This window comes from Xanthomonas albilineans (genome assembly GCF_009931595.1).
Lineage (GTDB): Bacteria > Pseudomonadota > Gammaproteobacteria > Xanthomonadales > Xanthomonadaceae > Xanthomonas_A > Xanthomonas_A albilineans.
The window spans coordinates 1,878,793-1,936,463 of record NZ_CP046570.1 but is presented as its reverse complement, the minus strand read 5'-3'; the positions used below and the strand labels follow the sequence as shown (position 1 = coordinate 1,936,463).

Genomic DNA, 57,671 nt, shown 5'->3' with positions numbered 1-57,671 from the left:
AAGTGCAAAACCGGGTGATCGAGCCGCGCAAGGCCTACGAGCCGGCGGAACTGGAACGCGTCGCCAATTATCTGAACGCCCATTTCGCCGGGCGCGCACTGGCCGACATCCGCGCCAGCCTGTTGCGCGACCTGCGCCGCGCACGCGACGCGATGGAACAATTGCTTGCCCACAGTGTTGAATTGGCCGAACAAGCGCTGGCCCCGGTCGGCGACGATGTCGTGCTAGCCGGGCAGACCAAGCTGATGGGGGTGCAGGATCTGTCGGACTTGGAGCGGTTGCGCGAACTGTTCGAGGTTTTCGCCAGCAAGCGCGAAATCCTGCAACTGCTGGAGCGCACCATCCGTGCCCCAGGGGTGCGCATCTTCATCGGCGAGGAGACCGGCATGGTGCCGCTGGAGAGCGTGTCGCTGGTGACGGCGCCCTACATGGCCGGTGGTCAGGTGCTTGGCGTGCTGGGGGTGATCGGCCCCAAGCGCATGGACTACGACCGGGTCATCCCGTTGGTGCAGATCGCTGCCGAGGTGCTGGGTGCAAGGCTCGACCCGGCTCCGTCTGATGAACGTTGACGGTCGGCGCGGTTAGCCCTTGTCGATCAGGCCTTCTGCTGTGCGCCATCGCTTCTATCTCCCGTTCCGCCCTTTCCCTGCAACACAGCATCTTGAATCCTTGCGCATCGCCCACATTAGGTGGTCCGGTAGCGCGGGTGTACCTCCCGCCAGGGACACAGACCAGACATGAGCCAAGATCACCCCGAATTCGATTCTGAACATCTGACCGAGGCGCAGCAGCCTGCGACCGATCCGCTACAGGCGGAGTTGGAAACGCTGCGTAGCGAACTGGCCCTGGTCAAGGCCGATGCCCTGCGCGAGCGGGCCGACCTGGAAAATCAGCGCAAGCGCATCGCGCGCGACGTGGAGCAGGCGCGTAAGTTCGCCAACGAGCGTCTGCTCGGCGACTTATTGCCGGTGTTCGACAGCCTGGATGCGGGGCTGACCGCCGCCGGCAGCGAACCTAGTCCGCTGCGTGATGGTTTGGAACTGACCTACAAGCAACTGCTCAAGGTCGCTGCCGACAATGGATTGACCCTGCTCGACCCGGCTGGGCAGCCGTTCGACCCCGAGCACCACCAGGCGATCAGTGAGGCCGAGTTAGAGGGCGTCGCCCCGGGATACGTGATTCAGGTATTCCAGAAAGGCTACCTGCTCAACGAGCGCCTGCTGCGTCCAGCCCTGGTGGTGGTGGCCAAGCACGATTGAGCGCGGCTGCCGCCTGCGCATGAACCGGATGCGGCTGTGGCGGTAGAACGCAAATTTGCGGCGATGGCTTGAATGATCTGCGGCCATCCCTATATCCGAACCAGACCCCCGGCACAGGCCGGACACACGACATTTCAGGAGTCATTCCAATGGGCAAGATCATCGGCATCGACCTGGGCACGACCAATTCGTGCGTGGCGATCATGGACGGCGGCAAGGCTCGCGTCATCGAGAATTCCGAGGGCGACCGCACCACGCCTTCGATCGTCGCCTACACCAAGGACGGCGAAGTGTTGGTGGGCGCCTCGGCCAAGCGCCAGGCGGTGACCAACCCGAAGAACACCTTCCATGCGGTCAAGCGTCTGATCGGCCGCAAGTTCGGCGATGCCGAAGTGCAGAAGGACATCGGCCTGGTGCCTTACGCCATCGCTCAGCACGACAACGGCGATGCCTGGGTGGCCACTGCCGATGGACGCAAGCTGGCGCCGCAGGAAATTTCCGCACAGGTGCTGGAAAAGATGAAAAAGACCGCCGAGGCGTTCCTTGGCGAGAAGGTGACCGAAGCGGTCATCACCGTGCCGGCGTACTTCAACGATAGCCAGCGTCAGGCGACCAAGGACGCCGGTCGCATCGCCGGCCTGGACGTCAAGCGCATCATCAACGAGCCTACAGCGGCGGCGCTTGCATATGGCTTGGACAAGGCTCACGGCGGTGATCGCAAGATTGCCGTGTACGACCTGGGTGGCGGCACCTTCGACGTGTCGATCATCGAAATCGCCAATGTCGACGGCGAAAAGCAGTTCGAAGTGCTAGCCACCAATGGCGACACCTTCCTGGGTGGCGAGGATTTCGACAAGCGCGTCATCGACTATCTGGTGGACGAGTTCAACAAAGATCAAGGCATCGATCTGCGCAAGGATCCGTTGGCGCTACAGCGCCTGAAGGATGCCGCCGAGCGTGCCAAGATCGAACTCTCGTCCTCGCAGCAGACCGAAGTCAACTTGCCTTACGTCACCGCCGACGCGTCGGGTCCGAAGCATCTGAACATCAAGCTGACCCGGGCCAAGCTCGAGGCGCTGGTGGAAGATCTGGTCAAGCGCACCATCGACCCGTGCCGCACCGCGTTGAACGATGCCGGCTTGCGCGCCAGCGACATCACCGAGGTGATCCTGGTCGGTGGCCAGACCCGCATGCCCAAGGTGCAGCAGGCCGTGGCCGAGTTCTTCGGCAAGGATCCGCGCAAGGACGTCAACCCGGACGAGGCCGTGGCGTTGGGCGCGGCGATCCAGGGCGGTGTGCTGGCCGGCGACGTCAAGGACGTCTTGCTGCTCGACGTGACCCCGCTGAGCCTGGGGATCGAGACCCTGGGTGGCGTGTTCACCAAGATCATCGAGAAGAACACCACCATCCCGACCAAGGCCGCGCAGGTGTTCTCCACTGCCGAGGACAATCAGTCGGCAGTGACCGTGCATGTGCTGCAGGGCGAGCGCGAACAGGCTCGCTATAACAAGTCTTTGGCCAAGTTTGATCTGTCCGGCATTGAGCCGGCGCCGCGTGGCCTGCCGCAGGTGGAGGTGTCCTTCGACATCGACGCCAACGGCATCTTGCACGTGTCGGCCAAGGACAAGAAGACCAACAAGGAACAGAAGGTCGAGATCAAGGCCGGGTCGGGTCTGTCGGACGCGGAAATCCAGCGCATGGTCGCCGATGCCGAAGCCAATCGCGAGGAAGACAAGAAGTTCCACGAGTTGGTGCAGGCGCGCAACCAGGCCGATGGCTTGATCCACTCCACGCGCAGCGCGATCGCCGAGCACGGCAGCAAGGTTGGCGGCGACGTGATTGGCAAGGTCGAAGCCGCACTGGCCGATCTTGAAACCGCGATGAAGGGCGAGGACAAGAGCCAGATTGAGGCCAAGAGCAAAACGTTGGAGGAGGTCGGCCAGTCGTTGTACGCGGCTGCGGCGGCCGGCGAGCAGCCGCCGGCCGCCAGTGCGGGTGGCGCGCATGCGTCCTCGTCGGCCGATGACGTGGTCGATGCCGAGTTTACCGAAGTCAAGGACGGCAAGAAGTAAGGCCCGGAAGCGGGACCCGGGGCCCGGCAGGGGGACTTGCCGGGTCCCGCTGCTGTCCGGGTCCGGGGTTTCGTATCGCCTGGAGTGATTAACGTGTACCAATCTTTCGCCATGCCGGGTCCCGTGTCCCGCGTCCGGAGCCACGACCAATGAGCAAACGCGATTATTACGAAGTGTTGGGTGTGGCCCGCACTGCCAGCGACGACGATCTGAAGAAGGCGTATCGGCGTTGCGCGATGAAGTACCACCCTGACCGCAATCCGGGCGACCAGGCCGCCGAGGCCGCATTCAAAGAATGTAAGGAAGCCTACGAAGTGCTGTCCGACGGCAGCAAGCGGCGGATGTACGACACGCACGGTCATGCGGCCTTCGAACATGGCATGGGCGGGATGGGCGGCGGTCCCGGCGGCGCGGATATGGGCGATATCTTCGGCGATATCTTCGGCAACATTTTCGGCGGTGTCGGTGCGGGCGCGCGCGCGACGCGGCGTGGTGCCGATATTGGCTACGTGCTGGAACTGGATCTGGAAGACGCGGTGATCGGTATCGAGCGGCGCATCGAGATCCCGACCTTGGCCGAGTGCGAGCATTGCCATGGCAGTGGCTCGGAAGATGGCAAAGTCGAAACCTGTGGCACCTGTAATGGGCGTGGTCAGGTGCGTATCCAGCGCGGTATCTTTGCCATGCAGCAAACCTGTCCGCATTGCGGCGGGCGTGGTCACATCATAAAAAACCCGTGCGTGGTGTGTCATGGTGCCGGGCGGGTGCAAGAGACCAAAGTCTTGTCGGTCAAGATTCCTGCTGGCGTGGACAACGGCGACCGTATCCGTCTGTCCGGCGAGGGCGAGGCAGGCCCGGCCGGTACCCCGCCAGGCGACCTGTACGTGGAGGTGCGGGTGCGCGAGCATCCGATCTTCAAGCGCGACGGCGATGATCTGCATTGCGAAGTGCCGATCCGCATCTCGCAGGCCGCACTGGGCGACATCGTGCGTGTGGCGACCCTGGGCGGCGAAGCCGAGATCCGCATTCCCGCCGAGACCCAGACCGGCAAGCTATTCCGCCTGCGCGGCAAGGGTGTGCGTTCGGTGCGCAGCCGCGGCGAAGGCGATCTGTACTGTCGCGTGGTGGTCGAAACCCCGGTCAACCTCACTGCCGACCAGCGCAAGCTGCTTGAGCAGTTCGAAGCGACTTTCACTGGTGAGGACGCGCGCAAGCATTCGCCGAAGTCGGCGACCTTCATCGATGGGGTGAAGGGGTTCTGGGATCGGATGACCTCCTAGCGGAGCCGATTCAGAGGTTTCTCACGAATCCGCTGCTGCATGGTGGTTCTGTTGTGTTTGGTCGTCACCGCGGCGTCAGTCGTGATGTCTGCACCGACTGAAGCCGCAGCGTGGGCTGGCTCCACAAACCAGCCGCGATGCCTGGCTGAGGCACTGTAGTTGTTGCATCCGCAGCGTGTCGTTTTTTACCAAATCGTGTGATCTCAATGCGACACGCGCATGGCTGTCTGCAGTTCCTCCAGATCCCGACGCTACACTAGCGCGATGAACGCATCCACCGAGCGTCATCTTCTTCATGAGCGTCGCCAACGGCCCGATGGGCCGGTTCCGGTCGACGTCTTCTTCATCCAGTCGCCGTTGTTACGGTTCGCCGCCGGGCGTGCGCAGTGAGTAGCCTGTTGCATCCGGTTGTCGGCATCGTGGGGAGTGCGGGTGCTTATGGTCGCTGGCTGAGTCGCTTTTTTCGCGAGCGCATGCAGTTGGAGGTCGTGGGCCACGATCCGACCGATCCGCAGTCCTGCGACCCGGACACGTTGCTGCAACGCGCGCAGGTGTTGATCTTCTCGGTGCCCATCCGGCACACGCCGGCGCTGATCGGTGAGTACGTGCAGCGTGCCGCTGGGCGTGAACGCGGACAACTCTGGCTCGACGTGACTTCAGTCAAGCGTGAACCCGTCGCGGCGATGCTCGCCTCGCAGGCGGACGTGGCCGGGTTGCACCCGATGACCGCGCCGCCGAAGTCGCCCACGCTCAAGGGGCGGGTGCTGGTGGTGTGCGAGGCGCGGGTGGCGCAGTGGCAGTCGTGGCTGCAACACCTGTGCGCCGCGTTGGAAGCCGAATGCGTGTGGACCACCCCCGACCACCACGACCGGGTGATGGCCCTGGTGCAGGCAATGGTCCATGCCAGTCATCTGGCGCAGGCGGGTGTGTTGCGCGAGCACGCGCCGACACTGGGATCGTTGCAGGCGTTGCTGCCTTATCGCTCAGCCTCGTTCGAGCTGGATACGGCGATCATCGCGCGCATCCTGGCGCTGAATCCGGCCATTTACGAAGACATCCAATTCGGTAATCCGCATGTTGGCGCTGTGCTGGATGGGTTGATCGCGCAATTGTCGCGGTTGCGCGCGCAGGTCGCCCGTGGCGACGATGCCGCGCGAGCGCAGTTCCGTGCCGACTTCCTCGACGCCAACCGCCATGCGCTGGGGGCAGCGGCGATTGCCCAGGGCAATTACAGCTACGAGCGAGTCGGTTATCTGCTGGCCGATCTCACCGAGCAACTCACGCTCAGCGTCTATCTTCCCCATGACCGTGCCGGCTCGCTGCGGACCCTGCTGTATGTGTTCGAGCGCCATCTGGTGAATCTGGCATCGATTCATTCTTCGCGTACCCCCGCAGGCGAGTTGCATTTCCGTCTGAGTTTCGATCCGGCCACCGAGGCTGCCGCATTACAGGCTGCGGCTGCAGAAATCGATGCCAGCGGCATCGGTCGGGTATTGGCGGATTGATCGGGGGCGATGAATCCACGTTCATCCATCTGAAGAGCGAATGTAGGTGGTCCCACGGTGTCCCTGCAAGAGAGTGTGTCGTCCACAGGCGCTGTGGATGGATCTCGGATAAACCTGTGGACAACCGCTTGAATGCCTTGCCTGGCAAGCCTGTCAAGAGATATGGTGAAAAATTGACCTGAGTCACACATGCTTCTGGGTAAGCTGTGGAAGCATCGGCGGTATGGGCAGGCGAATCTGGCCCTCATGCCGTTGTCGAGCTCGGTTCGTCCCGAGGCTCCCGAATGACTGACCGTGGCGGATCAGCGTGATCCCGTCGTCCCGGTCGCCGCGCAATGCTGTCGGCCGTGCTGATGATCGTGATGCTACCGGTGCAGTGCGAATCTGACTTCGTTAAACGTGTGCCTGGACTCACTCGATAAACTGTAGCCGCGCTAGTTCCGCGTACAGTCCGCCTTGTGCGAGCAGCGTGTCGTGGGTGCCCTGGGCGACGATGCGGCCGTGATCCATCACCACGATGCGGTCTGCCTTGAGGACGGTGGCCAGCCGGTGCGCGATCACCAGCGTCGTGCGTCCGGCCATCAGCCGTTCCAGCGCATGCTGCACGGCGTGTTCGCTCTGTGCGTCCAGTGCGCTGGTCGCCTCGTCCAGTAGCAGGATCGGTGCGTCCTTGAGCAGGGCACGGGCGATGGCGATGCGCTGTTGTTGGCCGCCGGACAAGCGCGCACCGCGCTCTCCGAGTTCGCTGGCATAGCCTTCAGGCAACTGGCGCAGGAAGACATCGGCCTCCGCCGCGTTTGCGGCGGCCGCGACCTCGGCGTCGCTGGCTTCGAGCCGGCCGTAACGGATGTTGTCGGCGGCACTGGCCGCGAACAGGGTCGGGTGCTGCGGTACCAGGCCGATCGCTTCGCGCAGATGCGCAGGATCCAGCGTGCGCACGTCAAGACCGTCCACCTGCACGCTGCCCGATTGCGGATCGTGGAAACGCATCAGCAGCGCCAGCACGGTACTCTTGCCGGCACCGGAGGGGCCGACCAGGGCCACGCTCTCGCCGGGGCGGACATGCAGATCGAAGCCATCCAGCGCCGGATGCTCGGTGCGCTGCGGATAGCGGAAGCTGACATTTTCGAAGCGCACTTCACCGCGCAGCGGCTGCGGCAGGGGGCGCGGTTGTGCCGGCGCCACCACCTCGGAGCGTTCGTTGAACAACTCGGCGATGCGGCCCATGCCGCCGCTTGCGCGTTGCAGCTCGTTCCAGACTTCCGCCAGCGAGGCCACCGAGCCGCCGCCGAACATCGCATACAAAACGAACTGGCCGAGTGCGCCGGCGCTCAGTTCGCCGGCGGCGACCTCGTGCGCGCCAGACCACAACACCAGCACGATGGCGCCGAACACCAGCAGGATCCCCGCGGCGGTGATCAGCGCCTGCGTACGCACCCTACGCTGCGCCACCGCCACGGTCAGCGCAAGCGCCTGGCCGAACCGATCGCGTTCGTAGGGTTCGCGCGCATACGCTTGCACCGTGCGCACCGCGCCCAGCCTTTCGGCGGCCAGCGTGTTGGCGTCTGCGACGCGGTCCTGGCTGGCACGCGAGATCTTTTGCAGACGGCGTGCGCCGATCACGATCGGTGACACCGCCAGCGGGATCCCCAGTAAGGTATAGGCCGCCAGATGCGGGCTGGTCACGCACAGCATCGCCATACTGCCGATCGCGGTGACCGTGCTGCGTAACGCGACCGATATGGTGCTGCCGATGACGCCGCGCAGTAACTCGCTGTCGGCCGATAGGCGCGACACCAGTTCGCCGCTGCGATTACGGTCGTGGAAGCCGGAATGCAGGCCGATCAGATGCGCGTATAGCCGCTCACGCAGGTCTGCGATGACTTTCTCGCCGAGCAGCGACACAAAGTAGAAACGCGCTGCGGTGGCGATTGCCAACACCACGGCCACCGCGAACAGCAAGGCGAAGGATCGGTTGATACGGCTGGTGTCGCTGAAGCCGTGGTCGATCATCTGCCGCACCGCCATTGGCAGGCTCAACGTGGCGCTGGAGGAGATCGCCAGTGCGACCAGCCAGGCGATGAGCAGGCCACGCCGATGTTGAACGAATGGCCACAGGGCGCGCAGGTTGCCGAGCTTGCGTAGCGACTTGGCCCGGTCGGTCGATGGGGTGTTCATGCAGTTGGGGGTTCCGAATAACGGATTCTGTCGCCAGTCGCCTCGCGCAGACGCGCTTTCCGGTCGATGCCGTGGCCGTCGATCGCTGCCAGGATCGGACGCCCGGCGGTCCCGGTGGGTTCGCCGTCATCGCTGGAGCGGTACGCGGTGCCGTGACGGTAGGCCCAGCAATTGTGGGTAGCATCGGTTATCGCGACTTGCTTGACGAACGTCAGCGCCGCGCTGGCGTCAGGGATCGGCGCCGCATGGGCGAGGAAGCGGCTGTGCTTGATTTCCATGCCGTGACGGATGGGGTGGGTGAGCGTATCGCGCATTGCTGGCATTGTAGACGAGCTGCGCACACGGCTTGCCGTCCGCGTTCGTTGCAGCAGCGACTCAGGTTCAATTCTGCAGGAGCGTTCCCAAGTGCTGGCGAGTTGGGAGCCTAGTGGTGTAAGGGCCTGTGTGTCCGCCGGTTCAGGAGCGCATCAAGTGCCGATTGCCGCTGGCGCCGTTGTGCTAATGCTCGCAGATGATCGCAAGCCTTCACGCGTGCGGTATGCAGGCAGCCTCGACAGGTGCCCAGGTGAGTGGAATGGGGTCAACTCCCCAATTGCAGTTTTTACGTAACGGATATGCTGTCGTCAATAGGGGAAGTGTGGGGTAGTCTGACGTCCAGCAGGCAAGAGAGTCGCCGTCGATGCTGTTCAATCCGTTCGCTATCGCCAGCAAGTCTCAACAGGCCAGCAACTGCACGCTGGACTACACCGCGCAGGCGCTATGCGAACTATTGCCGCCTGGTAGCGCGGTGGCCATTGGCTGTGCTGACGGCGTGGTCGGACGTCTGTGTGGCGCCACGTCGCAGGCGCCGAAATGGTTGCCGGCATTGGTGTGGGAGGCGTTGGCCGATCCGACGTTGGTGGTGTCGGTATTGCCCGCTTTGCTGCATGTGCGTCATAGGGCTGAAGGTAGTTGCGTGGCGGTGGCTGCGCAACTGGCGCAGCCCATGTCCGAGTCACAGACCAAGGCTTGGTGCGATATCACCATCGCGTTCGGTCAGTGCTTTCTCGATAGCGAGCGGATGCGTGGACGTATCCAGAGCCTGGAAAAGTCCAAGCAACTACAGCAAGCGCTGTACGAGATCACCGACCTTGCAGGTGCCGATCTACAAATGGGGCAGATGCTGCAGCGCGTGCATGCCGTGCTGGAATCGCTGATGTATGCGGAAAATTGCTACATCGTCGAGTACGACGAAGATCAGCAGAGCATGTGCTTTCTGTACTTTTCCGATCGCTACGCTGACTTCTCCCCTGATCCGCAGCAGACGTACTTTTTGCGCGATATGCCGCATAGCCTCACCGTCGCGCTGTTACGTCATGGTCGTGCCGTGCGGGGGCCATCGAAACAGGTGCGTAAACGCCTGCATGTTGACTATAACCCCGAGCATGGCCTAGACAGCAAGGACTGGCTGGGTGTACCGATGTTGCGCGATGGCCGGGTGTGCGGCGCCATCGTGGTACAGAATTACGACCATGCGGTGCGCTATACCGATGCCGACCGTGCCATGCTGGCCTATGTGGCGCAGTACGTGCAGACGGCGATGGATCGGCACCATGCGCGAGTGCAACTCGAGCAGCGTGTGCAGTTACACACCCAGCAATTGCAGCGCGCCAATCGCGATCTTCAGGAGGAGATTCAGGAGCGCGAGCGTTCGGAAGCCCTGCAACTGGCGCTATTTAGTATCACCGAGTTAGCGATTCGCTCGGAAAGTTTGCAGCAGTTCTATGCCGAGGTGCACGCCATCATCGGCGGGTTGATCGACGCGCGTAATCTGTATATCGCCTTGTTGTCCGAGGACGCCACGATGCTGGATTTCGTCTATTCGGTGGACGAATACACCCAGCACCGGCCGCGGCGACGCTTCAGTCGCGGTATGACCGAATATGTCATGCGTATCCATCGGCCGCAATTGCTGGAACGCGAGGCGATCGACGCGCTCATCGCGCAGGGAGAGGTTCAGACGCACGGCCAGCGCTCGCAAAGTTGGTTGAGCGTGCCTTTGTTCGATGAGGGCGAGGTGATTGGCGTGATCACCGTGCAGAGCTACACCAAGCATGTGCGTTTTACAGAATACGACCAGCGATTACTGACCTTCGTTGCACATAATGTTGTCAACGGTCTAGCGCGGCAGCACGCGCAGCAGCGCATACGCTTGGCGCATGCCGAACTGGAGCATCGGGTGGAGGAACGCACCCGCGAACTGGCCGAGGTCAACGAGCAGTTGCTGGCGCAGATTGCCGAACGTTGGCTCGCCGAGCAACGCCTGACCCACCAGGCGATGCACGATGCGCTGACCGGCTTGCCAAATCGTTTACAACTGCTCGACCGGCTCGGTGAGGCGATTGAACGCGCGCGCGGTGGCGAGTGCAAGACTTTCGCCGTCCTGTTCCTTGATCTGGATCGGTTCAAATCGGTTAACGACAGCATCGGCCATGCCGCTGGCGACGAGATGCTGATACAGGTCGCTAGGCGGATCGTGTCCACGATTCGCTGCAACGATCTAGTCGCGCGTCTGGGGGGCGACGAGTTCGCGATCCTCATGCCGTGCGACATTGGGGTGGACGGTGCCTGTGAATTGGCGCGGCGCCTGATGCATGTGCTTTCTCAGCCGATGTGGATCGCTGGTCGCGAACTGTTCCCCTCCGGCAGCCTTGGGATTGCGTTCTGGCATCCGCGCTACAGCCATGGCGAGGAGCTGCTGCGCGACGCGGATGCGGCAATGTATCGGGCCAAGGCGCAAACCAAGGACCGTTGCGCGGTATTCGACGAGGCCATGCACGAAGCCGCTTTGCGTAGTCTGGATCTGGAAGCGGAACTGCGCCGAGCGATCAACCACGGCGATTTCGAGCCGTTCTACCAGCCGATCGTGCGCCTGAATGACGGTCAGGTGATCGGCCACGAAGCCTTGCTGCGTTGGCACCACGACAGACGTGGCATGCTGCTGCCGAGCCAGTTCGTCGACCTTGGTGAGGAAAGCGGACTGATCGAGCAGGTCGATTGGTTGCTGTATGAACAGGTGATCCGGCGTCTCGTGCAGGAGCAGGACGGCTATGTCTCGGTGAATGTGTCCCCGCGACATTTTCGCACTGCGGATTTTACCGAACGTCTGTTCGGCCTGATCGATGCACATGGTGCTGATCCGTGCCGGTTGCGGGTGGAGATCACCGAAGTCGCACTGCTGGACGATGCGACGCACACGCACGACATTCTGCAATCCTTGCGCGAGCGCGGTGTGCTTGCGCAATTGGATGATTTTGGTACCGGCTTTTCAGCGTTGTCCTGCCTTCACCGCTTCCCGATTTCTGTGCTGAAGATCGACCAGAGTTTCGTCGCTGGGCTGCATGACGAAGCGGGCGCTGGCAGCCATACAATGGTGCGCGGCATCCTGGCCCTGGCCGACACGCTCGGCATCGAGACTGTCGGTGAAGGCATCGAGACCGAGCAGCAATTGGCAACGTTGCGCGAGCTGGGCTGTACCTATGGGCAGGGGTATCTGCTTGGGCGGCCGATGCCAGCAACGATGGCATGAGCGCGATCGCTGCTGGTTGCCGTTTCGCCAACGTGGGTGATAGCGACGTGGTGGTGTAGTCAGCGCGTTCATCGCGCTGGGTCGTCTTGTTGCTTTTATCCGGATTTTTCACCATCCGCCTGGGGCGGTGTTTTTTCCGACATTATTGCTGTGCGCTGCGGTGTTTTCCGTCAATCAATTGCCGATGCCTGCACCCGCGTGTAGTCACGCATCCATCCCAGCATGGCGTCGATGTCGCTGCCGTACCAAAAGTCGGCACGTTGGTCTGGGTGTAGGAAGCCTTCTTCGACCATACGATCGATCATCCCGATCAGGGGCGCGTAGAAGTTTTCCATGTCCAGGAAGGCGCACGGCTTATGCCCGATGCGCAGCTGACGCCAGGTGAGCATCTCGAAGATTTCCTCCATGGTACCGAAGCCGCCAGGTAGGGCCACGAAACCGTCGGACAGGTCGAACATGCGTGACTTGCGTTCGTGCATCGAATCAACGATCTCCAGTGCGCTGAGGCCGCGATGTGCCACTTCCCAGTCGGCCAGTTGCTGGGGGATGACGCCGGTGACCTCACCGCCAGCCGCCATCGCCGCGTTGGCGATGGTGCCCATCAAGCCGATATTGCCGCCGCCGTAGATCAGGCGCAGACCTTGCTGGGCGATGCGTGTGCCCAGTGCGGTGGCGCGCTCGACATAGGCGGGTTTATTGCCGGGATTGGAACCGCAGTAGACGCAGATGCTTTTCATTGGGCCTGATGTCGGATGGAGAGAAGGCTGTCAGGGAGGCGAACTGGAATGCTCGCGTGTGTAAACTGTTCTACTGCCGCAACGCAAAACGCCGGGTATTGCCCGGCGTCTGCGTCGCGGGTGCGGGCTTTGCACGCGTCCTGGTTTTGCGGAGCCTGGCCTTAATTGGCCTTGTGGATCGCCCGCTTGCTCACCGCCATCGCCGCGTCGTGGATTGCTTCGGATAGGGTGGGGTGGGCATGGCAGATGCGTGCCAGATCGTCCGCCGAGCCGTTGAATTCCATGGTCAGCACGCCTTCGTGGACCAGTTCGGAGACGCCGACGCCGACCAGATGCATGCCCAGCACACGGTCCGTCTCCGCATGGGCGATGACCTTGACGAAACCCGCCGGCTCTCCCATCGCCACCGCGCGGCCGATCGCCGCGAACGGGAAACTGCCAGCCTTGTAGGGAACGCCCTCGGCCTGCAACTCTTGCTCGTTCTTGCCGACCCAGGCGATTTCCGGCTCGGTGTAGATCACCCAGGGGATCGTATCGAAGTTGACGTGGCCGGGTAGGCCGGCGATCAGTTCGGCCACCGCGATGCCTTCCTCGAAGCCCTTATGTGCCAGCATCGGCCCGCGCACGCAGTCGCCGATTGCCCACACGCCGTCCACGCCGGTATGGCAGTGCGCATCCACTTCGATCTGACCGCGCGCGTTGAGCTTGACGCCAGTTCCTTCTGCCACCAAGTTGTGGGTGGCCGCGCGGCGGCCGACGGCCACCAGCAGCTTGTCCACGGTCAGGCTCTGTTCTCCTGCGGCATCGGTGTAGGTGACCAGCACTTCCCTTTTTTTGCCCTTGCCGACGATCTCGGTCTTGGAGACCTTGGCGCCGAGTTTGATGTCCAGGCCCTGCTTCTTGAATTCCTTGGCCGCGGTTTTGGCCACTTCGGCATCGACGGCGGCCAGGAGCGCCGGCATCGCTTCCAGGATGGTGACCTCGGCGCCTAGCCGCTTCCACACGCTGCCAAGTTCCAGGCCAATCACGCCGGCGCCGATCACCGCCAGACGCTTGGGAACTTCGGTGAAGTCCAGCGCGCCGACATTGTCGACGATGCTGTCGCCATCGAACTTGGCGAACGGCAGTTCGATCGAATCCGAACCGGCGGCCAGGATCACGTTGCTGCCCTTGAGCGCGATCTCTTGGCCGTCATGTTGCTTGACCTTGACGATGTTGCCCGCCTGCAACTGCGCGAAGCCGTAGAACGCGGTGACCTTGTTCGCCTTGAACAACATGGCGATGCCGCCGGTGAACTGTTTGACGATCTTGTCCTTGCGGCCGACCATCGCTTCGACGTCGATCTTGGCGTCCTTGAAGCTGATGCCGTGTTCGCCGAACAGGTGGCCCATGTTCCAGAACTGGCGCGAGGAATCCAGAAGCGCCTTGGACGGGATGCAGCCCACCCGCAAGCAGGTGCCGCCGAGGGCCGGCTTGCCGTCCTTGCCCAGCGCCGCGTCGATGCAGGCGGTCTTCAAGCCCAACTGGGCGGCGCGGATGGCCGCGTGATAACCGGCAGGACCGGCACCGATGACGACGACGTCGAAATGTTGTTCAGACATGTTGCGCGAGTCCTGTGTTGTACGCGAGTCGGGAGTCGGAGGCGGCAACACGCCGGCGCACTGCCGACGTGTTGCCTCTCTTTGTGTGTTTGGCTAGCCGAGTCCCGCGTCCCGGCGACTGGACCTTATAGGCCGAACAGCATCCGGCCAGGGTTTTCCAGCTGATTCTTGATGTCTACCAGGAACTGCACCGAATCCTTGCCGTCGATGATGCGGTGGTCGTAGGACAGTGCCAGATACATCATTGGCGCGATCACGACCTGACCGTTCTCGGCGATCGGACGCTCCTTGATCGCGTGCATGCCCAGGATCGCGCTCTGTGGCGGATTGATGATCGGGGTCGACAGCAGCGAGCCGAAGGTGCCGCCGTTGGTCACGGTGAAGGTGCCGCCCTGTAGTTCTTCCAGGCTCAGCTTGCCGTCGCGCGCTTTCTTGGCGTAATCGGCGATGCCCTGTTCGATGTCGGCAAAGGACAGGCGCTCGACATTGCGCAGTACCGGCGTCACCAGACCCTTGTCGGTGGACACGGCGATGGAGATGTCGCTGTAACCGTGATAGATGATGTCCTCGCCGTCGATCGAGGCGTTGACCAACGGGAAACGCTGCAGCGCGTTGGCTGCGGCCTTGACGAAGAAGCTCATGAAGCCGAGCTTGATGCCGTGGACCTTCTGGAACTCGTCCTGCAGTTCCTTGCGCGCGGCCGAAACCTTGGCCAGGTTGACCTCGTTGAAGGTGGTCAGCATCGCGGTCGAGTTCTTCGACTGCATCAGGCGCTCGGCGATGCGTTTACGCACGCGGGTCATCGGCACGCGCTCTTCCGGACGCGCGCCGGATGCTTTGCCGGCACCGCCGTTCTTTGCGTAATTGAGGATATCTTCCTTGGTCACTGCGCCACGGCGGCCGGTGCCTTCGACCTGTGCCGGATCCACGCCCTCGGTGATCGCGCTGAAGCGCGCGCCCGGCGGCAGGCTGGACACGTCGCCGGAGGCTTTCGGTGTTTCCACCTTGGCTGCCTTGGGTGTTTCCGCAGCGGCGGCTTTGGGCGCACTCGGCGTCGGTGCGGCGGCGTCCTTGGCTGCGGCCGGGGACGCAGCGGCGCTCGCGCCTTCCTCGATGATCGCCAAGATCTGCGAACTGGTCACGCTGGCGCCAGTCTCGAACTTGATTTCCTTCAACACGCCATCGACGGGCGAGGGCACTTCCAGCACGACCTTGTCGGTTTCCAGGTCCACCAGATTCTCGTCGCGCTTGACCGCGTCGCCGGCTTTTTTGTGCCAGCTGGCGATGGTGGCATCGGATACGGATTCGGGCAGTACCGGAACTTTGACTTCGGTGGCCATTGCAGGAGGGTCCTAGTGGTGTCTTTTTGGAAGTGTGGAAGGAGTTTTATTCAGCGACTTGGTCGTTGAACGGATTCAATAGCGCATCGGCGACCAGCTTCAGTTGCTCTTCCAGATGCTCGGCGAGATGGCCGGCCGCGGGAGACGGCGAACGCGGTCGACCGGCATAGTGCAGGCTCTGCCCGTCGGCCAGACAGGCTTGCAGATGGTGCTTGATCTGGTACCAGGCACCTTGGTTCTGGGGTTCTTCCTGGCACCAGACCAGGTCGGTGGCATTGCCGTAACGCTTCAACTCGGCGGCCAGCAGTGCGCGCGGGAACGGATACAACTGCTCCACGCGCAGGATGGCGACATCCTCCTGGCCGCGCTTGAGTTGATCCTCGAGCAGGTCGTAATACACCTTGCCCGAGCAGGCGATGACCCGCTTGACCTTTTTCGGCTCGGCCTTGGAGTCGGGGATCAAATGCTGGAACTCGCCGTCGGCCAGTTCCTTCAGACTCGATACCGCCAGCTTGTGGCGCAACAGCGACTTGGGCGTCATCACCACCAGCGGCTTGCGCGTGGACATGCGCATCTGCCGACGGATCATATGGAATGCCTGCGCCGGGGTGGTGGGCACGCAGACCAGCATGTTTTCCAGGGCACACAGTTGCAGGAAGCGCTCCAGGCGCGCGGAGCTATGCTCCGGACCCTGGCCTTCGTACCCGTGCGGCAGGAACAGCGACAGGCCGGCGATGCGTCCCCACTTGGCTTCGCCGGCGGCGATGAACTGGTCGATCACCACCTGCGCGCCGTTGGCGAAGTCGCCGAACTGCGCTTCCCAGATGCACAGGGCATTGGGGTCGGTGGTCGAATAGCCGTACTCGAAGCCCATCACCGCTTCCTCGCTGAGCAGCGAGTCGATCACGGTGGCGTCTTCCGGGTTCTGCACCAACTGACGCAGCGGCAGGTAATAACTGTCGTTCTTCTGGTCGTGCAGGATCGCGTGACGGTGGAAGAACGTGCCGCGGCCGGCGTCCTGGCCGACCAGGCGCAGTTTGTGACCCTCGTTGAGCAGTGTGGCGTAGGCCAGGTTCTCGGCGAAGCCCCAATCGGCTGGTAGTTCGCCAGCGGCCATCTTCACCCGGTCTTCGTAGATCTTGGCCACACGCGGATGCAGTTCCACGCTTTCGGGGATGGTGGTGATGATCTTGGCCAACTGGTCCAGCGTCTTGCGCTTGACTGTGGTGTTCACCTTGTCCGAGAGCTTGCCGGACAGGTACTTGGACCAATCGATGGCGAATTCGTCATGCTTGCGAGGCGCCAGTTCGGTGGTGTACTCGCCCGAATCGAGCTTGTTGCGGTACGCGTCGACCAGCGCCTGACCTTCGCCGGGCTGGAGTACGCCTTCGCTTTCCAATTGTGCGGCGTACAGTTCGCGGGTGGTCTTGTGCTTGCGTATGGTCTGGTACATCACCGGCTGGGTCGCTGCCGGTTCGTCGGCCTCGTTGTGGCCCCAGCGGCGGTAGCAAACCAAGTCGATGACCACGTCCTTGTTGAATTTTTGCCGGAAGTCGTAGGCGATATTGGCCACGAACGCCACCGCGTCCGGATCATCGCCATTCACGTGGAACACTGGCGCACCGATCATCTTCGCCACGTCGGTGCAGTAAAGCGTGGAACGCGCATCGTCGCGGGCGCTGGTGGTGAAGCCGATCTGGTTGTTGATCACGATGTGCACGGTGCCGCCGACCGCGAAGCCGCGCGCCTGGGACATCTGGAACAACTCCATCACCACGCCCTGGCCGGCGAACGCGGCATCGCCGTGGATGATCACCGGCAGCACCGACTTGCGCGCGGCATCGCCGTAGCGCTCCTGACGCGAACGCACGCTGCCGACCACCACCGGGTCGACGATTTCCAGGTGCGAGGGGTTGAATGCCAGCGCCAGATGCACCGACGCGCCATTAGCCACCGCCACGTCGGCGGAGAACCCCATGTGGTACTTCACGTCGCCGGTGTGGGCGCGGTCGTCGTGGGCGTGCTCGAACTTGCCTTCGAACTCGTCGAACAGTTTGCGTGGGTTCTTGCCCAGGGTATTGACCAGCACGTTCAAGCGACCACGGTGGGCCATGCCGATTACGATGTCTTTGACCGCGTCGCTGCCACCGCGCTGCACCAGCACGTCCATCAGCGGGATCAGCGCGTCGCCGCCTTCCAGCGAGAAGCGTTTCTGGCCGACGTACTTGGTGTGCAGGTAACGCTCCAGGCCTTCGGCGGCGGTGATCCGCTCCAGGATGCGGCGACGGCTGGCGACATCGGCGGTGATCTGACCACCGACGTTCTCCAGGCGTTGGTAGATCCACTGGCGCTGTTCGAACTCGGAGATATGCATGAATTCGCTGCCGATCGACCCCGTGTAGGTCGCCTTCAGCCGTGCCAGCAGATCGCGCAGTTTCATCCGCGGCTGTCCGCCCAGGCCACCGGTGCTGAACTCGCTGCCCAAGTCGCTTTCAGACAGGCTGTGGAACGGCAGGCCCAGGTCTGGCGGATTGATTGGTGGGGTCAGGCCCAGTGGGTCCAGGCGCGCGCCAAGGTGGCCGCGCGAGCGGTAGGCGGTAATCAGGCGACCGACATGGCGCTCGCGCTCGTCGCCGCTCGGGCCAGTGCCGCTGTTGCCGGCCTGGCGTGCCGCGCTGGCGATGTGGGCGATGACCGCAGAATGGGGGACGTCACCGGCATCGCGGCCTTGGAAGCCGTCGAAGTAGGTTTTCCATTTGGGATCGATGCTGTCGGGAGAGACCAGGTACTGCTCGTACAGGTCTTCGATATAGGCGGCATTGCCGGCGGCGAGTTGCGATGACTGCGCAAACTGCTTGAGTAGATTGTCCACGATGGTGGGGTCAGCTCGTTTTTGATGGGTAGGCTTGCTAGGAGCGGCGGACACGAGGCCGCGCACGCGGGCGTAATCAAACGTAAAAATTATACTCTCATGAACCACCCAGGGTGTGCATTGGCTGGCCTTCGGTCGAATGCCGGTTCATGCGTGATCCCTTTCGGGGGGCGCTGCGTGGGTCTTACCAGCCCAACGCACGTAGTTCGGTGCAGACCCGTGCACGCTCCCAGACTGGGGCGAACGTGCTGCGTAGCTGACGTGCGCGACCATCGCCGAGTAGGTCGGCCTCCCCCTCGTAGCGGTGACCGAGCGGACGAAAGTAATAGCCGCTCGCCTCGTTGACGAGGTAGGCGGTGGCGTCGTTGCGGTCCACTAGGTCGGTCACCGCGCGGAACTGGAACACGCTTGGGAGTCGCTGCGCCATCGCGACCAGTGGCGCGCCGGCGCGTTGTATTGCGGCCGCATCGTGCAGGAGCACGCACACCTGCTTGGCATGTGGCGCGACGGCGAAACGGCGCAGTTGCGCCAGTACTTGGGGGCTGTCCAGCAGGCCAGGATCCAGCGCGCGACTGTGGATCAGCACGTGCCGCCGGGCATGCGCCAGGATTCCGATGCAAGCCGCGACGGCGGCGGCGGCGTCTTCCACCTTGCTGACGCCTAGCCGCCAGCGCAGCCGCTGGCCGCTGCCGTGGTCGTGATCGGCCAACGGCTGCGGCAGGAAGCCGTGGCGCGCATAGAAGGCTAGCGCCGTCGGCGGGGCCAGCAGGTCTAGTTGCGGCCATTGGCGGCGTTGCGCTTCCAGCAGCAGTGACTGTAGGAGCGCGCGACCGACGCCGCGGCCACGCCAGGCCGGCAGTACGGCCATCGCACCGATGCGTCGATCGGCACCGAGCCGCGCACTGCCGACCGGCTGGCCGTCGTCGCTGCGTGCCATCAGGTGGTAGCCCAGCGCATCGGCTGCGGCATCCGACGGGTCCTCGGCGCATCCGGCTTGGGCACGCAGCGTGCGTAGTTCCGCGCCCTGCCGGGCGGGATCGAGGACATCCAGGCGGAAAGCAGAGGTGGGCATCGGGGGATCAGTCCTCGCTGTCGCGCTCGTCCTCGCTGTCCAGTGGCTGGTAGAAACCGCTCTGGATCAGTTGCAGCAGCGTCTGCCGACCGGTCGCCGACAACGCCGCGTAATCGGTCGCGTCCAGGTGTTCGGCCGCCGCCAGGCGCTTGGCGTCCTGGATCGGCAGCGCGAATTCCATCCCGTTGCAGAACAGCATGGCGCCGCGGCTGGCCCGTCGCCAGGCCAGCCGGGCCCACGGATGCCGCTGCAGGACCAGGCCCTGCGCGAGCGCCGCGGCAGTTTCTTCGACCGGCGGCAGGTTACTCGGCGGCAGGATTTCGCCGCCGGCACGGTAGGTGGTGATGAAGCGACCGAACCAGGCGCCGAGGCGGTCCGGATCGTTCATCCGCAGTGCGTTCAACGCCTCGACCACCCGACCCATCGCCGCCGCGTCGATCTCGTGGGGATCGGTTGGCGCCAGCAGGTCCTCGTCGTGGTAGCGCAGCGCCTCGTCGGCACCGTCGATCAGGGTGTCCAGATAATCGGCGATCAGTTCGGCCGAGGACGGGGCGCGCATGCCTACCGAGAACGTCAGGCAGGCGTCCTCGGCGACGCCATGGTGCGGCACCATCGGCGGCAAGTACAGCATGTCGCCCGGTTCCAGCACCCAGTCGTGGGTCGGGGCAAACTGGCGTAACAGTTTCAGTTCCACGTCTTCGCGGAACTCGGTGGGCGGCGGTGGGCGCCCCATCGAGGCGCTGGCGTCGATCTGCCAGCGGCGCCGGCCATGCGCCTGCAGCAGGAAGACGTCGTAGTGGTCCACATGGGCGCCGACCGAACCGCCGCGCGCGGCGAAGCTGACCATCACGTCGTCCACGCGCCAGCGCGGCAGAAAACGGAACTGCCCGAGCAGGGCGCGGATATCCGGGTCCCATTTATCCACATCCTGTACCAGCAGGGTCCAGTCGTGATCGGGCATGCCGGGAAACTCGTGTTCCTGGAACGGTCCGTTGCGCAAGCTCCAGCGGTCGGTTGCGCGGTCGTGTATCACCAAGCGCGATAGTGCGGCTTCCTCGCAAGCCAGCCCGGCTAGGTCGTCTGGCTCGATCGGTGAGACGAAGTCGGGGAAGGCATTGCGGATCAGCAGCGGACGCTTTTGCCAGTAGTCGCGCAGGAAGCTCGCGGCGGACATGCCCAGGGGGTACTGCCGGGTGGCAGAGAGTTCAATCGGGAGCGCGGTGGTTTTTTTCATGGTGGCATTCGGCAGGGGCAAGCCGGCGACGGTGCCGACGATGACGCCATTGTCGCCCAGGCCGCGTGCCCCGCGTTGCGTGCGAACGGTTGTGTACAGAGGTCGTCGGGCGATAGGTCGAGGCCATCGGCAACCTCTGTGTCTGATGGGCTCTGTGGCCTCATTGGCCGGGAATACGCTTGTCCTTGCCGTCATCTTCGATCTGGGCAGTGCCGCTGTGTTCGACGATGGCGTTGCTGTTGCCATGCAATACGATCTTGCCGATCTCGGTTGTATGCAATGGGTTCTCGTTGCCGGATACCTCCAGCGTGGCGATGCGGTGCATCCGGCTCAGATCGTGCGCGCCAGGCGTTCGGCCAGGCCGACGTATGTGGCCGGCGTCAGCGTGCGCAGGCGCTGCTTGGCGTCCTCGGGCAGGTCCAGGGTCTGGACGAAGGCTTGCATCGAGTCGGCGGTGATGCCCTGGCCACGGGTCAGGGCCTTCAATTGTTCGTAAGGGTTGGGTAGGCCGTGGCGACGCATGACGGTTTGCACCGCTTCGGCCAGCACTTCCCAGGCGCTATCGAGGTCGTCATGCAGGCGTTGCGGATTCACTGTCAGCTTGCTCAGGCCCTTGGTCAGCGAATCCAGCGCCACCTGGGTATGGCCGAAGGCGGTGCCGAGTGCGCGCAGCACGGTGGAGTCGGTCAGATCGCGCTGCCAGCGGCTGATCGGCAGCTTGCCCGAGAAATGCTCGAACAAGGCGTTGGCGATGCCAAAGTTGCCTTCCGCGTTTTCGAAATCGATCGGATTGACCTTGTGCGGCATGGTCGAGGAGCCGACTTCGCCTTCTTTCAGTTTCTGCTTGAAATAGCCCAGCGAAATGTAGCCCCAGATGTCGCGGGCCAGGTCGATCAGCACGGTGTTGGCGCGGCGGGCGGCATCGCCTAGTTCGGCGACATTGTCGTGCGGCTCGATCTGCGTGGTGTAGGGGTTGAACACCAGGCCGAGGCTCTCGACGAAGCGTTGAGCGAAGTCCGGCCAGTTCACATCCGGGTAGCTGACCATGTGCGCGTTGTAGTTGCCGACCGCACCGTTGATCTTGCCGGTCAGTTCCACCGCGGCGATCTGCCGGCGCTGGCGTTCCAGGCGCGCGACGACATTGGCCACTTCCTTGCCCAGGGTGGTGGGCGAGGCAGTTTGGCCGTGGGTGCGCGAGAGCATCGGCTGCGCGGCCTGGGCATGGGCCAGTGCGCGCAGCGAGGCGATCACCTCATCCAGGACAGGCAGTAACACGTCGCGTCGGGCTTGCTCGAGCATCAACCCGTAGCTGAGGTTGTTGATGTCCTCGCTGGTGCAGGCGAAGTGGACGAATTCCAGCGCCGGGCCGAGTTCGGCGTCGTCTTTGAGTTGCTCCTTGATGAAGTATTCCACCGCCTTGACGTCGTGGTTGGTGGTGCGCTCGATCTGCTTGACCCGCGTGGCGTGTTCGACGCTGAAGCGCTCGGCCAGAGCGCGCAGGCGCTGCGTGGCGGCCGGGGAGAACGCGGGCAGTTCGACCACGCCCGGTTCGGCACCCAACGCCAGTAGCCATTCGATTTCTACCTTCACCCGTGCCTTGATCAGGCCGTATTCGGAGAAAATCGGCCGCAGGGCATCGACCTTGCCGGCATAGCGGCCATCGAGCGGTGACAAGGCGAGCAGGGCGGAATCGGACATGGCTGGGCGGGGCGGCGGGAGGGGGCGCCATTCTACGTCGGTCCGGCGTCAGTGGACTTGGCCTGCCGCTTCCGGTAGCTCCAGTGCCTGGCTCATCAGGGGCAGTTCGTAGTCGGGGGCGCCGCCGCCAGCTTGCTGGCGGCCGACAATCAGCTTCAGTTCCTCGCGCGAGTAGCGGTGCCAGGTGTGTTCGATCTTGCCCCAGTCCAGCGCCTTTGCAGACGCAGGCTGTGGCGACGCGACGCCAGGAGTATCGTGTGTGGGTGCCAGCAGGGGATCAGGTTCCCCGTCGCCAGTCGCGTATTTCGTTACACCTCATCACCGAATCTGGAGATTGCGCATGAGCGAGAAGTATCGCGTCGAACACGACAGCATGGGCGAACTGCAGGTGCCCATCGATGCGCTGTGGGGTGCGCAGACCCAGCGTGCGGTGCAGAATTTTCCGATTTCCGGCCGACCGATGCCACGCGGCTTCATTCGCGCGCTGGGATTGATCAAGGCTGCCGCAGCTGGTGTCAATGCAGAATTGGAATTGCTGCCCAAGGCCGTCGCCAAGGCGATCCAGGCTGCTGCGCTGGAAGTGGCCGACGGCCGCCACGATGCGCAGTTCCCGGTCGATATCTACCAGACCGGCTCGGGTACATCGTCGAACATGAACGCCAACGAGGTCATCGCCACGCTGGCTTCGCGTGCGGCAAAGTCCGGCGCCAAGGCCACATCGGCGGTGCATCCCAATGATCACGTCAACCTCGGCCAGAGTTCCAACGACGTGGTGCCCACGGCGATTCGCGTGTCGGCGCTGCTGGCCGCGCAGGAGCAGTTGCTGCCGGCGCTTAAGCACCTGCGCAAGGTCATCGACAAGCGCGCCAGGCAGTTGGAGCGCGTGGTCAAGACCGGGCGCACGCACCTGATGGATGCGATGCCGCTGACATTCGGCCAGGAATTCGGCGCCTGGTCGGCGCAATTGGCCTCGGCGCAGGAGCGGGTGAGCGATAGCCTTAAGCGGCTGCGTCGGTTGCCGCTGGGCGGCACCGCGATCGGCACCGGCATCAATGCCGATCCGCGCTTCGGCGGTAAGGTCGCCAAGGCGCTGTCGACGCTGACCGACTGCAAGTTCGAAAGCGCCGACAACAAGTTCGAAGGATTGGCCGCGCAGGACGATGCGGTGGAGTTGTCCGGCCAACTCAATGCGCTGGCGGTGGCGCTCATCAAGATCGCCAATGACCTGCGCTGGATGAATGCCGGGCCGCTGGCCGGTCTCGGCGAGATCGAGTTGCCGGCACTACAGCCTGGTAGTTCGATCATGCCCGGCAAGGTCAACCCGGTGATTCCCGAGGCCACTGTGATGGTGTGCGCGCAGGTCATCGGCCACCATACCGCGATTACTGTCGCCGGGCAGACCGGCAACTTCCAGTTGAACGTGACCTTGCCGCTGATCGCGGCGAATTTGTTGGAATCGATCCAGTTGTTGAGCAACGTGTCGCGGCGATTGGCCGACAGTGCCATCGCTGGCTTGCGCGTGCGCGAGGAGCGGGTGCGCGAGGCGCTGGAACGCAATCCGATCCTGGTCACTGCACTGAATCCGATCATCGGTTACGAGAAGGCGGCTGCAATCGCCAAGCGCGCCTACAAGGAAAACCGTCCGGTGCTGGACGTGGCTGCCGAGGACAGCGGCCTGAGCAAGGATGCACTGCGCCGTTTGCTGGATCCCGCAGCACTGACCGAAGGTGGCATTCATGCTGGTGCGAGCGGGGGTGGTTGAGTTGCGTGTGCGTTGGAGAGCGATGCTGGTTGGTGTCGCCGGATTCAGTGCCGCTCGGCCTGCAGGTTGTCGAAGCTCTCGCGATACGCCTGCAGTGGCGGGATATCGCGCAATAGCGCCTCCTGCAACGCGTGGATTTCCGGTGTGGACGGGAAGCCTACCGAGCGCATGTTCGGGTCCGCCGGTGCGGTTTCCAGGCTGCGCTGGCGTTGCATCTGCAATTGCATGAACAACTGTTGCAACTGAACGCGTTGTGCCTCGGGCAATGGCAGTTGGATATCGTCGATGCGCAAGCTGCCATCGGGGCCGATGCTGGCATTGGCGGCTGGTGCGCGGCGCAGCATCACGGTCATGCTGTCCACCGCCACGCGCGGCTTGTTGCGTTCGGCACGTGCGGATGCCGCATCGCCACCGTGCCCGCCACAGGAGGCCAGCAGCAGACATAGCGAAAACAGAGAAAGCCAGGCGAGTAGTGTTTTTTTCTTCATCGGTCGGCGATGGCGCGGGAAAGTTCCTGCCATTTTAGAGCGTGTTAAGCGAGATACGTTGTTCGTCATCGGTGTGTAGAGGATTTTGCCTTGCTGCAAAGGCAAACCGCGGGACTGACACCTTGGTGCTGATGGCCAATACGCTGCCGATTACCTGTCCGAATCCTTGCAGTGCTGAATGTCGCTGCGTTGCAAATGTGCGTAGGGACGGAACGTCGGCAGCTTTTGTACGAGTAAGTTCTGCACCGTTTGCAGTGCCGCGATCTGACCGCAGATGTGCATGGCTGCCTGTTTCACCTGTTCGACCTGGGCTTCGATGTTCTCGCCGATGTGGCCGGTATTGCCGGTGAAGACACTGGATAGTGCCTCGCCAGTGGCCTTGATTCCCAGTGCCGCGCCTTGCTTGCCGACCTCCATGCCCTGTTTGCCGAGCGTTTCGAGTTGCCCTCGATACGCCATCAGCAGCGCGCGCTGCTCGGCGTTGAGCGCGATGTGTTTGCCGTCGATCGACAAGCTGCCGTCGTGGCCGATGATGGCCGGTGGTTGGCCTGCGGCATTGAGGATGATGTCGTCGTTCAAGACCGTCGTGCTATGCACGTCATGGCGATCTGCGACGGTATTGTCGGCCGTGGTCGAAGGATGGCAGGCGGCCAGAGTCAGTAAGCAGGCCAGCACAATGCCGGCCATGGGCAGTGAGGAGCAATGCTGCATCGGAATGTTCTCGTATGGCATAAAGCAGTGGTGTATAGGGCGCCAGGTTAACGTGGTTTGGGTAAGTGGACGTTGCCTCGCACCCCGCGCTGGTGGATGTCGCCGCTGCCGGTTCGTTGCACGCTCAGGTTGCCGCCGATGTTGTCCAAGCGCAGGTTGCCGGAGCCGATGCTATGGAGCGCGACATTGCCGGTGACATCATTCAACCGCACGTTGCCGGAGCCGACGCTGTCGATCTGCACATTGCCATGTACGTTGTGTACGCTCAGGTCGCCCGGGCCGACGTTGCCGACCTTGACGTCGCCGTCAACCTGGGTGACTGTGCCGTCGCCCGAGCCGAGCGTTGGCATGGTCAGGCTGCCGATGCCGTGCAATTCCACCTCTCCCGATCCCACAGTGACGGTGACTGGGCCATTGATGGCGGACGCATGCAGGTCGCCGGAGCCGACCCTGGCTTCGAGTGATGCGACGCTGCCGATGTCGGCATTGCCAGAACCCAGGCGCAACTGCACTTGCAGGTTGGCAGGAACGTTACCGGCCATGTTCAGATAGGCATAGTGGTTGCCCTGGTTGATGCCGTGAATCGTGCCTTCCTGTCGTAGGGTCACCACCAGCGTATCGCCATCGCGCCGCTGGTGTACGGTGAGTTCCTTCAGCATGTCCGCATCGGAGGCGCAGGCGCTGCCGCGCAATTCGGAGATGCCGTTGCCGTTGCCGTTGCCGGTCAGTTTGATGGTGTTTTGTTGTACGTCCAATAGCACCGACTTGATGCCATCCAGTTTTAGTTTTAGTTCGCGCGGTTCGGAATACTTACACTCGTCGGCCATGGCCACGGCAGGCACAAGCAGCGCGCACAGGACGAAGGTCTTGCGCATGGTGGAAATCCTTGCTGATCAAAAAGGAGAAACGGGGCAGAGCAACAGGTCAGGCTTCGTCGCGCCAGCGACGCAGGTAGATCGCGGCACCGATGAAGGCGACGCCGATCGCTGCACCGATCCAGATATCGGGTTGCTGGAAGATGCGCCAGGCACCGCTGAGCTGGATCGTGTTGGCCAGGTCCTGCGCACTGTCGATCTGTGTCGGTGGCGCGCTTTTGCTCAGCACCGGCAGCCAGGTACCGGGCATCACGCTCAGCAGGCCGCGGTAGAGCACCGTGTACCAGATCAAGTTGTCGTTCAAATGCAGCATCGGCAGGATGTTCATCATGCTGGTGGTAACGCAGCCGAGGATCGGGATCAGCACTGCCCACAGGAACGGCTTGGAGCGTGCCCAGGCCGAGCAGAACATCAGCCAGCCGATTGTCGGCAGCGACCACATCGCGTAGATCGGCAGGTTGGACAGCACGCCGGCGATGATGTGCAGCGGATGCGAATGGGTGAAGACCGCGCCGCTTTGTTGGACGCCGTTGAACGACAGGGTCAAGGCGGTGACTAGCCACAGCGCTATGCCGACCAGCAGGCCGATTCCCAGCGCCAGGATCGGCGCCAGCAGCAGTGCCCATGCGGCCTTGGACAGTACCGTACTCAGATCCGACACCGGCAGTGATTTCCAAAACAGCACGCTACGGTCGCGGCGATCGTCGTACAGTGCGCCCAGCGCGTAGAAGAACACCACGAAGGCCATTACGATACAGGCCAGCAGCACGCCGGCCAGCATGGTGCCGTCGCCAATCGTGCCGATGATTTCGTGGGCCCTTTCCGGAGTATCTCCCAAATGGATGTCGTTGCTGTCGCCACTATGGCCTGCCACGCTGCCGATCATTGTCAGCAGCGCGTACAGTACGGCCACGATGCCGCCGGTGATGACCGGCGCCCATAGAAAACCGCCGCGATGTTCCCAAAACTCGCGCTTGAGCAGCCACTTGAACGTGGATATGGACGTGATGGTCTTGGCGGGAGTATTCATGCGTAGGTGCCCTTCATGATGGCGACGAACAGATCGGCCAGGCCGGGGTTGCGGGTTTCGCCGAGTGTGGCGAGGTCTGCCTGCGCCACGCTGTCGTAGAGAAAGACCGATTTGCCGAATGGCAGACTGCGCTCGTCGATGGGGTGCAGTGCACGCGCCTCCTCGCGGCGTTCGGCAGGTACCAGCAGTTCGGTGTAGCGCGTGGCAATGTCTTCTATGTCGGCGCTGAGCACGATGCGACCGTCGCGGATGAACAGTACGTCGGTGAGGATGTGTTCGACCTCTTCCACCTGATGGGTGGTGATGACGATGGTCTTTTGCGCGTCGAAGTAGTCCTCCAGCAGGCGCTGGTAGAACTCTTTGCGGTACAAAACGTCCAGCCCCAGGGTCGGTTCGTCCAGCACCAGCAAGCGCGCGTCGATAGACATCACCAGCGCCAGGTGCAATTGCACGATCATGCCCTTGGACATTTCGCGCACGCGCAGTTTGGGCGAGAGCTTGGTGTTGGCGAGGAAACGCTCGCATTTGGCACGGTCGAAGCGTGGATGCACGCCAGCGACGAAGTCGATCGCCTCGCGCACCCGCATCCAGCGTGGCAGTACCGCGACGTCGGCGATGAAGCACACTTGGTTCATCAACGCGTCGCGCTGCTTGCGCGGGTCCAGGCCGAGCACGCGCAGTTCGCCTTCCACTGCGGTCAGGCCGAGCATTGCCTTCAACGCGGTGGTCTTGCCCGCGCCGTTGGGACCGATCAGGCCAACGATACGCCCGGGCTGGATGACGAAAGATGTCTCGGCCAGTGCTGGCTCGTTGTTGTAGGTCTTGCGCAATCCTTGCGCGAAGACAACGGATTCGGAGGCGGGGACAGCGGCGGTCATGGTGTTCTCTCCTTTGACAACAGGTCTTCTAACGTCAGGCCAAGACGCTGGATGCGTTCCAGTATCAAGGGCCAATCTTCAGTGAGAAAGCGTTCGCGTTCGCTGCCGCGCAGTTTCTGCGCCGCTTCCTCGGTCATGAACATGCCCAGTCCGCGGCGTTTTTCGACCAGGCCTTCGTCGGCCAATTCCTGGTAGGCCCGCGAGACAGTGATCGGGTTGAGTTTGTACTCGGCGGCGACCTGGCGCACCGAGGGGAGCGCGTCACCGGGTTTGATGAGGCCGTCGAGCATCATCGCGATCACCTTATCTTTCAGTTGCCGGTAGATGGGAGCGCCGTCGCTCCAATGAATGTCGCTCATGCTCAGCTCCGTGGGTGCAATACGCGTGCGAAGGAGAAGTAAGGCATCGACAGCGAGGTGCGCAGCTGTCTGGTCGTTGGTGGGGTGACGGGTGTTGCATCGTCGGCTTTGCCGGTGCGAAGGGGGCTGCCGCCATCAGCTCGCATCCGTCCCAGGCTGTACAGGGCGCCGATCCCGCCAGTCAGGAGCAGGGCGCCGACGATCAGTGCGGCTGGGAAGTGGTGCCGGAGGCGTTCGTGGCGCATCGTTTCTGTACTTGTTTATTGGTGTTGTACTTAACTATATCACTATTTCGTAGCGTGTCAACCCACCGCATCCCAACCTTCGGTATGGTCGCAGGTGTCTTCATACTCCATGGTGTCCGATGAAACTTCCCAAGCATTTGTTTTTCCTAGTGATCCTGGCTACTGTCGGTGCCGTCGGCAGCGCCTGGGCGGCCTCTTTGCTGGATGTGGATTACCGCCCGCTGGCCGGCAAGGACGCGATCAATCTGAACAAAACCTATGGCGGCAAGGTGTTGTTGGTGGTCAATACCGCGAGCAAATGCGGCTATACCCCGCAGTACGAAGGCCTGGAGAAGTTGCAGCAGCGCTATGCGGCGCAGGGTTTCAGCGTGCTGGGTTTTCCGTCCAACGACTTCATGGGGCAGGAGCCGGGATCGGAAAAGCAGATTCAGGAGTTCTGCACGCTGACGTATGGGGTCAAGTTCCCGATGTTCGAGAAGGTGCATGTGGTCGGCAACGAGGCAACTACGTTGTACCGGCAATTGACCCAGGCCACCGGCGTGGCGCCTGGCTGGAACTTCCATAAATATTTGATCGCCCGCGATGGTCGCGTGGTGGCGCAGTTCCCGAGCAAGGTCACGCCGGATGATCCGGCATTGCGCAGCGCCATCGAACGCGAACTGAAAGTGCAGTCCGGTTCACATTGAATGCAAAGCAACATCTCTGCCGTGCGTGCGACAATGCGGCCCCTGCGCCATCCCGGCGCGTGCAATTCACTTCTAGGAAAGTAAGCGAATGAAGATGGCAATACGCGGCGCCGCGGCGTCACTGGTGATGGGGATGGTGGTGATGGTGGGCAATGCGTTCGCGGAGGGGCCGGCGGTCAACAAAGCGGCGGCACTGAGCAGTGAGAAACAGAAGGTCAGTTACGCGATTGGCATGGATGTCGCGCGTTCGTTCGAGCCGATTGCCCAGGATATCGATCTGAATGCGTTGCAGCGTGCGATCGAGAATGCGTTCAAGGGCGGCAAGCCGTTACTGTCCGACGAGCAGACCAAGGCGACCGACACGGCGCTGCGTACCCAGTTGGCTGCGCGTAGCGGTCAGCCAGCGCCGGGTGTGGCACCAGGCAGTCAACCGCCGCAGGTCTCCAAGGAAAATGTCGGGCTGATGCTGGGCGACCGTGCGGTCGGCCCATCGTTGGCCCGCATCCAGAAGGACATCGACCTGCCGACGCTGCTGGGTGCGGTGCGTACCGTGTTTGCCAAGGGCGAGACGGTCATGACCCAGGAGCAGGCAGCGGCCACCCTGCAGGCATTCGGCGCCTCCAAGCAGGCCGCGATGGCCACGGAGAACCGGGAAAAGGGCAATGCCTTCCTGGCGCACAACAAGACCCAGAAAGGCGTGATCACCACGCCCTCGGGGCTGCAGTACATGGTGCTGCGTCAGGGCAGCGGCGAGCGGCCGATGCCGACCAGTAAAGTACGGGTGAACTACGAAGGCAAGCTGCTTGACGGCACTGTCTTCGATAGCTCCTACAAGAATGGTCAGCCGGCTGAGTTCATGCTCAACCAGGTGGTTCCGGGCTGGAGCGAGGGCGTCGCGCTGATGCCGGTCGGCTCAAAGTACCGCTTCTGGATTCCTTCCAACCTCGGCTACGGTGCCAAAGGGACGCCGGGTGGTCCGATCGGTCCGGATGCGACGTTGACTTTCGACGTTGAACTCTTGGGCATCCTTAAGTAACCGAAAGGACATCACGTGCGTGTTGCGATATTCGGCACCGGCTATGTCGGCCTCGTCACCGGAACGTGTCTGGCCGAGGTCGGCCACCATGTGATGTGCGTAGACATCGACCAAGCAAAGGTGGATGGGCTCAACAGGGGCGTGGTCCCGATCTACGAGCCTGGTCTCTCGCCGATGGTCAAGGCCAACCACGCGGCACGCAGACTGTCGTTCACCGTCGATGCGGCAAGCGCCATCGCGCATGGGGACATCGTGTTCATCGCCGTGGGCACGCCGCCGGACGAGGACGGGAGTGCCGATCTGCAGTACGTGCTGGCGGTGGCGCGTACCATCGGCCAGCACATCCAGGGGCCGACCATCGTGGTCAATAAATCCACGGTTCCGGTCGGCACCGCCGACAAGGTGCGCGCGGCCATTGCTGCGGAATTACAGGCGCGAGGCGTGGCGGTCGAGTTCGACGTAGTGTCCAACCCGGAGTTCCTCAAGGAAGGCGACGCGGTCGCCGACTGCATGCGCCCGGACCGCATCGTGATCGGCAGTAACAAGCCGACCTCGGCCACGCCCTTGCGCCGTCTATACGCTCCGTTCAACCGCAACCACGACCGTATCGTGGAGATGGACGTGCGCTCTGCCGAACTGACGAAGTACGCGGCCAATGCGATGCTGGCGACCAAGATTAGTTTCATGAACGAGATCGCCAACATTGCCGAGCGGGTCGGTGCCGACGTGGAGCGGGTACGTCAGGGCATCGGTTCGGATCCGCGCATCGGCTGGCACTTCATCTATCCGGGTGCCGGCTATGGTGGCTCGTGTTTTCCCAAGGACGTGCAGGCGCTGACGCGCACCGCGCAGCAGCATGGTCACACGGCGAAACTGCTGGACGCGGTGGAAGCGGTCAACGAGGCCCAGAAGGGCCACTTGTATGCCTTGATCCAGCGCCATTACGGTGACGCGCAGTGCGTGGCCGGCAAGACCTTCGCGGTGTGGGGGCTGGCGTTCAAGCCCAATACCGACGATATGCGCGCAGCCTCCAGTCGTCGATTGCTGGCGCAGTTGTGGGAAGCCGGTGCCAGCGTGCGCGCCTACGATCCGGAGGCGACCGACGAGGCCAGGCGTATCTTCGGCGAGCGTGCCGATCTGACCTTCTGCCGCGATGCTTTCCAGGCCTTGGAAGGTGCCGACGCGCTGGTGGTGGTCACCGAATGGAAGCAGTTCCGCAGTCCCGATTTCATACGGATGAGGGAATTGATCGCCGACGCAGTGGTGTTCGATGGCCGTAATCTCTACGATCCGCAGGAAATGGAAAGTTTCGGCTTGGCTTATTACGGTATTGGCCGTGGACGTTCGATCCATGCAGCATGATGTCTCTGTACAGGATAGGCTGTTGGAAAACCGCCTGATCGAATTGGAGACGCGCCTATCCTTCCAGGAACAGGCGTTATCCGAGTTGAGCGATGCGTTGGCCGATGCGCGTGCCGAAAGCCAGCGTAACGCGGCGTTGTTGCGTCATCTGCTTGAGGATCTGGGCAAGGTGCGCAGCACGCTATACGCCGATTCCTCCGACGAACCGCCACCGCCGCATTACTGATCCCCCGAATCGATCCGATCCCGTCCCGATGAGCGATACCCTACGCGACCAGTTGCTGGGCCTGGGCTTCAAGCCCGCGCCGAAACCCGAACGTCAGACTTCGTCTGGCGCACCGCCGTCGTCACGGGGGCGGCCGGGACAGCGCCCGGTACCGACGGGAGGGCGCGGCGAACGTGCTTCAGGCGCGGCGCCCGCCACCGGCAAGCCCGGCGGTAAGCAGGGGCGGCCGCATGCTGGCAGCAAGGTGCAGGCGGCCGGCCAGCCGACGCGGCGTCGCGAGGACATCGATCTTGCCAAGGCCTATGCGATTCGCGCCCAGCGCGAGAAAGACGAACGTATCGAGGCGGAGCGACTTAAGCAGGAAGAAGCACGACTGCGTCGCGAGGCCCGGGCCAAGCTGGACGAGCTGCTCAAGGGGCAGGCCCTGAACCAGGCCGAGGCCGATATCGCACGGCATTTCCCATATGGCGGCAAGATCAAGCGCATCTACGTCACTGCCGATCAGCTCAAGGCGCTCAACGCCGGTGAGTTGGGCGTGCTGCAGCAGAATGGCCGCTATCTGTTGGTGACTGCGGCATTGTTGGATCAGGCTGAGGCGATCTTCCCGGCGGCGGTGGCACTGCGTGTGGACCCGAATGCAGCGGCCGAGGAAGACCCTTATGCCGATCCGAAGTATCAGATCCCCGACGATCTGGTCTGGTGACCTCGGCGTTTCCTGGCATGCGATGCGCGGACGCAGAACGCTGCCGAACGCAGTCGGCAGCTGGGTGGAGATTGCTCAGGCCCCGGATGCGGCCTATGCCGCGATAACCGCATGACCTGAGCAACAACTGGTGGTCATTACATTGCCGATCAGTGCTTGCCGACGGCCTTATCGAAGCGTGCATTGACCTGATTCCAGTTGACCACCGACCACCAGGAACTGATGTAATCGGCGCGCTTGTTCTGGTATTTCAGGTAGTAAGCGTGTTCCCATACATCTAACGCCAGCAGCGGTGTGCCGCGCTCGGCGACCACGTCCATCAGTGGATTGTCCTGGTTGGCCGTGGTAGTGATGGCGAGCGAACCATCCGCTTTGAGGATCAGCCACACCCAGCCAGAGCCGAATACTTTCTTAGCCGCTTCGGTGAACTTAGCCTGGAAGGCCGCTTCGGAACCGAATGTCTGTACGAGCTTGGCCTTGAGTTTGGGCGAGGGGCTGCCGCCTTTGCCGACCGGCGCCATCACTGTCCAGAACAGGCCGTGGTTGTAGTCACCGCCGGCATTGTTGCGCACTGCCGTGTCGTAACGCGAGATGTGCGCCTGGATGTCTTCGAGCGAGGTCGTGGCCAGGTCCGGATAGTCTTTCACCTTTTCATTGAGATTGTCCACGTAAGCCTTGTGATGGCGGTCGTGGTGGATTTCCATCGTCCGCGCATCAATGGCTGGCTCCAGGGCCGCGTTCGCATACGGCAATGGTGGGAGCGAGAACGGCGCCTTGTCGGTGTCTGCGGCGGATGCAAGGTTGGCCGTTGCCAACAGCGCGGTCACGCATAGGGTTTTCAGGGTGAAGCGTTTCATCGGTTGATCTCTCCATCGGATGGGGCGCGCTCCCGTGGTGCACACGGTCTGGCGCTGTCATGCGTATCGCCGCAATAGTGTGCGTGAGCAGGTTCTGCGTCGGTAGACGATTCAGTCTATCGGTAATCCGTAGAGAACACTGCGTCGGCGGGTATTAGAGTACGACAGAGCGAAGATGCCGACCACGCAGGATACGGTTCGGCCGGGGCGGTCACGGCGTAGCGTTGTGACATCGATACGATTGTGGCGACCTGCCGCGTACCGTGTCGACGCCTCATTGTCACCAGACCAGGGATCGACGTGTTGTCGGCAGATTGGTGGAGACCAGGTCAGTGGAGTGGGCTGTGGCCTTGCAGCACTCAATGCAACCAGATATCCGCCAGCAGCTTCACGTTGAACACCACAATCAGCCCGGCGATGACCCAGGACAACCAGCCCAGCCAGCGCCGCACCACCAACGAACCCATTTTGCGTTTGTCGGTGACGAAGCGCACCAGCGGAATGACCGCGAACGGCAGTTGCATCGACAGCAATACCTGACTCAGTACCAGCAGCTTGGCGGTGCCCTGTTCGCCATACAGCCAGGTGACCACGATCACCGGGACGATCGCCAGGCCACGGGTCAGCAGGCGCCGTGCCCAAGCCGGTAGGCGCAGGTGCAGGAAGCCTTCCATGACGATCTGTCCGGCTAGCGTGGCAGTCACGGTGGAGTTGATGCCCGAAGCCAGCAGCGCCACTGCGAACAGTGTTGAGGCCAGACCGACGCCGAGCATCGGCGCCAGCAGTTGATGGGCTTGTTCGATTTCTTCGACGTCGGTGCGGCCATGCGCATGGAACACGGCGGCGGCCAGGATCAGGATCGCGGCGTTGACGAACAAGGCCAGGCTAAGCGCGATGGTGCTGTCGGTCAGCGCCCAGCGCAGAGCGGAACGGCGGCCCTGGTCGCTGCGCTCGTAAGCGCGGGTTTGCACGATCGATGAGTGCAGGTATAGGTTGTGCGGCATCACCGTCGCACCGATGATGCCGATGGCCAGATACAGGGCGGCCGGGTCGGTGACCACTTGCGGGTGCGGGATGAAGCCGGCCAGCACCTCGCGTAGTGGCGGCGCGGCCAGTGCGATCTGCGCGATGAAGCAGACGAAGATCACCACCAGCAAGGCGATCACGAAGGCCTCCAGAGCGCGGAAGCCGCGGCGCATCAAATGCAGCACCAGCAGCGCGTCGATCGCGGTGATGATCGCACCGGCAGTGAGCGGGATGCCGAACAGCAGCTTCAGCGCGATCGCGGTGCCGATCACTTCGGCCAGGTCGCAGGCGACGATGGCCGCTTCGCAAGCCAGCCACAACAGGATATTCACCGGTCTGGAGTAGTGCGCGCGGCAGGCCTGTGCTAGGTCGTGGCCGGTGGCGATGCCGAGGCGCGCTGCCAATCCTTGCAGCACGATCGCCATCAAGTTGGAGAGCAGGATCACCGAGAGCAGCAAGTAGCCGAAGTGCGAGCCGCCTGCGATGTCGGTCGCCCAGTTGCCCGGGTCCATGTAGCCGACGGAGACCATGTAGCCCGGTCCCAAGAAGGCCAGGAAACGCCGCCATCCGCGTCCGCTCCCGGGCACGGGGACGCTGGCATGCAGGTGGCCCAGCGTGGGACGCGCATCGCCGCTTGTCGCGGGCAATGTGCTGGCGGAGGTGGGTAGGGGCAGAGGGTCGGCCATGGCAACGGGCAGCGGCGGCGGAGTGCGGGGTATTATATAGCAAATGCTATATGCTTTAGCATTGACAATTAAAATCGCTGCGATCACTGCGATTTCGGCCAGAATAGACAGGCGGCTGGCATGCGCTGGCACCGGACAAGGGCGTTGCGATGCAGAAAAGCGGGAAGTCGATGGTGCCGGCGGCGGCGCTGCTCGACGCCGAAGTGCAGGTCGAAAGCTTCCGCCAGGTGCGCGAGGCGCACCGCCTGGAGCTGATCGAGGACTATGTGGAACTGATTTCCGACCTGCTCGCCGATGGTGGCGAAGCGCGGCAGGTGGATATCGCCGCGCGCCTGGGCGTGGCCCAGCCGACGGTGGCCAAGATGCTCAAGCGCCTGGTCAAGGGCGGCTGGGTGGTGCAACGGCCCTACCGGGGGGTGTTCCTGACCGCCGAGGGCGAAGCGCTGGCCGCAGCCAGCCGGCAGCGGCATCAGACGGTGGAGCAGTTCCTGCTGGCGCTGGGCATTGATGCGGATACGGCGCGCCGCGATGCAGAAGGTATTGAACATCACGTCAGCGAGGCGACGTTGGCGGTGTTCGCCGAGTTCGTGCGTAGCCACGGCCTTTTGCGATGAGCGGCGGCGAGGAGCCGCAGGCGCGCGACGAACGCTGGATGCGCCACGCACTGGCGCTGGCCGAGCGCGCCGAGCGCGAATTCGATGAGATTCCGGTCGGCGCGGTACTGGTGTCGGCCGAGGACGCGGTGCTGGGCGAGGGCTGGAATCTCAACATTGCCGAGCACGATCCCAGCGCGCATGCGGAAATTGTGGCGTTGCGACAGGCTGGTCGCCGGCTGGGCAACCACCGTCTGCCTGGCAGCACGCTCTACGTGACACTGGAGCCTTGCGCAATGTGCGCGATGGCGCTTGTGCATGCACGCGTGGCGGAATTGGTCTACGCCGCTGCCGACCCGAAGACCGGTGCCTGCGGCAGCGTGTTCGATCTGCTGGGCGATCCGCGCCACAACCACCGTGTACAGGTCCGTGGTGGCGTGCTGGCGGCGGCGGCCAGCGTGCGGCTGACGAATTACTTCCGCGCCAAACGCGGCAAGCCGCTCGTTGGCGATTGAGCCTGTGCGCCCCTGCCGGTGTCGCAAGTCACGCGGTATCATTAGAAAACGATACGCACACTCTCGCGCCGGCAGCTCCGTTGCGAACGATAGGATGGTGATATGGCGGAAAACCAAGCGGCGAACGATCGACTGATCTGGATCGATCTGGAAATGACCGGTTTGGATACCGAACGCGACTCGATCATCGAGATCGCCACGGTGGTCACGGATGCGCAACTCAACGTGTTGGCGGAAGGGCCGGAGTTCGCCATCGCGCATCCGTTGCAGACGCTGGAAGCAATGGACGAGTGGAACCGCAATCAGCACCGTCAGTCCGGGCTGTGGCAGCGCGTGCTCGACAGTCAGGTCGGCCTGGCCCAAGCCGAGGCGCAGACGATGGCGTTTCTGACACAGTGGTGCAAGCCTGGCGCCTCGCCGATGTGCGGCAACTCGATCTGCCAGGATCGGCGCTTCCTGCACCGCCAGATGCCACGACTGGAGCGTTTCTTCCACTACCGCAATCTGGACGTGTCCACATTGAAGGAACTGGCGCGGCGTTGGGCGCCGACGGTGTCCAGCGGGCTCGTCAAGACTTCCTCGCATACCGCGCTCAGCGACGTGCACGACTCCATCGCCGAACTGCGCTACTACCGGCCGTTCATGGGGGCGTTGGGCGGTCAGGGTGTCGGCTAAGGCAGGCTTCGTATCAGTTGGTCCGCGTTATCTGCGCGTGTTTGTCGTTTCTGCGTCGAGATCAGCGTGTCCGTGCCGGCTCTGCCGTGCTGTCGCCGTTATCGGTGACGCTCTTGCGAAATAGATCGGTGATCAGAGTCCCGTCGACGGCGTGGTGATACACGTGCAGGTCGCGCTGTGGGTAGGGAATGCTGAGACCGTTCTCCAGCAATTGGTTGCGGATCTGTTCCAGGGTGGTGCTCTTGGCGGCGCCGAAGTCGCTGTTCTTGGCATAAGCGAACAGCGTCAGGTCGACGGTGCTTTCGCCGAGCTTGGCGACCTGTACGAACGGCGCGGGCGTCTTCAGTAGAGCGGGGTTGTCCTCGGCGATCTGTAGAAGCAGGTCTTGCGCTTTCTTGAGGTCGTCGTCATAACCGACGCCGACGGTGATCTCCAGGCGCCGATTGGGCAAGGTGCTGTAGTTGACGATCGGCGCGGTGGTGATCGTGCTGTTGGGCAGAGTGACCATGCGCTCGTCGAACGTGCGCAGGCGGGTCTGGAAGATCCGGATCTCCTCGACCACGCCTTCTTGGCCGGCCACCACGACATGATCGCCGTCCCGCATCGGCCGTAGGACGATCAGCATCACGCCCGATGCGATGTTGGACAGCGAATCCTTCAGTGCCAGGCCGACGCCCAGTCCGGCGGCGCCGAGTACCGTGAACAACGACGTCGGCGGTACCCCGATTTTCTGTAGTGCGGTCACCAGCACCAGTACCAGCATCAAGGCATAGGCGAGGTTGCGCAGAAATTTGCTGAGCGTGCTTTCCACCCCTGCGCGTAGCAGCGCATGTTGTAGCCACAGGCTCAGGCGCTTGGCGATCCATATCCCTGCGACCAGGATGACCAACGCCACTCCCAAGTTGAGTGCATATCGAGCCCAATCCAGCTGTGTCCAATCGAACGTGCGCGTCGTCGGCGCGACCGACGATGCGCCCGTGGCCGCTGCCCACGCCATCATCCATGTGCCTGCCATCGCCTCAACCCTCGCGTTTGCGCTTGGCTAGACGCAGCCAGGTATCGACCACGGTGTCGGGATTCAGCGACAACGACTCGATGCCTTCCTGCATCAGCCACTCGGCCAGGTCGGGATGGTCCGACGGCCCCTGGCCACAGATGCCCACATACTTGCCCTTGGCCCGCGCGGCCCTGATTGCCATCGACAGCAGTTTCTTGACCGCCGGATTGCGCTCGTCGAACAGGTGCGCCACGATCGAGGAGTCGCGGTCCAGCCCCAGGGTGAGCTGGGTCAGATCGTTGGAGCCGATCGAAAAGCCATCGAAGATTTCGAGAAATTCCTCGGCCAGCAAGGCGTTCGATGGCACTTCGCACATCATGATGATCTTCAGGCCGTTCTCGCCCCGGCGCAGTCCGTTGCCGGCCAGGACCTCGATGACCTTGCGGCCTTCTTCCAGGGTCCGCACGAACGGAATCATCACCCACAAGTTATCCAGTCCCATGGTGTTGCGGACCTTGAGCACGGCCTCGCATTCCAGTGCGAACGCGGCGGCGAAACTCGGATCGACGTAGCGGCTGGCGCCACGGAAGCCGATCATCGGATTTTCTTCATGCGGTTCGTAGTGGCTGCCACCGATCAGGTTGGCGTACTCGTTGGACTTGAAGTCCGACAGGCGCACGATCACCGGATGCGGCGCCACCGACGCGGTCAACGTGGCGATGCCTTCGGCCAGACGATTGACGTAGAAGCTGACCGGATCGGCGTAGCCGGCGATCTTTGCATCGATCTTCTGCTTGGTCGCCGTATCCTGCTGGGCGTAGTTCAGCAGCGCGTTGGGATGGATGCCGATGTGCGCGGCGATGATCATCTCCAGCCGTGCCAAGCCGATGCCGGCGTTCGGGAGTTGACCGAAATCGAAAGCACGCTCCGGGTTGGCCACGTTCATCATGATCTTCAACGGCGCTGGCGGCATGTTGTCCAAATCGGTGCTGGTGCACTCGAAGGGCAGGCGTCCGGCGTAGATGTAGCCGGTGTCGCCCTCGGCGCAACTGACGGTGACGTCCTTGCCGTCTTCGATCAGCGCCATCGCGTTGCCGGTGCCGACCACCGCCGGCACGCCCAGTTCGCGGGCGATGATCGCCGCATGGCAGGTGCGGCCGCCGCGGTTGGTGATGATCGCCGAGGCGCGTTTCATCACCGGCTCCCAGTCGGGATCGGTCATGTCGGCGACCAGCACGTCGCCAGGCTGCACCCGATTCATGTCGTCCAGACTGCGTACCAGGCGTGCGACACCAGCGCCGATTTTCTGGCCGATGGCGCGGCCTTCGGCAATCACCTCACCGCGCTGTTGCAACGCGAAGCGCTCGATCCGGGTGGCATGGCCGCGCGATTTCACCGTCTCCGGGCGCGCCTGCACGATGAACAACTTGCCGCTGACGCCGTCTTTGGCCCACTCGATGTCCATCGGGCGCTGGTAGTGCTGCTCGATCATCAGCGCCTGCTTGGCCAGCTCCTGCACGTCTTCGTCGCTGATCGAGAAAGTATTGCGCAATGCCGCCGGGGTGTCCTCGATGCGCACGCGCTCGCCGGGCACCTCGGAATACACCATGCGGATCGCCTTGCTGCCGAGCGAGCGGCGCAGGATCGCCGGCTTGCCGGCCTTCAGCGTGGGCTTGTAGACGTAGAACTCGTCGGGGTTGACCGCGCCCTGCACGACCATTTCGCCCAGGCCGAAGCTCGCGGTCACGAACACCACCTCGCGGAAGCCCGATTCGGTGTCGAGCGTGAACAGCACGCCGGACGCGCCGACGCCCGAGCGCACCATCAGTTGCACGCCAGCGGACAAAAACACGTCCTCGTGTTTGAAGCCATGGTGTACGCGGTAGGCGATGGCACGGTCGTTGTACAGGCTGGCGAACACGTCCTTGACCTTGTGCACCACATCGTCGGCGCCGGTCACGTTGAGGAAGGTTTCCTGTTGACCGGCAAAACTCGCATCGGGTAAATCCTCCGCGGTGGCGGAGGAGCGCACGGCCACGGCCACGTCGCCGCCGCCGTTCTGGCTGCATAGTTGCGCATAGGCGTGGCGGATGGCCTGATCCAATGCCGGCTGCAGCGGCGCGTCAATGACCCAGCCGCGGATTTCCTTGCCGGCGACAGTCAGCGCAGCGACGTTCTCCACATCCAGGGTGGCGAGCTTGTCGAAGATGCGGCGATCAAGTGCGTTGTGCGCGACGAACGCCTTGAATGCGTCTGACGTGGTGGCGAAACCGCCCGGCACCGACACGCCCAATCCGGCCAGATTGCCGATCATTTCGCCGAGGGATGCATTCTTGCCGCCGACGCGGGCCAGATCGGCCAAGCGTAGCTCATGCAACCACAGGATGTTCTCGTTCAAGTGCGATGCTCCGTTTGGGCCATCGCCCGAGCCGGGCTGAATGGCCACGTCCGTGAGGGGAAAAATCGGTATCATGCAATGCACACTCGCACAGTGCGAGTGGGTGTATCCGTTGCGTGCCAGCCAGGAGCATGCAGGTCATGTCGACGATCAGACCGGTGTTCTATGTCTCCGATGGAACCGGCATCACCGCTGAAACCATTGGGCATAGCCTACTCACCCAATTCATCGGTTTCAACTTTGTTACCGACCGCATGGCATTCGTGGACGATGCGGTAAAAGCCCGCGAGGCGGCACAGCGGATCCATGCCGCGGGCGAGCGCTACCAGGTGCGGCCGATCGTGGTGAATTCCTGCGTTGACCCGCAGTTGAGCGTGCTGTTGGCCCAGAGCGGGGCGCTGATGCTGGATGTGTTCGCACCGTTCATCGAACCACTGGAGCGCGAATTGAACGCCCCGCGGCACGCGCGGGTGGGGCAGGCGCACGGCATGGTGGATTTCGAGACCTATCACCGCCGTATCAATGCAATGAATTTCGCCTTGACCCACGACGATGGCATCGCGCTGACCTACGACGAAGCCGATCTGATCCTAGTGGCCGTCTCGCGCGCGGGCAAGACGCCGACCTGCATCTATTTGGCGCTGCACTATGGCGTACGTGCAGCCAACTATCCCTTGACCGACGAAGATCTGGAGCACGACCGCCTGCCGCCGCGTTTGCGCGCTTATCGCAACAAACTGTTCGGACTGACCATCGATCCGGAGCGCTTGCAGCAGATCCGTCAGGAAAGGCGGCCGAATTCGCACTATGCCAACTTGGAGACGTGTCGGCGCGAAGTCGCCGCGGCCGAGAGCATGTTCCGCATGGAACGGATCTCAACCTTGAGTACCACGCATACCTCGATCGAGGAGATTTCCAGCAAGGTACTGACCACGTTGGGGTTGCAGCGCGAGATGTTCTGACAGCAGGCTCAGGCATGCCGGACTGAGCGGCGCAGAATCTGGCTGAACCGGCAGACTCGCGTTCGCAACGCGGATTTCCACAGTAGGCCTGCTGGTCCGATCCGTCAATGCTGCCGCTTACATCCTCCAGCGTGTAGGATCGGGGCATGCCGCACGCCCTGACCCGCAGCGAACGTATCCCCCGGCTAAGCCGATTTGCCTGGCTGATGGGGTTGTATGCCGAGAACTATCAGCACCTCAATCGCCTGTTTGTGCCGGCCGATCTGGCCGTGGGCAGTTACGTCTCCAGCATTGGTGACGGCCTGGACCTGCGCCTGGACGTGATCGAACACCATCGCTACACCGTCGAACTGCGCATCACCTACGACCTGTGCGACCCGGTGACCGGCGAGCCGGACCCGTCGGCCTATGTGCGTCTTTACCGCGACGCACGCCAAGCCGAAACCACCCACTGCTATGTCGGCCGCCGCTGGCAGGACGTGATGGGCTTGTATCCGCCGCCAGCCGAACTGATCAGCCACCGCATGCGCATGAATACCTTTCTCAGCAAGTGGCTGGAGTACCTGGCCGAGCGCGGCCACGGCGTGGCCACACTGAAGCCGGCGCCGCCGTTGCCACGCCTGCGACACGATACGGCGGCTCCCACCGTCTAAACGCCGCACTGTGCGGCATACTGCGCCACCGTCCATCGCCCTGCCAGCGCATGCCTTATACCCCCATCGTCGCTACCCTCGGCTACGTACTTTCTCCAGACCGCTCCCGGGTGCTGTTGGTCCACCGCAATGCACGGCCCGGCGACCAGCACCTGGGCAAGTACAACGGCCTGGGCGGCAAGGTCGAGGCGGACGAAGATGTATTGGCCGGAATGCGCCGTGAAATCCGTGAGGAGGCTGGCATCGAGTGCGAAACCCTGCAGTTGCGCGGCACCATCAGTTGGCCCGGCTTCGGCAAGCAGGGCGAGGACTGGCTGGGCTTCGTGTTCCTGATCGATGCCTACAGCGGCGAACCGTATACCGAAAATGCCGAGGGCAGCCTGGCCTGGGTGCCGGTGGCGCAGATGGCCACGCTGTCGTTGTGGGAAGGCGACCGCCATTTCTTGCCGTTGGTGTTCGACGACGATCCGCGTCCTTTCCATGGCGTCATGCCGTACCGCGATGGACGCATGCTGTCCTGGCGCTATTCGCGGGTGTGAGCTGTACATATCGGTGTTGGCGCGCGCGCTGGTTGTCCACAACGGCTGTGGATCGATGCCGGACAAGGCTGTGGGCAACGTCGACAAGTGGTTGAAATCGCTGGTCGCATGCGGTGAGTGGCGAAAAAATCGGCAGACGTCGGCACGGTTCTCCACAGCGGCTGTGGATGGAATCGCCGCAGGTCTGTGGATAAGCGCGGGACTGGTTTGCAGCGCAAGGCGGGTATCGATGTTGGCGAAAATAGTGCCAGGACCGTCACAAGAGCGTGGCCGCCTTGCAGACAGAGTTGGGAATGACACCAATTACTGCGCGATCCAGCCGCCATCGATGGCGATGGTCTGCGCGGTAATGTTGCGCGCGGCAGGGGAGGCGAGGAACGCCACGCAGCCAGCCAATTCGTCATAGTCGATGAACACCCCCTTGGGCATCGGCTTGAGCATTACCTGTGCGATCACGTCCGCTGCGGAAATGCCACGAGTGCGGGCTTGGTCGGCGATCTGCTTGTCCACCAGCGGCGTTTTGACGTAGCTGGGGCAGAGCGTGTTGATGGTGATGTCGGTATCGGCGGTTTCCAGTGCGATCACCTTGGAGAATCCGACCAGCCCGTGCTTGGCCGCGACATAGGCGCTCTTGTAGGGGCTGGCGACCAACGAGTGGATGCTGCCGATATTGACGATGCGGCCGAAACCGCGTGCGCGCATGCCTGGCAACACCGCCTGAGTCAGTCGTGCCACGCCGGTCAGCATCACTTCCACAAGCAGGCTCCATCTGTCCATCGGAAAATCCTGCAAGGGTGCCACGTGCTGCAAACCGGCATTGTTGACCAGCACGTCCACCGGGCGCGACAACGTGGCCAGGGCTGCCTCGATGCTGGCCGCGCTGCCGACGTCTAACGCCACCGACTCGGCCGAACCGCCGGCCTGACGCAATTGCGTGGCCACTGCGACGGCGGCGGCAGCGTCGAGGTCGCTGACCACGATGTGACGGTCACTGGCGGCGAGTTCACGGGCGATGCCCGCGCCGATGCCGCTGGCGGCGCCGGTGATCAGGACAGTCTGCATGGGGAGTACCTGTGCGAAAGTGGGGCGTTGAGCGTAACAGCGCACGCGGCAGATCGTAGCGGCGGCGCTCGCCAGTGCGGCGACACCACGCTATCCTGTATCTGCCACTAGGACGCCTGCGTCGAATCCGCCACACATGCCGATGACATGTCGATGAAACGTCATTTCTCGATGTTGCGCGAGTTCCGGCTGGCCGATTGGTTCACCCTCGGCAATGCTTTCTGCGGGACTGGCGCGGTGTTCGCGGCGATGCGTTTTCTACAGGATGGCCGATGCAGCGACCTGCTATTCGGGATGGCGCTGATTCCATTGGCGTTTGTGTTCGATGCCTTGGATGGCCGGGTGGCGCGTTGGCGCAAGTCGGCTTCCACCCTGGGCCGCGAATTGGATTCGCTGGCCGACGTGATTTCCTTCGGTGTCGCTCCGGCGGCGTTGGCCTACGCCTGCGGCATGCAAGGCGGCTGGGACTGGCTGGTGCTGAGCTTCTTCGTGTGTTGTGGAGTCAGCCGCTTGGCGCGCTACAACGTCACCGCCGAGCAACTAGCCGGCGATGACGACAAGGTTCCGTATTTCGAAGGAACGCCGATTCCCAGCAGCCTGGGCTTGGTGATGGTGCTAGCGATGGCGGCGCATTTTGGCCGCATCGGCGATGCGTTGTGGTGGGGGCAATGCCGCCTCGGCCCTTGGTTGCTGCACCCATTGGTGCTGTTGTTCGCGTTGTCCGGATCGTTGATGATCAGCAAGACCCTGCGCATTCCCAAGCCCTGAGCTGCGACGTATTGCTATCATCGCCAACAGGCTTGGGAGAGTGGCGATGAAAGCTAGCGGTGGCACGAGCCCCGGCGATTTCGAAGCAATGGCACGGCAATACTGGGACGCCTGGAGCGCCATATTGCGTCAGGGGAGTGCAGCATCGGCGGCAGCGCCGATGCGCGAGAACGGTTCCTGGCGCGAGGCGATCGACGCCTGGGCGCAATGGCTGCCGCGTAGCACGTCAACGCACACCGAGGACGCTGTCGCACGGTTTCAGCAGCATGCCGGCGATTGGCTCGGTGCGATGCAGCAAGTGGCCGTCGGCTTCGCCGGACGCGACGCCAGCAGCGCCGAGGTGGCCGATGCCTGGAAGCGGCAGGTACAGAGCCAACGCCAGCAATGCCTGCAGTGGTTGCTCGGTTCGCTGGGTGGCGCTGGTCAGGCCACGCTTGACCCGTGGCTGCAGCAAGCGGCGCACTGGATGCAGGGGGGGCAACGCGACAGCAGTCCATGGCTGCAGATGCCCGGGTTCGGCCCGGCGCGTAACCATCATGCGCGTTGGCGGGCGCTGACCAAGGCGCAGCAGGAGTATCTGGCGCAGTCGCAGTCTTATATGGCGCTGCTGCATGCTGCCATCGACCGCGCGTTCGTCGTGTTCGAGGAGAAATTGCGCGCACACGAGGACCCAGGCCGGCAATTGACCAACGCGCGGGCGATGTTCGACCTGTGGATCGACGCCGCCGAAGAAGCATATGCGGCAGTGGCATTGTCACCGGAGTTCCGTCAGGTCTACGCCGATTTCGCCAATGCGCAGATGCGGCTGCGGGCGCTGCTGCAACGCGAGGTCGAGCAGGTTTGCGAGCAAATGGGCCTGCCGACGCGCACCGAGTTGGATGCCGCGCATTGCCGCATCGCCGATCTGGAGCGGCGCCTGCGTCGGCTGGAGCGCGGCGCGGGGCAGGGGGCTGGCACGGCGCGCCCGTCAGTGACGGAGCGTGCCCCAGCCGCCGCCCTCTCGACGTCACCGACCGCGCCCGCTAAACGCACCGTGTCCAAAAAGACAGCAGCGAAGACGGCTCAGGCCATGCCGTCGGCAACTGCCAAGGCGCACCGCAGCGTCGGCGCGTCACCGCCACGCCGGAGCCGCGCATGAAGGGGCCACTGAGTTTCAGCAGCGACGATCTGCTGCAGGAAACCCTGGAACTGCAGCGCAAGTTGCTCGAGGGCATGCGGGTATTGCCTGGCCTGGACGAGGTGCAGTACGGGGCCACTGCACGCCAGGAAGTATGGCGCGATGGCAAGGTCGTGTTGTACCGCTTCGTCGGCAGCAAGCCGCCGACGGCCAAGGTGCCATTGCTGATCGTGTACGCCCTGGTCAACCGCCCGTACATGGTGGACCTGCAGGCCGATCGTTCCCTGGTACAGGGCTTGCTGGCGCTGGGCGAGGATGTGTACGTGCTGGATTGGGGCTACCCAGATCGATCCGAGCGCTATCTGACCCTGGAAGATTACTTGCTGCGCTACATCGACGGTGCTGTGGACCATCTGCGTGACAGTAACGCTAGCGCGCCAGTGAATGTCCTGGGCATTTGCCAAGGCGGCACGTTTTCGTTGTGCTATGCCGCGTTGCGACCGGAGAAAGTGCGCAATCTGGTCACGATGGTCACCCCGGTGGATTTCCACACACCGGACAACATGCTGTCGAACTGGGTACGCCAGGTCGACGTGGATCTGTTCGTGGATACCTTGGGCAACGTACCAGCCGACCTGATGAACGTCAGTTACCTGATGCTCAAGCCATTCCGCTTGAATCTGCAGAAATACGTCGGTCTGCTCGACATCCTCGACGATCCGCAGGCGCTGGAGGATTTCCTGCGCATGGAAAAGTGGATCTTCGACTCGCCCGACCTGGCTGGCGAGACATTCCGCGAATTCGTCAAACAGTTCTATCAAGACAATGCCCTGGTGCATGGCCGCGCACGGATCGGCGACCACACGGTGGATCTTGGACAGGTGACGATGCCGGTGCTCAATGTCTACGCCGAGCAGGACCATTTGGTGCCGCCGGACGCCTCGCGGGCGTTGCGCGGGGTGGTCGGTAGCCACGACTACGCCGAACTGAGTTTCCGCGGTGGACATATCGGCATCTACGTCTCTGGCCGTGCCCAGCGCGAAGTGCCGGCATCGCTGCATCGCTGGCTGGCCGAGCGCGACGGTGGACACTGAGCTTGCCGTCTACCGTAGTTCGTCCATTCGGCAGCGCTCTGAGAGCGTTTCATGTCGAAATGACGGATTTGCGTTGTCGCATCACCATGTTTGTCGCGCGGGCCCATGCGGCGAACACGACAGACAGGCGGTGACGATCTGTTCCAGTCGCTTACAGAGAGGGAGTTGAGTTGGCATAGTTAATTTCATGTGATTATTCAGCAATGCATTTGTAGAGCAATATCCCTGGATGAGCCTTGATGCAGCACTTCCTCACATGATGCTGTGTCGTGTTCGCGTCAGCTTCACTGAATTTCAGCTATACGAAACGTGATGTCTGGTCGCTGTCGAGATCGGGCTCAGCACGGGTGGTGAGAAGCCACTGCTGACTCAGTGCGTGTGCATGCCCATGAAAGACACCAAGCGTGGATCTGAGATCCACGTCGAACGTCTGCTTGGGGTGAGCAACCGGCAGCCAAGGATCATGGTGCTGGAGTCGTTGCAAGACGATATTCTGGTGGAGCGTTTGCATAGGTATGATTCACGTTGCCCCCGGCGTGCGAACCCTGGGGTGGTTGCCCGCCTAGTCGGGCCAGCGATGGTTCGCATCGACCTGCCCCGACCATGTCCGCATCCGACTCCAGCCCCGACCATTCGTTGCCTGTAAGCGTCGACTCGGACGCGCCTACGGGCGTGTCCAACCGGAGCAGCGATATCTTCTTCGCTGCGGTGCAGACCACGCGCATGCCGATGATCGTCACCGATCCGAACCAGCCGGACAACCCGATCATCTTCGTCAATAACGCTTTCCTGGAGATGACCGGCTACAGCAAGGAGGAACTGATCGGCAATAATTGCCGCTTCCTGCAAGGGCCGGACACCGACCGCGAAACCGTGCGCAGCGTGCGTGATGCGATCGCTTCGCACACCGAAGTGGCTGTGGAGATCCTCAACTATCGCAAAGACGGTTCCAGCTTCTGGAACGCGCTGTACATCTCTCCGGTCTACGACGAGTGCGGCAAGCTGGTGTACTTCTTCGGCTCGCAATTGGATGTCAGCCGCCGCCGTGATGCCGAGGATGCCCTGCGTCAGGCGCAGAAGATGGAGGCTCTGGGCCAGCTCACCGGGGGTATCGCGCACGACTTCAACAATCTGCTGCAGATCATGTCCGGCTATCTGGAGCTGATCGAGCATGCGGTGCAAGGCGAGTCGTCCACTCCGCTATTGTTGTCCAAGAGTGTGGAGCGTGCCCGCGATGCGGCCAGCCAGGCGGCGCGGTTGACCCAACAATTGTTGGCGTTTGCGCGCAAGCAAAAGTTGGAAGGACGCGTACTCAATCTCAATGCGCTGGTAGCGGGGATGAGCGATGTGGCAAAGCGCACCCTCGGCGACAGCATTGCATTCTCGCTGGAACTGGCCTCGGATTTGCGCAATTGCCGGATCGATCCGACACAGGCCGAGGTCGCGTTGCTGAACATCCTGATCAACGCACGCGATGCGATGGCCGAGCAGTCCGTGCCGCGGTTGGTGATTCAGACCCGCAACGTGTCGGTGCGCGTCAACGAACCGACGACCTACGATAATCTGCTACCCGGTCACTACGTGTGCGTATCGGTCACCGATAACGGCAGCGGCATGCCGCCGGAGGTGCTGGCCCGCGTTCTGGATCCGTTCTTCACCACAAAGGATGAAGGCAAGGGGACTGGCCTTGGCCTGTCGATGGTGTATGGCTTTGCAAAGCAATCCGGCGGTGCGGTGCGTTTGTATTCCGAAGAAGGCCATGGCACCACCGTGCGCTTGTATTTCCCCATCGACGACAACGTCGAGAACATGGCGCCACGCGACTCGCGCGCACGTCGCCCATTCGATCGCCAGGGCGACGAGACCATCCTGATCGTCGAAGATCGGCCGGATATCGCCGACTTGGCGCGCCTGTTCCTGGAAGATCAGGGCTACGTCACGCATGTGGTGTACAACGCGCGCGAAGCGCTGGCGTTGATCGATACCGGTATCCATGTGGACTTGCTGTATTCGGACCTGATCATGCCCGGCGGCCTCAATGGGGTGATGCTGGCGCGTGAGGTGCGGCGCCGACAGCCGCGCATCAAGGTATTGCTGACGACCGGCTATGCGGAGTCCTCGATTGAACGCACCGATGCCGGTGGTAACGAATTCGAAGTGCTGGCCAAGCCCTACAACCGTCAGGAGTTGACCCGCAAGGTCCGCATGGTGTTGGATGGTCCGAACGGAACGGAGTGAGTTGAACGCGACAGGTCTGCGTGCGCCTGTCAACGGGTTCCCCGGTGGCGCGCGCACTGCGAAAATAGCGGTTTTCCGCAAGGCGGCTTCGGCCGGACGCAATGCACGACACTCAGCTCGCCCAGCAGATCGCCAATACCATCGCCGCGGAGATCGGTGCGCAACCAGCGCAAGCGCGCGCGGCCATCGCGCTGCTGGATGAAGGCGCCAGCGTCCCGTTCATCGCGCGCTACCGTAAGGAAGTCACGGGCGGCCTGGACGATACCCAGCTACGCAATCTGGAAGTGCGTCTGGTCTACCTGCGTGAACTGGAGGAGCGCCGTGCCGCGGTCCTGAGCAGCATCGCCGAGCAGGGCAAGCTCAGCGATCAATTGCGCGCGGAAATCGTCGCCGCCGACACCAAGTCGCGATTGGAAGACCTGTACCTGCCGTACAAGCCCAAGCGGCGCACGCGCGCGCAAGTCGCCCGCGAGGCCGGGCTGGAACCGTTGGCCGATGGACTGCTGGCCGATCCGTCGCAAGTGCCGGAAACCGTTGCCGCCGGTTTCGTCGATGCAGACAAGGGCGTGGCCGACGTCAAGGCGGCGTTGGAAGGCGCACGCGCGATCCTGATGGAACGCTGGGGCGAAGATGCGTCGCTGGTCGGCGAATTGCGTACCTGGTTGAGCGAGGTCGGGGTGATCCGCGCTCGCGTCGCCGAAGGCAAGGAGCAGGAAGGTGCCAAGTACCGCGATTATTTCGATCACGCCGAAGCGCTGGCCAAAATTCCCTCGCACCGCTTGCTGGCCCTGTTCCGTGCGCGCCGCGAAGACATCGTCTCTCTGGAACTGGACCCGGGCAGCGACCCTGACGCTGGCCACCAGTATGCCGAGGGACGGGTCGCATTGCGTGCCGCTATCGCCAACCAGGGCCGGCCTGGGGATCGCTGGCTGCTCGATGCATGCCGCATGACTTGGCGTGCCAAGTTGCACATGCATTTGCTACTGGATCTGTTCAACCAGGCGCGCGAAAAAGCCGAGGCCGAGGCAATCGCCGTGTTCGGCGACAACCTGCAGGATTTGATGCTTGCCGCGCCGGCAGGCCCGCGCGTGACCTTGGGGTTGGACCCGGGTATCCGTACCGGCTGCAAGATCGCGGTGGTCGATGCCACCGGCAAGTTGCTCGCCACCGAGACGATTTATCCGCACGAGCCGCGCCGACAATGGGATCAGGCGTTGCACACCCTCCAGCAGTTGTGTACCCAGCATGGCGTGGAATTGATCGCCATCGGCAACGGCACCGCCAGCCGCGAGACCGACAAGCTGGCGGCGGATCTGATCAAGCAGAATCCGCAGCTGTCGCTGGAAAAGATCGTGGTCAGCGAAGCGGGCGCTTCGGTGTACTCGGCCTCGGAATTGGCGGCAAAGGAGTTCCCGCAATTGGACGTATCGCTGCGCGGGGCGGTGTCGATCGCGCGGCGTCTGCAGGACCCGTTGGCGGAACTGGTCAAGATCGAGCCGAAGGCGATCGGCGTGGGTCAGTACCAGCACGACGTGGACCAGTACCGCCTTGCGCGGGCGTTGGATGCCAGGGTGGAGGACTGCGTCAACGCGGTGGGCGTGTACGTCAACACCGCCTCGGCGGCACTGCTCTCGCGGGTGTCGGGGCTCTCGTCCAGCGTGGCCGAGAACATCGTGCGTCACCGCGACGACAATGGTCCGTTCAAGCGCCGCAAGGATCTGCTGAAAGTGTCGCGGCTGGGCGAGAAGACCTTCGAACAGTGCGCCGGCTTTCTGCGCATTGCCGATGGCGAGGAGCCGCTGGATGCCTCGGCAGTGCATCCGGAAGCGTATCCGGTGGTGGAGCGCATCGTCGGCGCCACCGGCAAGCCGATCAAGGCGCTGATCGGCGATGGCAGTTTCCTGCGCAGCCTCAAGCCCGATCAGTTCACCGATGCGACGTTCGGTGTGCCGACCGTACGCGACATCCTCAAGGAACTGGAAAAGCCAGGTCGCGACCCGCGTCCGGAGTTCAAGGCTGCACGTTTCGCCGACGGCGTGGAGGACATCAAGGATCTCAAGCCTGGCATGGTGCTGGAGGGGGTGGTCAGCAACGTCGCCGCTTTCGGCGCATTCGTCGATATCGGCGTACACCAGGATGGCTTGGTGCATATCTCCGCCTTGTCGGACAGTTACGTCAAGGATCCGCGCGAGGTGGTCAAGGCCGGCGATATCGTCAAGGTCAAGGTGCTCGAAGTGGATGTGGCGCGCAAGCGCATCGCACTGACCAGGCGCCTGGACGACACACCGGCACCGACACGGGCAGGCGAACGCGACGGCAGCGCACGCGCGCCCGCCGGTGCGGTGCGTCGCGCGCAGCGCGGCGGCAACCGGGAAGGCGGCAACGCCAAAGCACGGCCCCCTGCTATCGCACCGGCCAACAACGCCCTGGCCGACGCGTTCGCGCGGGCAAAGCGCGGCTGAAGAAGACGCTGGCTGCCGACTGATGTCGGCAGTCCGCAGGCTCAGGCTGGTTCGGTCTTGGAGCTGGAGCCTTGTTCGGTGACCGGCGCTGGCGAAACCAGCGAGGCTGCCAGCTCGATCAACTTCAACGGATCCACTGGTTTGCCCAGGTGTGCATCGAAGCCGGCTTCCAAGGCCAGCGTACGATCTTCGCTGCGCACGTAGGCGGTCAGTGCGACTGCGGGAATGCGGCTGGTCGCGCCGGCCCCGCGTGCGCGGATGCTGCGAATCAGGCTGTGTCCATCGCGGCGCGGCATGCCCACGTCGCTGACCAGCAGCGCATAAGGGCGCTCGCGCAACAGTGCCTCGGCGTCGTCGGCGGATACCGCGATTTCGACTGTCGCACCGGCTTCTTGCAAGAAGCGCTGGGTGACGCCGCGAGAATCCATGTCGTCGTCGACCACTAACACGCGGACTCCGTCCAGACGAATGCCGCCAGCACGCAAGCCGCCGCTGGCGATCGCGCCGCCTTCGTGGCTGCGGATCTGATCCAGTCCATGTAGGTCGTTGCGTGGTAATAGCAGGGTAAAAGTCGAGCCGAGGCCGAGGCCATCGCTGATGACCGACAGTTGCCCATGATGCAGTTCCGTCAATTGCTTGGCGATGGACAAGCCCAGGCCGAGTCCACCGGCACTGCGCGTACTGCTGGCATCGGCCTGACTGAAGCGGTCGAATACGTGCGGTAGAAACAGCGGTTCGATACCCAAGCCTGTATCGCTGACCTCGATGCGCATATGGGTGCTGCTGTTGCTCAGCGTTACCGTGATCTTGCCTGTGCTTGGAGTGAACTTGATCGCATTGCCGATCAAATTGGTTAACACCTGCTGCAGGCGTACCGTATCGCCCAGATACGGGGGGAGCGGCGTGCTGTCGGCGACCAAAACGATATCGACGCCCTTGTCTTCGGCACTGGGCCTGGCGGAGTCGATCGTTTCCCCGATCAGAGTGCGCAGATCCAATTCTGTCGGTTCGAGGCGGACCTTGCCGGAAAGAATGGCGCTCATGTCCAGCAAGTCGTCGATGATCTGCGCCTGGGTATGGGCGCTGCGCTCGATCACCTGCAGGCCCTTGCTGATATCTTTTTCGAGCACCTCCGTCTCTTGCTGCATCAGCCGCGCCCAGCCCAGGATCGCATTGAGTGGGGTGCGCAATTCGTGACTCAATGTGGCCAGAAATTCGTCCTTCATGCGGCTGGCCCGTTCGGCTTCGCTGCGTGCATTCTGTTCGGCGTCGAGCAGTTGCTGCAGGCGTAGGTCGGTTTTACGGCGTTCGATGATAATGCCGGCCAGCCGCGAGGCCGAGCGGGCCAGCTCCTGTTCGTGTGCGTTGGGGTAGTGCACGAACGGGAAATACAGCGCGACCGAGCCCAATACATCGCCATCGCTGGCGATGATCGGGGTAGAGCAGCAGGCGACGATGTCGGCTTCAACGGCCACGGTCAGATAGTGTTGCCAGTGCGCATCCAGGCGTATATCGCTGCACAGCACTTGCCGGCGCAGGTGGACCGCGCGTCCGCAGGAGACTGTGTTGGCATCGATCGGCAGGCGATGGATGGCCTTGCGGAATCCGGCCGGCATGCTCGGTGCCGCTCCCTCCAGCAAACATTGCTGATGCTCGTCGACGAGCATGATGGTGCAGCGCAAGCCCACATCGCTCTGCGCTTCGATACCGTGCGCGATTGCTTCGAGCACCACGTTCAACGGTTTTCCAGTGGTGATCATCTCCAGCGCCGAGCGCTCGGCGGCGGTGGCGTGCTCGATGCGCTTGCGTTCGGCGATGTCCATCAACGAGCCGATGAAGCCGAGGAACTGGCCCGATGAACTGAAGCGAGGAGTCGCGGTATCCACGCACCAGCGGTACTCGCCGTCGTGGCGGCGCAAGCGGTATTCGATCGTGTAGGCGCGGCAGTCGTTTGACGCCCGCGCCAGCATGCGCCCGGTCGCGGCGACGTCGTCGACATGGATCTTTTCCAGCCAGCCGGCCCCTAGTGCTTCTTGTTCGCTCTGGCCGGTGTAGAGGTACCACTGGCGGCTGATGTACTCGTAATCGCCATCGGCATTGGACATCCAGATCATGACCGGCGCGTTGTCACATAGGTTGCGAAAGCGCAACTCGCTTTCCTGCAGGCGCTGTTCGACCATGCGGCGGTCGTGGATGTCGGTGTTGGTGCCGATCCAGCGTACGATCTGGCCAGCTTCGTCGCGGATTGCCAGGGCACGCCCAAGGTGCCAACGATAGTTGCCGTCATGACGGCGCAGCGGATACTCGATTTCGTAGGGTTCGCCGCTGCGCAAGGCTTCCGGCCACACCTGCATCATCCGCGCCAAACCTTCTTCGGTATGGACCTTGCGCCAACTGTCGTAGCCAGTTTCGCCGACCGGCAGACCGGTGTACTCGTACCAGCGTTTGTTGAAGTAGTCGACTTGGCCGTCTGGCATGGTGGTGAACACGATCTGCGGCATTGCATCGGCCAACTCGCGCAGGCGTGCCTCGCTGCTGGCCAGTTCCGCCTGCGCGCTCGCCCGTTCCATCGATTCCCAGCAGCGTGCCGCCACCAGCCTCACCAGTTCGATTTCCGCCGGCGTCCAGACGCGTGGATAGGTTTGGTGCACGCTGATCATTGCGACCAGACGTCCGGCCTTGTGTAGCGGCGCGGTCAATACCGCACGCAGCTCCAGGCGCCGTTGATCGAGATCGTCCAAGCGCAGTGGAGGAGTATGGGATCGGGTATCTGCTACGACCCAGGGGCGGTTCTCGCGCAGGCAGTCGAGCAGATCGCTGCCGAACTCGCTCAAGCACGAGCGTCCAGTGCGGTGAGCGGCACCGTCGACGTAGTCGGCGCGGACATCGAAGGTGTCTTCGTCGGGGGCGACGATCGCGTAGGCACAGCGGTTCGCACGCAGATGCTGGCCGAGCATCGCCGCGCCGGTTTCGCAGATAGCCTCGGCGTTGTCCAGATTCTGCAACGTGTCTTCCAGCATCAGCAGGAAACTGTCGTGCGGCTGAGAACGAATCTGCTCGGTACGATCGATGCCATGCACCAGCACTCTGGTGACCTTGCCATCGGCGTCGCGCATGGGGTGGTAGATACAGTCCACATTGGTTTCCGACATCGCCCCGTGTGCGGTGCGGCGCAGGTTGAAAGTCATCGACTTGCCGGTGAACGGCATGCCGCTGGCACGCACGGTGTCCAGTAGTTGCAGGAAGCCTTGCTGGTGGATCTCCGGGATTGCCTCGGCTAGCGGTCGGCCGACCAACTCGCGTGGCCCGATCAGTTCCTGATAGCGTGGGTTGACGCTTTCGACCACGTAGTCGGGGCCGCGCAGGATGGCCAGTGCGGTGGGGGATTGCTCGAAGGCATCGGCCATCTGGGTGCGTTGCACGTCCAGATCACTCAGCAATGTATCGCCCTCGCGCGGCTGGGTGGTGTGCACGGTGTCTTCCATGCAAACGCACAGCACACCGCCGATATCGCCGTTGTCGTCGTAGAGCGGGCTATGGGAGAAGGTGAAATACACCTGCTCGCTGTAGCCGTTGCGCAGCACCGTTAGCGGCATGTGCGCGTTCCAAGTGGATTGCCCGGTAGCGAAGACCTGTTCGGCCTGCGCATTCACTGCCGGCCACACGTTCGGCCACACCTCTTCGGCTGGGCGTCCGAATGCAGCGGGGTGGCGCAGTCCCAGAAGCGGGATGTAGGCATCGTTGTACAGGCGACTCATCCGCTCGCCCCAGCAGATCACCATCGGGAAACGCGACGCCAGGCAGATGGACAGGGCGGTCCGCAGGCTTTGCGGCCAGTGTTCCATGGGGCCCAGTGAGTGGTTGGGCCAGTCGATTGCGCGCAACAGCTCCCCCGTGACGCTGCCGGCAGGAAGCCGGACAGCAGGCGGTGAACGGTCGTTTGCGTTGATGGCGGTGTTCCTCGAATGTAGCATGTCGCGGTGACAAGCTTGCAATTAAGGATTCTCAGGGACGTGCGGTCATCTTGGTGTGAGCGTCTTCCAATGCTTTGATGAGCTGCTCGGACAGATAGGGTTTGGTCAGCACCACGCCCGTGGCGAAACCCGCCGGCAGGGACGCGGCGGCCACTCCAGTGGCCAGCACGTAGGGCGTGGCGCGTTCGGTCAATACCCGGGCGACTGTCTCACTGGTTTCGCCAGCTGCCAAGCGGAAATCGAGGACCGCCCGATCCGGACGTTCGCTGTCGATCAACGCCAGGGCTTGCTTCACCGACGCAGCGATACCGACGACATCGGCACCGGCCTGGGCAAGCTGTAACTCCAGCAGCGTCGCGTTCATTTCGTCGTTCTCGACCACCAAGATACGCAGGCCCCGCAATGCCGACATCGCTTGCTCGTTAAAGTTTCAGAAATGAGAGTATAGCGGCAGCGGCAATCCCGCCGTGTAGACTTGCTACTGCATCCCGCCGCATGATTGAAGCGGGCCCCTATGGTGTTTTGGTAGTCGAGTCGGTTATACTTGTCGGCCGCGCCGAAGTGGCGGAATCGGTAGACGCAGCGGACTCAAAATCCGCCGCCCTTAAAAGCGTGTGGGTTCGAGTCCCACCTTCGGCACCAATGCATTGTTTCAGGGCGTCCGATAAAGTCCAGAAACTTCAAAAAAACCCGCAATTTAGCGGGTTTTTTTTGTGCCCGTTAATCCGGTGGTGTCCAGGGGTGTGCGTTGAAATCCGGTGGCAATTGGCGGTAGCTTTGACGGTAACAGCAGTTGTTACCGCACGTTGAGGCCAAGAGTTACCGCCATGCCGCTGACGGATACCGCCATCCGCAAGACCAAGCTTTGGAGTTGCCCCTCTTAAACTGCGCGATGGAGGCGGCCTGTACCTGCTGATGAGACCGGATGGTGCCCGCTGGTGGCGCTGGGATTACCGCCGACCGAACACCGGCAAGCGCAACACGCTGAGCCTTGGCACCTACCCCGATACCGGCCTTGCCGATGCACGGGATAAGCGCGACGCCGCGCGCAAGCTGCTGGCTGCTGGTGTGGACCCAGGCGAGCAACGGAAACGGGCCAAGGAGCAGGCGGCCATGGTGGCTCCCGCTGGGGAGACGTTCGAGACCGTGGCCCGCGCGTGGATGGCCCGGCAGACCGTCGCGCGCGTCACGGCGGAGAAGAATCGCTGGTTGCTGGAAACCTTCCTGTTCCCCGAGATCGGCAGCCGACCCATTGGCGAGATCACGCCCCGTGAGTTGCTGGATGCCCTGCGCAAGATTGAAGCCACCGGCAAGCTGGAAACTGCTGGCCGTGCCAAGATCAAGGCCGGCCAGGTGTTTCGTTACGCCATGCTGGAAGGCAAGGCGGAGATTGATCCCACCGCCAGCCTGCGAGGCGCGCTCAAAACCGTCAAGGCCCGCCACCATGCCGCCGTAACCGATCCAGTCAAGATCGGACAGTTGTTGCGCGCCATCGAGGGCTTCATTGGGCAGCCCGTGACCCATGCAGCATTGAAGCTGGCCCCGCTGGTGTTCGTGCGCCCCGGCGAGCTACGGGCGGCGGAGTGGGGGGAAATCGACCTGGATGCCGCCATGTGGCGTATCCGCCCCGAGCGGATGAAGATGAAGGCGGCGCATTTAGTGCCCCTGTCCAGCCAAGCTGTGGCGATCCTGCGCGATCTGCATGCACTGACCGGTGGTGGCCCCCATGTATTCCCCGGCCTGCGCCCGAACCGCCCCATGTCGGAAAACACCATCAATTCCGCGCTGCGCGCACTGGGCTATTCCGGTGATGAGATGACGGGTCACGGCTTCCGCAGCATGGCGGCGACGCGGCTTAATGAAATGGGCTGGAATGCCGACGCCATCGAGCGACAACTGGCCCACGCCGAAACCAATAAGGTCCGCGAGGCATACACGCACGCGGCGCAGTACCTGCCCGAGCGCGTGCGCATGATGCAGGCATGGGCGGATTATCTGGACAGCTTACGCACGGGCGGTAACGTCGTACCGCTGCGGGCCAAGGCCGGCTAAGCTTCCACCGAATACCCGCACCTAGACGACGAGACGAAAAGCCGGACGCCCTGCCGGCTTGGTGTGGGAACTTTCTCTCCAGGGGCGCAAGGGTGTGCCATGTCGACCGAAGTGGAGCTTCAACGCCAGCTACGCACACGCATAAGCGATCTGTGTGAGTGGCTTTCAGGTGCGCTAGAGATAGGCGAGGTGCGCGGAGTCGAATCTGTGATGCTCGCAAAAAAAG

General features: G+C 62.8%; 47 protein-coding genes, 1 tRNA gene and 3 pseudogenes (2 of these 51 only partly in view). 27 read left to right on the top strand and 24 right to left on the bottom strand.

Translation table 11 applies throughout. The features are described 5' to 3' along the window. From hrcA to XaFJ1_RS08045, 6 genes are all read left to right on the top strand, one after another. Positions 1–569: the 3' portion of a heat-inducible transcriptional repressor HrcA gene (gene hrcA, locus XaFJ1_RS08070; RefSeq protein ID WP_012916177.1), read on the top strand. Its footprint begins 490 nt before the window's first position; 569 of the gene's 1,059 nt are visible here — the last part of the coding sequence; the start codon falls outside the window, past its left edge; the stop codon is at positions 567–569. 168 nt (positions 570–737) lie between these two features. After that, a complete protein-coding gene (gene grpE / locus XaFJ1_RS08065; protein WP_012916176.1) occupies positions 738–1,259 on the top strand; it encodes a nucleotide exchange factor GrpE in 522 nt (173 codons plus the stop codon). A gap of 149 nt (positions 1,260–1,408) precedes the next feature. Next, positions 1,409–3,331 carry a molecular chaperone DnaK gene (gene dnaK, locus XaFJ1_RS08060; RefSeq protein ID WP_012916175.1) on the top strand — a complete coding sequence of 641 codons (1,923 nt, stop codon included), beginning with the start codon at positions 1,409–1,411 and terminating at the stop codon, positions 3,329–3,331. A 149-nt stretch (positions 3,332–3,480) separates the two neighbouring features. Beyond that, positions 3,481–4,611: a molecular chaperone DnaJ gene (gene dnaJ / locus XaFJ1_RS08055; RefSeq protein ID WP_012916174.1), complete on the top strand. Its 1,131-nt coding sequence runs from the start codon at positions 3,481–3,483 to the stop codon at positions 4,609–4,611. Between the two features lie 264 nt (positions 4,612–4,875). Then, a complete protein-coding gene (locus tag XaFJ1_RS16360) occupies positions 4,876–5,001 on the top strand; it encodes a hypothetical protein (RefSeq protein WP_268747606.1) in 126 nt (41 codons plus the stop codon). A 5-nt stretch (positions 5,002–5,006) separates the two neighbouring features. After that, complete coding sequence (locus tag XaFJ1_RS08045; RefSeq protein ID WP_045757284.1) at positions 5,007–6,116, top strand: prephenate dehydrogenase; 1,110 nt, start codon at positions 5,007–5,009, stop codon at positions 6,114–6,116. A gap of 411 nt (positions 6,117–6,527) precedes the next feature. Here XaFJ1_RS08045 and XaFJ1_RS08040 read toward each other — a convergent pair whose 3' ends face one another. After that, positions 6,528–8,294, bottom strand: a complete 1,767-nt coding sequence (locus XaFJ1_RS08040; RefSeq protein WP_012916172.1) for an ABC transporter transmembrane domain-containing protein — start codon at positions 8,292–8,294, stop codon at positions 6,528–6,530. A gap of 59 nt (positions 8,295–8,353) precedes the next feature. Beyond that, a pseudogene (locus XaFJ1_RS08035) lies at positions 8,354–8,608 on the bottom strand (YigZ family protein); the annotation flags it as partial. Positions 8,609–8,973: 365 nt separating this feature from the next. Here XaFJ1_RS08035 and XaFJ1_RS08030 point away from each other — a divergent pair. After that, positions 8,974–11,862 carry a bifunctional diguanylate cyclase/phosphodiesterase gene (locus XaFJ1_RS08030; RefSeq protein WP_012916170.1) on the top strand — a complete coding sequence of 963 codons (2,889 nt, stop codon included), beginning with the start codon at positions 8,974–8,976 and terminating at the stop codon, positions 11,860–11,862. 170 nt (positions 11,863–12,032) lie between these two features. Here the strand turns inward: XaFJ1_RS08030 and XaFJ1_RS08025 are convergent, their stop codons facing one another. The 9 genes and pseudogenes from XaFJ1_RS08025 to XaFJ1_RS16520 all read right to left on the bottom strand — a co-directional run. Further along, on the bottom strand, positions 12,033–12,599 hold the full coding sequence (locus tag XaFJ1_RS08025) for an LOG family protein (RefSeq protein ID WP_012916169.1): 567 nt from the start codon (positions 12,597–12,599) through the stop codon (positions 12,033–12,035). A gap of 161 nt (positions 12,600–12,760) precedes the next feature. Then, positions 12,761–14,200, bottom strand: a complete 1,440-nt coding sequence (gene lpdA / locus XaFJ1_RS08020) for a dihydrolipoyl dehydrogenase (RefSeq protein ID WP_012916168.1) — start codon at positions 14,198–14,200, stop codon at positions 12,761–12,763. Positions 14,201–14,325: 125 nt separating this feature from the next. After that, entirely contained in the window at positions 14,326–15,540 is a 1,215-nt protein-coding gene (sucB, locus tag XaFJ1_RS08015) for a dihydrolipoyllysine-residue succinyltransferase (RefSeq protein ID WP_012916167.1), read from the bottom strand. A gap of 46 nt (positions 15,541–15,586) precedes the next feature. Continuing rightward, positions 15,587–18,412, bottom strand: a complete 2,826-nt coding sequence (locus tag XaFJ1_RS08010; RefSeq protein WP_012916166.1) for a 2-oxoglutarate dehydrogenase E1 component — start codon at positions 18,410–18,412, stop codon at positions 15,587–15,589. A gap of 184 nt (positions 18,413–18,596) precedes the next feature. After that, positions 18,597–19,484 carry a GNAT family N-acetyltransferase gene (locus tag XaFJ1_RS08005; protein ID WP_012916165.1) on the bottom strand — a complete coding sequence of 296 codons (888 nt, stop codon included), beginning with the start codon at positions 19,482–19,484 and terminating at the stop codon, positions 18,597–18,599. A 10-nt stretch (positions 19,485–19,494) separates the two neighbouring features. Then, a pseudogene (locus tag XaFJ1_RS08000) lies at positions 19,495–20,718 on the bottom strand (ribosomal protein uL16 3-hydroxylase); the annotation flags it as partial. A gap of 160 nt (positions 20,719–20,878) precedes the next feature. Then, positions 20,879–21,043: a DUF3060 domain-containing protein gene (locus XaFJ1_RS07995; RefSeq protein ID WP_080929708.1), complete on the bottom strand. Its 165-nt coding sequence runs from the start codon at positions 21,041–21,043 to the stop codon at positions 20,879–20,881. A gap of 5 nt (positions 21,044–21,048) precedes the next feature. Further along, a complete protein-coding gene (gene purB / locus XaFJ1_RS07990) occupies positions 21,049–22,416 on the bottom strand; it encodes an adenylosuccinate lyase (protein ID WP_012916163.1) in 1,368 nt (455 codons plus the stop codon). A gap of 69 nt (positions 22,417–22,485) precedes the next feature. Then, positions 22,486–22,632, bottom strand: a pseudogene (locus tag XaFJ1_RS16520) (HlyC/CorC family transporter); the annotation flags it as partial. Positions 22,633–22,756: 124 nt separating this feature from the next. On the opposite strand from XaFJ1_RS16520, the gene XaFJ1_RS07985 reads away from it, so the two are divergent. Then, positions 22,757–24,178 (top strand): class II fumarate hydratase, encoded by a 1,422-nt coding sequence (locus XaFJ1_RS07985; RefSeq protein ID WP_012916162.1) that lies wholly within the window; start codon positions 22,757–22,759, stop codon positions 24,176–24,178. Positions 24,179–24,222: 44 nt separating this feature from the next. Here XaFJ1_RS07985 and XaFJ1_RS07980 read toward each other — a convergent pair whose 3' ends face one another. The 6 genes from XaFJ1_RS07980 to XaFJ1_RS07955 all read right to left on the bottom strand — a co-directional run bounded on the left by XaFJ1_RS07980 (position 24,223) and on the right by XaFJ1_RS07955 (position 28,519). Next, positions 24,223–24,666: a hypothetical protein gene (locus tag XaFJ1_RS07980; RefSeq protein WP_012916161.1), complete on the bottom strand. Its 444-nt coding sequence runs from the start codon at positions 24,664–24,666 to the stop codon at positions 24,223–24,225. A gap of 150 nt (positions 24,667–24,816) precedes the next feature. Then, a complete protein-coding gene (locus XaFJ1_RS07975; RefSeq protein WP_230598070.1) occupies positions 24,817–25,353 on the bottom strand; it encodes a DUF2884 family protein in 537 nt (178 codons plus the stop codon). Between the two features lie 71 nt (positions 25,354–25,424). Next, entirely contained in the window at positions 25,425–26,252 is an 828-nt protein-coding gene (locus XaFJ1_RS07970; protein WP_012916159.1) for a DUF4097 family beta strand repeat-containing protein, read from the bottom strand. A 49-nt stretch (positions 26,253–26,301) separates the two neighbouring features. Continuing rightward, complete coding sequence (locus XaFJ1_RS07965) at positions 26,302–27,282, bottom strand: hypothetical protein (RefSeq protein ID WP_012916158.1); 981 nt, start codon at positions 27,280–27,282, stop codon at positions 26,302–26,304. After that, a complete protein-coding gene (locus XaFJ1_RS07960; RefSeq protein ID WP_012916157.1) occupies positions 27,279–28,160 on the bottom strand; it encodes an ABC transporter ATP-binding protein in 882 nt (293 codons plus the stop codon). The genes XaFJ1_RS07965 and XaFJ1_RS07960 overlap by 4 nt, the downstream gene beginning before the upstream one ends. Next, positions 28,157–28,519 (bottom strand): GntR family transcriptional regulator, encoded by a 363-nt coding sequence (locus XaFJ1_RS07955; protein WP_012916156.1) that lies wholly within the window; start codon positions 28,517–28,519, stop codon positions 28,157–28,159. The genes XaFJ1_RS07960 and XaFJ1_RS07955 overlap by 4 nt, the downstream gene beginning before the upstream one ends. 364 nt (positions 28,520–28,883) lie before the next feature. On the opposite strand from XaFJ1_RS07955, the gene XaFJ1_RS07950 reads away from it, so the two are divergent. From XaFJ1_RS07950 to XaFJ1_RS07930, 5 genes are all read left to right on the top strand, one after another. Next, complete coding sequence (locus tag XaFJ1_RS07950; RefSeq protein ID WP_012916155.1) at positions 28,884–29,450, top strand: glutathione peroxidase; 567 nt, start codon at positions 28,884–28,886, stop codon at positions 29,448–29,450. Positions 29,451–29,538: 88 nt separating this feature from the next. Next, positions 29,539–30,486: an FKBP-type peptidyl-prolyl cis-trans isomerase gene (locus XaFJ1_RS07945; RefSeq protein ID WP_012916154.1), complete on the top strand. Its 948-nt coding sequence runs from the start codon at positions 29,539–29,541 to the stop codon at positions 30,484–30,486. A gap of 15 nt (positions 30,487–30,501) precedes the next feature. Continuing rightward, positions 30,502–31,848, top strand: a complete 1,347-nt coding sequence (locus XaFJ1_RS07940; RefSeq protein WP_012916153.1) for a UDP-glucose dehydrogenase family protein — start codon at positions 30,502–30,504, stop codon at positions 31,846–31,848. After that, positions 31,838–32,074: a SlyX family protein gene (locus tag XaFJ1_RS07935; protein WP_012916152.1), complete on the top strand. Its 237-nt coding sequence runs from the start codon at positions 31,838–31,840 to the stop codon at positions 32,072–32,074. Before XaFJ1_RS07940 ends, XaFJ1_RS07935 begins: the two co-directional genes overlap by 11 nt. Positions 32,075–32,102: 28 nt before the next feature. Then, a complete protein-coding gene (locus XaFJ1_RS07930; RefSeq protein ID WP_012916151.1) occupies positions 32,103–32,777 on the top strand; it encodes a DUF2058 domain-containing protein in 675 nt (224 codons plus the stop codon). 149 nt (positions 32,778–32,926) lie between these two features. Here XaFJ1_RS07930 and XaFJ1_RS07925 read toward each other — a convergent pair whose 3' ends face one another. Together XaFJ1_RS07925 and XaFJ1_RS07920 are read right to left on the bottom strand one after the other, a co-directional pair. Continuing rightward, entirely contained in the window at positions 32,927–33,634 is a 708-nt protein-coding gene (locus XaFJ1_RS07925; RefSeq protein WP_012916150.1) for a superoxide dismutase, read from the bottom strand. A 359-nt stretch (positions 33,635–33,993) separates the two neighbouring features. Continuing rightward, a complete protein-coding gene (locus XaFJ1_RS07920) occupies positions 33,994–35,334 on the bottom strand; it encodes an Nramp family divalent metal transporter (protein WP_425509574.1) in 1,341 nt (446 codons plus the stop codon). 161 nt (positions 35,335–35,495) lie between these two features. Here XaFJ1_RS07920 and mntR point away from each other — a divergent pair, with 161 nt between their 5' ends. From mntR to orn, 3 genes are all read left to right on the top strand, one after another. Further along, a complete protein-coding gene (gene mntR, locus XaFJ1_RS07915; protein WP_012916148.1) occupies positions 35,496–35,960 on the top strand; it encodes a manganese-binding transcriptional regulator MntR in 465 nt (154 codons plus the stop codon). Continuing rightward, on the top strand, positions 35,957–36,454 hold the full coding sequence (gene tadA / locus XaFJ1_RS07910; protein WP_012916147.1) for a tRNA adenosine(34) deaminase TadA: 498 nt from the start codon (positions 35,957–35,959) through the stop codon (positions 36,452–36,454). The genes mntR and tadA overlap by 4 nt, the downstream gene beginning before the upstream one ends. Before the next feature lie 102 nt (positions 36,455–36,556). Further along, positions 36,557–37,129, top strand: a complete 573-nt coding sequence (gene orn, locus XaFJ1_RS07905; RefSeq protein WP_012916146.1) for an oligoribonuclease — start codon at positions 36,557–36,559, stop codon at positions 37,127–37,129. Positions 37,130–37,190: 61 nt separating this feature from the next. Here orn and XaFJ1_RS07900 read toward each other — a convergent pair whose 3' ends face one another. After that, positions 37,191–38,144, bottom strand: coding sequence for a mechanosensitive ion channel family protein (locus tag XaFJ1_RS07900; RefSeq protein WP_012916145.1), 954 nt, complete (start codon positions 38,142–38,144; stop codon positions 37,191–37,193). A 4-nt stretch (positions 38,145–38,148) separates the two neighbouring features. Further along, positions 38,149–40,524, bottom strand: a complete 2,376-nt coding sequence (gene ppsA / locus XaFJ1_RS07895; protein ID WP_012916144.1) for a phosphoenolpyruvate synthase — start codon at positions 40,522–40,524, stop codon at positions 38,149–38,151. A 140-nt stretch (positions 40,525–40,664) separates the two neighbouring features. On the opposite strand from ppsA, the gene ppsR reads away from it, so the two are divergent. The 3 genes from ppsR (at position 40,665) to XaFJ1_RS07880 (ending at position 42,678) form a co-directional block, all read left to right on the top strand. Further along, on the top strand, positions 40,665–41,486 hold the full coding sequence (gene ppsR / locus XaFJ1_RS07890; protein WP_045757280.1) for a posphoenolpyruvate synthetase regulatory kinase/phosphorylase PpsR: 822 nt from the start codon (positions 40,665–40,667) through the stop codon (positions 41,484–41,486). Between the two features lie 146 nt (positions 41,487–41,632). Then, complete coding sequence (locus tag XaFJ1_RS07885) at positions 41,633–42,139, top strand: DUF1249 domain-containing protein (protein ID WP_012916142.1); 507 nt, start codon at positions 41,633–41,635, stop codon at positions 42,137–42,139. A gap of 50 nt (positions 42,140–42,189) precedes the next feature. Next, positions 42,190–42,678: an NUDIX hydrolase gene (locus XaFJ1_RS07880; RefSeq protein ID WP_012916141.1), complete on the top strand. Its 489-nt coding sequence runs from the start codon at positions 42,190–42,192 to the stop codon at positions 42,676–42,678. 303 nt (positions 42,679–42,981) lie between these two features. Here XaFJ1_RS07880 and XaFJ1_RS07875 read toward each other — a convergent pair whose 3' ends face one another. Continuing rightward, entirely contained in the window at positions 42,982–43,740 is a 759-nt protein-coding gene (locus XaFJ1_RS07875) for a 3-hydroxybutyrate dehydrogenase (protein ID WP_012916140.1), read from the bottom strand. A 153-nt stretch (positions 43,741–43,893) separates the two neighbouring features. Here XaFJ1_RS07875 and XaFJ1_RS07870 point away from each other — a divergent pair, with 153 nt between their 5' ends. From XaFJ1_RS07870 to XaFJ1_RS07850, 5 genes are all read left to right on the top strand, one after another. Then, positions 43,894–44,508 carry a CDP-alcohol phosphatidyltransferase family protein gene (locus XaFJ1_RS07870; RefSeq protein ID WP_045756876.1) on the top strand — a complete coding sequence of 205 codons (615 nt, stop codon included), beginning with the start codon at positions 43,894–43,896 and terminating at the stop codon, positions 44,506–44,508. A 46-nt stretch (positions 44,509–44,554) separates the two neighbouring features. Further along, positions 44,555–45,646 carry a class III poly(R)-hydroxyalkanoic acid synthase subunit PhaE gene (gene phaE / locus XaFJ1_RS07865; RefSeq protein WP_012916138.1) on the top strand — a complete coding sequence of 364 codons (1,092 nt, stop codon included), beginning with the start codon at positions 44,555–44,557 and terminating at the stop codon, positions 45,644–45,646. After that, entirely contained in the window at positions 45,643–46,719 is a 1,077-nt protein-coding gene (locus tag XaFJ1_RS07860; RefSeq protein WP_012916137.1) for a class III poly(R)-hydroxyalkanoic acid synthase subunit PhaC, read from the top strand. Before phaE ends, XaFJ1_RS07860 begins: the two co-directional genes overlap by 4 nt. Before the next feature lie 603 nt (positions 46,720–47,322). Next, complete coding sequence (locus tag XaFJ1_RS07855) at positions 47,323–48,957, top strand: hybrid sensor histidine kinase/response regulator (protein ID WP_012916136.1); 1,635 nt, start codon at positions 47,323–47,325, stop codon at positions 48,955–48,957. A gap of 101 nt (positions 48,958–49,058) precedes the next feature. Continuing rightward, positions 49,059–51,419, top strand: coding sequence for a Tex family protein (locus XaFJ1_RS07850; RefSeq protein ID WP_012916135.1), 2,361 nt, complete (start codon positions 49,059–49,061; stop codon positions 51,417–51,419). A gap of 41 nt (positions 51,420–51,460) precedes the next feature. Here the strand turns inward: XaFJ1_RS07850 and XaFJ1_RS07845 are convergent, their stop codons facing one another. Together XaFJ1_RS07845 and XaFJ1_RS07840 are read right to left on the bottom strand one after the other, a co-directional pair. Then, the gene (locus tag XaFJ1_RS07845; RefSeq protein ID WP_238988308.1) at positions 51,461–55,264 is read right to left on the bottom strand and encodes a PAS domain S-box protein; all 3,804 of its coding nucleotides are present in this window, start codon (positions 55,262–55,264) and stop codon (positions 51,461–51,463) included. A gap of 160 nt (positions 55,265–55,424) precedes the next feature. Then, complete coding sequence (locus XaFJ1_RS07840; protein ID WP_012916133.1) at positions 55,425–55,805, bottom strand: response regulator; 381 nt, start codon at positions 55,803–55,805, stop codon at positions 55,425–55,427. A gap of 143 nt (positions 55,806–55,948) precedes the next feature. On the opposite strand from XaFJ1_RS07840, the gene XaFJ1_RS07835 reads away from it, so the two are divergent. From XaFJ1_RS07835 to XaFJ1_RS07825, 3 genes are all read left to right on the top strand, one after another. Then, a tRNA-Leu gene (locus XaFJ1_RS07835) sits at positions 55,949–56,035 on the top strand. 273 nt (positions 56,036–56,308) lie between these two features. After that, a complete protein-coding gene (locus XaFJ1_RS07830; RefSeq protein WP_012916132.1) occupies positions 56,309–57,445 on the top strand; it encodes a tyrosine-type recombinase/integrase in 1,137 nt (378 codons plus the stop codon). A 99-nt stretch (positions 57,446–57,544) separates the two neighbouring features. Further along, positions 57,545–57,671, top strand: partial view of a hypothetical protein gene (locus XaFJ1_RS07825; protein ID WP_012916131.1) — the 5' end (the start) only. The gene runs 638 nt beyond the window's last position; only the first 127 of its 765 coding nucleotides appear in the window; its start codon is at positions 57,545–57,547; the stop codon falls past the right edge of the window.

What these genes read in the sequence shown, in the direction of transcription:
- dnaJ (WP_012916174.1), top strand. Translation starts at nt 3,481, where the DNA reads ATGAGCAAACGCGATTATTACGAAGTGTTGGGTGTGGCCCGCACTGCC.
- XaFJ1_RS08025 (WP_012916169.1), bottom strand. Translation starts at nt 12,599, where the DNA reads ATGAAAAGCATCTGCGTCTACTGCGGTTCCAATCCCGGCAATAAACCC.
- XaFJ1_RS07985 (WP_012916162.1), top strand. Translation starts at nt 22,757, where the DNA reads ATGAGCGAGAAGTATCGCGTCGAACACGACAGCATGGGCGAACTGCAG.
- XaFJ1_RS07845 (WP_238988308.1), bottom strand. Translation starts at nt 55,264, where the DNA reads ATGGAACACTGGCCGCAAAGCCTGCGGACCGCCCTGTCCATCTGCCTG.
- XaFJ1_RS07850 (WP_012916135.1), top strand. Translation starts at nt 49,059, where the DNA reads ATGCACGACACTCAGCTCGCCCAGCAGATCGCCAATACCATCGCCGCG.
- XaFJ1_RS07925 (WP_012916150.1), bottom strand. Translation starts at nt 33,634, where the DNA reads ATGAAACGCTTCACCCTGAAAACCCTATGCGTGACCGCGCTGTTGGCA.
- dnaK (WP_012916175.1), top strand. Translation starts at nt 1,409, where the DNA reads ATGGGCAAGATCATCGGCATCGACCTGGGCACGACCAATTCGTGCGTG.
- tadA (WP_012916147.1), top strand. Translation starts at nt 35,957, where the DNA reads ATGAGCGGCGGCGAGGAGCCGCAGGCGCGCGACGAACGCTGGATGCGC.
- orn (WP_012916146.1), top strand. Translation starts at nt 36,557, where the DNA reads ATGGCGGAAAACCAAGCGGCGAACGATCGACTGATCTGGATCGATCTG.
- grpE (WP_012916176.1), top strand. Translation starts at nt 738, where the DNA reads ATGAGCCAAGATCACCCCGAATTCGATTCTGAACATCTGACCGAGGCG.
- XaFJ1_RS07965 (WP_012916158.1), bottom strand. Translation starts at nt 27,282, where the DNA reads ATGAATACTCCCGCCAAGACCATCACGTCCATATCCACGTTCAAGTGG.
- XaFJ1_RS07960 (WP_012916157.1), bottom strand. Translation starts at nt 28,160, where the DNA reads ATGACCGCCGCTGTCCCCGCCTCCGAATCCGTTGTCTTCGCGCAAGGA.
- XaFJ1_RS07855 (WP_012916136.1), top strand. Translation starts at nt 47,323, where the DNA reads ATGTCCGCATCCGACTCCAGCCCCGACCATTCGTTGCCTGTAAGCGTC.
- XaFJ1_RS08005 (WP_012916165.1), bottom strand. Translation starts at nt 19,484, where the DNA reads ATGCCCACCTCTGCTTTCCGCCTGGATGTCCTCGATCCCGCCCGGCAG.
- XaFJ1_RS07885 (WP_012916142.1), top strand. Translation starts at nt 41,633, where the DNA reads ATGCCGCACGCCCTGACCCGCAGCGAACGTATCCCCCGGCTAAGCCGA.
- purB (WP_012916163.1), bottom strand. Translation starts at nt 22,416, where the DNA reads ATGTCCGATTCCGCCCTGCTCGCCTTGTCACCGCTCGATGGCCGCTAT.
- phaE (WP_012916138.1), top strand. Translation starts at nt 44,555, where the DNA reads ATGAAAGCTAGCGGTGGCACGAGCCCCGGCGATTTCGAAGCAATGGCA.
- XaFJ1_RS07830 (WP_012916132.1), top strand. Translation starts at nt 56,309, where the DNA reads ATGAGACCGGATGGTGCCCGCTGGTGGCGCTGGGATTACCGCCGACCG.
- XaFJ1_RS07900 (WP_012916145.1), bottom strand. Translation starts at nt 38,144, where the DNA reads ATGGCAGGCACATGGATGATGGCGTGGGCAGCGGCCACGGGCGCATCG.
- mntR (WP_012916148.1), top strand. Translation starts at nt 35,496, where the DNA reads ATGCAGAAAAGCGGGAAGTCGATGGTGCCGGCGGCGGCGCTGCTCGAC.
- XaFJ1_RS07870 (WP_045756876.1), top strand. Translation starts at nt 43,894, where the DNA reads ATGAAACGTCATTTCTCGATGTTGCGCGAGTTCCGGCTGGCCGATTGG.
- XaFJ1_RS07930 (WP_012916151.1), top strand. Translation starts at nt 32,103, where the DNA reads ATGAGCGATACCCTACGCGACCAGTTGCTGGGCCTGGGCTTCAAGCCC.
- lpdA (WP_012916168.1), bottom strand. Translation starts at nt 14,200, where the DNA reads ATGTCTGAACAACATTTCGACGTCGTCGTCATCGGTGCCGGTCCTGCC.
- XaFJ1_RS07995 (WP_080929708.1), bottom strand. Translation starts at nt 21,043, where the DNA reads ATGCACCGCATCGCCACGCTGGAGGTATCCGGCAACGAGAACCCATTG.
- XaFJ1_RS08040 (WP_012916172.1), bottom strand. Translation starts at nt 8,294, where the DNA reads ATGAACACCCCATCGACCGACCGGGCCAAGTCGCTACGCAAGCTCGGC.
- XaFJ1_RS07875 (WP_012916140.1), bottom strand. Translation starts at nt 43,740, where the DNA reads ATGCAGACTGTCCTGATCACCGGCGCCGCCAGCGGCATCGGCGCGGGC.
- XaFJ1_RS07955 (WP_012916156.1), bottom strand. Translation starts at nt 28,519, where the DNA reads ATGAGCGACATTCATTGGAGCGACGGCGCTCCCATCTACCGGCAACTG.
- XaFJ1_RS07840 (WP_012916133.1), bottom strand. Translation starts at nt 55,805, where the DNA reads ATGTCGGCATTGCGGGGCCTGCGTATCTTGGTGGTCGAGAACGACGAA.
- XaFJ1_RS07945 (WP_012916154.1), top strand. Translation starts at nt 29,539, where the DNA reads ATGAAGATGGCAATACGCGGCGCCGCGGCGTCACTGGTGATGGGGATG.
- XaFJ1_RS07980 (WP_012916161.1), bottom strand. Translation starts at nt 24,666, where the DNA reads ATGAAGAAAAAAACACTACTCGCCTGGCTTTCTCTGTTTTCGCTATGT.
- XaFJ1_RS07975 (WP_230598070.1), bottom strand. Translation starts at nt 25,353, where the DNA reads ATGGCCGGCATTGTGCTGGCCTGCTTACTGACTCTGGCCGCCTGCCAT.
- XaFJ1_RS07970 (WP_012916159.1), bottom strand. Translation starts at nt 26,252, where the DNA reads ATGCGCAAGACCTTCGTCCTGTGCGCGCTGCTTGTGCCTGCCGTGGCC.
- XaFJ1_RS08030 (WP_012916170.1), top strand. Translation starts at nt 8,974, where the DNA reads ATGCTGTTCAATCCGTTCGCTATCGCCAGCAAGTCTCAACAGGCCAGC.
- XaFJ1_RS07880 (WP_012916141.1), top strand. Translation starts at nt 42,190, where the DNA reads ATGCCTTATACCCCCATCGTCGCTACCCTCGGCTACGTACTTTCTCCA.
- sucB (WP_012916167.1), bottom strand. Translation starts at nt 15,540, where the DNA reads ATGGCCACCGAAGTCAAAGTTCCGGTACTGCCCGAATCCGTATCCGAT.
- XaFJ1_RS07950 (WP_012916155.1), top strand. Translation starts at nt 28,884, where the DNA reads ATGAAACTTCCCAAGCATTTGTTTTTCCTAGTGATCCTGGCTACTGTC.
- XaFJ1_RS07860 (WP_012916137.1), top strand. Translation starts at nt 45,643, where the DNA reads ATGAAGGGGCCACTGAGTTTCAGCAGCGACGATCTGCTGCAGGAAACC.
- ppsR (WP_045757280.1), top strand. Translation starts at nt 40,665, where the DNA reads ATGTCGACGATCAGACCGGTGTTCTATGTCTCCGATGGAACCGGCATC.
- XaFJ1_RS16360 (WP_268747606.1), top strand. Translation starts at nt 4,876, where the DNA reads ATGAACGCATCCACCGAGCGTCATCTTCTTCATGAGCGTCGCCAACGG.
- XaFJ1_RS07935 (WP_012916152.1), top strand. Translation starts at nt 31,838, where the DNA reads ATGCAGCATGATGTCTCTGTACAGGATAGGCTGTTGGAAAACCGCCTG.